General features: G+C 40.0%; 45 protein-coding genes and 1 tRNA gene (2 of these 46 running past the window's edge). 26 read left to right on the forward strand and 20 right to left on the reverse strand.

The window, feature by feature from the left end:
* Nucleotides 1–914, reverse strand: the 5' portion of a protein-coding gene (locus tag GGR21_RS10900; protein ID WP_246348054.1) for a peptidoglycan DD-metalloendopeptidase family protein. Its footprint begins 31 nt before the window's first position; 914 of the gene's 945 nt are visible here — the first part of the coding sequence; the start codon lies at nt 912–914; the stop codon falls past the left edge of the window.
* A 72-nt stretch (nt 915–986) separates the two neighbouring features.
* Nucleotides 987–1448, reverse strand: a complete 462-nt coding sequence (gene ndk / locus GGR21_RS10905) for a nucleoside-diphosphate kinase (protein WP_183307257.1) — start codon at nt 1446–1448, stop codon at nt 987–989.
* Nucleotides 1449–2154: 706 nt separating this feature from the next.
* Here ndk and GGR21_RS10910 point away from each other — a divergent pair.
* Both GGR21_RS10910 and GGR21_RS10915 read left to right on the forward strand, forming a co-directional pair.
* Nucleotides 2155–3393, forward strand: a complete 1239-nt coding sequence (locus GGR21_RS10910; protein ID WP_183307258.1) for an MFS transporter — start codon at nt 2155–2157, stop codon at nt 3391–3393.
* Nucleotides 3394–3458: 65 nt separating this feature from the next.
* The gene (locus GGR21_RS10915) at nt 3459–4442 is read left to right on the forward strand and encodes an alpha/beta hydrolase (protein ID WP_183307259.1); all 984 of its coding nucleotides are present in this window, start codon (nt 3459–3461) and stop codon (nt 4440–4442) included.
* 193 nt (nt 4443–4635) lie between these two features.
* Here GGR21_RS10915 and GGR21_RS10920 read toward each other — a convergent pair whose 3' ends face one another.
* Both GGR21_RS10920 and GGR21_RS10925 read right to left on the reverse strand, forming a co-directional pair.
* Nucleotides 4636–5214, reverse strand: a complete 579-nt coding sequence (locus GGR21_RS10920; protein ID WP_183307260.1) for a DUF1444 family protein — start codon at nt 5212–5214, stop codon at nt 4636–4638.
* Nucleotides 5215–5342: 128 nt separating this feature from the next.
* A complete protein-coding gene (locus GGR21_RS10925) occupies nt 5343–7331 on the reverse strand; it encodes an NAD(+) synthase (RefSeq protein WP_183307261.1) in 1989 nt (662 codons plus the stop codon).
* A gap of 112 nt (nt 7332–7443) precedes the next feature.
* Between GGR21_RS10925 and GGR21_RS10930 the strand changes: the two genes are divergently transcribed.
* The 3 genes from GGR21_RS10930 (at nt 7444) to GGR21_RS10940 (ending at nt 9958) form a co-directional block, all read left to right on the forward strand.
* Nucleotides 7444–8040 (forward strand): MarC family protein, encoded by a 597-nt coding sequence (locus GGR21_RS10930; RefSeq protein ID WP_183307262.1) that lies wholly within the window; start codon nt 7444–7446, stop codon nt 8038–8040.
* Nucleotides 8041–8109: 69 nt separating this feature from the next.
* Complete coding sequence (locus GGR21_RS10935; protein WP_183307263.1) at nt 8110–9477, forward strand: alpha-L-fucosidase; 1368 nt, start codon at nt 8110–8112, stop codon at nt 9475–9477.
* Between the two features lie 70 nt (nt 9478–9547).
* Nucleotides 9548–9958 carry an alpha-L-fucosidase gene (locus tag GGR21_RS10940; RefSeq protein WP_317169884.1) on the forward strand — a complete coding sequence of 137 codons (411 nt, stop codon included), beginning with the start codon at nt 9548–9550 and terminating at the stop codon, nt 9956–9958.
* A gap of 15 nt (nt 9959–9973) precedes the next feature.
* Here GGR21_RS10940 and GGR21_RS10945 read toward each other — a convergent pair whose 3' ends face one another.
* The 3 genes from GGR21_RS10945 to GGR21_RS10955 form a co-directional block, all read right to left on the reverse strand.
* Nucleotides 9974–10540, reverse strand: coding sequence for an FKBP-type peptidyl-prolyl cis-trans isomerase (locus GGR21_RS10945; RefSeq protein WP_183307264.1), 567 nt, complete (start codon nt 10538–10540; stop codon nt 9974–9976).
* A gap of 75 nt (nt 10541–10615) precedes the next feature.
* Nucleotides 10616–12154, reverse strand: coding sequence for a glycine--tRNA ligase (locus GGR21_RS10950; RefSeq protein ID WP_183307265.1), 1539 nt, complete (start codon nt 12152–12154; stop codon nt 10616–10618).
* Between the two features lie 246 nt (nt 12155–12400).
* The gene (locus GGR21_RS10955) at nt 12401–15025 is read right to left on the reverse strand and encodes an FISUMP domain-containing protein (protein WP_183307266.1); all 2625 of its coding nucleotides are present in this window, start codon (nt 15023–15025) and stop codon (nt 12401–12403) included.
* Between the two features lie 414 nt (nt 15026–15439).
* On the opposite strand from GGR21_RS10955, the gene GGR21_RS10960 reads away from it, so the two are divergent.
* On the forward strand, nt 15440–18151 hold the full coding sequence (locus GGR21_RS10960; RefSeq protein ID WP_183307267.1) for a TonB-dependent receptor domain-containing protein: 2712 nt from the start codon (nt 15440–15442) through the stop codon (nt 18149–18151).
* Nucleotides 18152–18197: 46 nt separating this feature from the next.
* Here the strand turns inward: GGR21_RS10960 and GGR21_RS10965 are convergent, their stop codons facing one another.
* The gene (locus tag GGR21_RS10965) at nt 18198–19019 is read right to left on the reverse strand and encodes an aldo/keto reductase (protein WP_183307268.1); all 822 of its coding nucleotides are present in this window, start codon (nt 19017–19019) and stop codon (nt 18198–18200) included.
* Between the two features lie 213 nt (nt 19020–19232).
* Here GGR21_RS10965 and GGR21_RS10970 point away from each other — a divergent pair, with 213 nt between their 5' ends.
* The 4 genes from GGR21_RS10970 (at nt 19233) to porX (ending at nt 26148) form a co-directional block, all read left to right on the forward strand.
* A complete protein-coding gene (locus GGR21_RS10970) occupies nt 19233–20693 on the forward strand; it encodes a tryptophanase (RefSeq protein WP_183307269.1) in 1461 nt (486 codons plus the stop codon).
* A 121-nt stretch (nt 20694–20814) separates the two neighbouring features.
* Nucleotides 20815–23337 carry a zinc-dependent metalloprotease gene (locus GGR21_RS10975; RefSeq protein ID WP_183307270.1) on the forward strand — a complete coding sequence of 841 codons (2523 nt, stop codon included), beginning with the start codon at nt 20815–20817 and terminating at the stop codon, nt 23335–23337.
* Between the two features lie 7 nt (nt 23338–23344).
* The gene (locus tag GGR21_RS10980; protein ID WP_183307271.1) at nt 23345–24472 is read left to right on the forward strand and encodes a glycoside hydrolase family 18 protein; all 1128 of its coding nucleotides are present in this window, start codon (nt 23345–23347) and stop codon (nt 24470–24472) included.
* Nucleotides 24473–24603: 131 nt separating this feature from the next.
* The gene (gene porX, locus GGR21_RS10985) at nt 24604–26148 is read left to right on the forward strand and encodes a T9SS response regulator signal transducer PorX (RefSeq protein WP_183307272.1); all 1545 of its coding nucleotides are present in this window, start codon (nt 24604–24606) and stop codon (nt 26146–26148) included.
* 4 nt (nt 26149–26152) lie between these two features.
* On the opposite strand, the gene GGR21_RS10990 is transcribed toward porX, so the two are convergent.
* The 5 genes from GGR21_RS10990 to GGR21_RS11010 form a co-directional block, all read right to left on the reverse strand.
* Entirely contained in the window at nt 26153–26731 is a 579-nt protein-coding gene (locus GGR21_RS10990; RefSeq protein WP_183307273.1) for a hypothetical protein, read from the reverse strand.
* A gap of 9 nt (nt 26732–26740) precedes the next feature.
* The gene (locus GGR21_RS10995) at nt 26741–28138 is read right to left on the reverse strand and encodes an MltF family protein (protein ID WP_183307274.1); all 1398 of its coding nucleotides are present in this window, start codon (nt 28136–28138) and stop codon (nt 26741–26743) included.
* Nucleotides 28139–28394: 256 nt separating this feature from the next.
* The gene (locus GGR21_RS11000; protein ID WP_183307275.1) at nt 28395–29348 is read right to left on the reverse strand and encodes an NAD(P)H-dependent flavin oxidoreductase; all 954 of its coding nucleotides are present in this window, start codon (nt 29346–29348) and stop codon (nt 28395–28397) included.
* A 30-nt stretch (nt 29349–29378) separates the two neighbouring features.
* A complete protein-coding gene (locus GGR21_RS11005; RefSeq protein WP_183307276.1) occupies nt 29379–29849 on the reverse strand; it encodes a hypothetical protein in 471 nt (156 codons plus the stop codon).
* 4 nt (nt 29850–29853) lie between these two features.
* Nucleotides 29854–30810, reverse strand: a complete 957-nt coding sequence (locus tag GGR21_RS11010; protein ID WP_183307277.1) for a hypothetical protein — start codon at nt 30808–30810, stop codon at nt 29854–29856.
* Nucleotides 30811–30956: 146 nt separating this feature from the next.
* Here GGR21_RS11010 and GGR21_RS11015 point away from each other — a divergent pair, with 146 nt between their 5' ends.
* Nucleotides 30957–31859 carry a 3-keto-disaccharide hydrolase gene (locus tag GGR21_RS11015; RefSeq protein WP_183307278.1) on the forward strand — a complete coding sequence of 301 codons (903 nt, stop codon included), beginning with the start codon at nt 30957–30959 and terminating at the stop codon, nt 31857–31859.
* Nucleotides 31860–31870: 11 nt separating this feature from the next.
* Here GGR21_RS11015 and GGR21_RS11020 read toward each other — a convergent pair whose 3' ends face one another.
* A complete protein-coding gene (locus tag GGR21_RS11020; RefSeq protein WP_183307279.1) occupies nt 31871–32995 on the reverse strand; it encodes a hypothetical protein in 1125 nt (374 codons plus the stop codon).
* Between the two features lie 264 nt (nt 32996–33259).
* On the opposite strand from GGR21_RS11020, the gene GGR21_RS11025 reads away from it, so the two are divergent.
* Nucleotides 33260–33796: an HD domain-containing protein gene (locus GGR21_RS11025; RefSeq protein ID WP_183307280.1), complete on the forward strand. Its 537-nt coding sequence runs from the start codon at nt 33260–33262 to the stop codon at nt 33794–33796.
* A gap of 98 nt (nt 33797–33894) precedes the next feature.
* Nucleotides 33895–34398, forward strand: a complete 504-nt coding sequence (locus GGR21_RS11030) for an outer membrane beta-barrel protein (protein ID WP_183307281.1) — start codon at nt 33895–33897, stop codon at nt 34396–34398.
* A gap of 57 nt (nt 34399–34455) precedes the next feature.
* Here GGR21_RS11030 and GGR21_RS11035 read toward each other — a convergent pair whose 3' ends face one another.
* Nucleotides 34456–35412 carry a hypothetical protein gene (locus tag GGR21_RS11035; protein ID WP_183307282.1) on the reverse strand — a complete coding sequence of 319 codons (957 nt, stop codon included), beginning with the start codon at nt 35410–35412 and terminating at the stop codon, nt 34456–34458.
* A gap of 219 nt (nt 35413–35631) precedes the next feature.
* On the reverse strand, nt 35632–36267 hold the full coding sequence (locus tag GGR21_RS11040; protein WP_183307283.1) for an ExbD/TolR family protein: 636 nt from the start codon (nt 36265–36267) through the stop codon (nt 35632–35634).
* Between the two features lie 137 nt (nt 36268–36404).
* Here GGR21_RS11040 and GGR21_RS11045 point away from each other — a divergent pair, with 137 nt between their 5' ends.
* From GGR21_RS11045 to GGR21_RS11060, 4 genes are all read left to right on the forward strand, one after another.
* Nucleotides 36405–38225 carry an LTA synthase family protein gene (locus GGR21_RS11045; RefSeq protein WP_183307284.1) on the forward strand — a complete coding sequence of 607 codons (1821 nt, stop codon included), beginning with the start codon at nt 36405–36407 and terminating at the stop codon, nt 38223–38225.
* Between the two features lie 74 nt (nt 38226–38299).
* On the forward strand, nt 38300–38716 hold the full coding sequence (tsaE, locus tag GGR21_RS11050) for a tRNA (adenosine(37)-N6)-threonylcarbamoyltransferase complex ATPase subunit type 1 TsaE (RefSeq protein ID WP_183307285.1): 417 nt from the start codon (nt 38300–38302) through the stop codon (nt 38714–38716).
* A 216-nt stretch (nt 38717–38932) separates the two neighbouring features.
* A complete protein-coding gene (locus GGR21_RS11055) occupies nt 38933–40363 on the forward strand; it encodes an OmpP1/FadL family transporter (protein WP_183307286.1) in 1431 nt (476 codons plus the stop codon).
* A 213-nt stretch (nt 40364–40576) separates the two neighbouring features.
* Nucleotides 40577–41623, forward strand: a complete 1047-nt coding sequence (locus tag GGR21_RS11060; protein WP_183307287.1) for an OmpA family protein — start codon at nt 40577–40579, stop codon at nt 41621–41623.
* 722 nt (nt 41624–42345) lie between these two features.
* On the opposite strand, the gene GGR21_RS11065 is transcribed toward GGR21_RS11060, so the two are convergent.
* Complete coding sequence (locus GGR21_RS11065) at nt 42346–44460, reverse strand: fibrobacter succinogenes major paralogous domain-containing protein (RefSeq protein WP_183307288.1); 2115 nt, start codon at nt 44458–44460, stop codon at nt 42346–42348.
* A gap of 77 nt (nt 44461–44537) precedes the next feature.
* Nucleotides 44538–44969 (reverse strand): hypothetical protein, encoded by a 432-nt coding sequence (locus tag GGR21_RS11070; RefSeq protein ID WP_183307289.1) that lies wholly within the window; start codon nt 44967–44969, stop codon nt 44538–44540.
* 947 nt (nt 44970–45916) lie between these two features.
* Between GGR21_RS11070 and ruvB the strand changes: the two genes are divergently transcribed.
* The 8 genes from ruvB (at nt 45917) to GGR21_RS11110 (ending at nt 55190) form a co-directional block, all read left to right on the forward strand.
* Nucleotides 45917–46939, forward strand: coding sequence for a Holliday junction branch migration DNA helicase RuvB (ruvB, locus tag GGR21_RS11075; protein WP_183307290.1), 1023 nt, complete (start codon nt 45917–45919; stop codon nt 46937–46939).
* Between the two features lie 19 nt (nt 46940–46958).
* Nucleotides 46959–48206, forward strand: a complete 1248-nt coding sequence (locus GGR21_RS11080) for an ABC transporter permease (protein ID WP_183307291.1) — start codon at nt 46959–46961, stop codon at nt 48204–48206.
* A 117-nt stretch (nt 48207–48323) separates the two neighbouring features.
* Nucleotides 48324–49040, forward strand: a complete 717-nt coding sequence (gene dapB, locus GGR21_RS11085) for a 4-hydroxy-tetrahydrodipicolinate reductase (RefSeq protein ID WP_183307292.1) — start codon at nt 48324–48326, stop codon at nt 49038–49040.
* A gap of 7 nt (nt 49041–49047) precedes the next feature.
* Nucleotides 49048–50571 carry a signal peptidase I gene (lepB, locus tag GGR21_RS11090; protein ID WP_183307293.1) on the forward strand — a complete coding sequence of 508 codons (1524 nt, stop codon included), beginning with the start codon at nt 49048–49050 and terminating at the stop codon, nt 50569–50571.
* 67 nt (nt 50572–50638) lie between these two features.
* Complete coding sequence (gene lepB, locus GGR21_RS11095) at nt 50639–51586, forward strand: signal peptidase I (RefSeq protein WP_317169879.1); 948 nt, start codon at nt 50639–50641, stop codon at nt 51584–51586.
* Between the two features lie 10 nt (nt 51587–51596).
* Entirely contained in the window at nt 51597–52244 is a 648-nt protein-coding gene (locus tag GGR21_RS11100; protein ID WP_183307295.1) for a WbqC family protein, read from the forward strand.
* A gap of 71 nt (nt 52245–52315) precedes the next feature.
* Nucleotides 52316–54337, forward strand: a complete 2022-nt coding sequence (locus GGR21_RS11105) for an Ig-like domain-containing domain (RefSeq protein WP_183307296.1) — start codon at nt 52316–52318, stop codon at nt 54335–54337.
* A 40-nt stretch (nt 54338–54377) separates the two neighbouring features.
* Nucleotides 54378–55190 carry a DUF3108 domain-containing protein gene (locus GGR21_RS11110; protein WP_183307297.1) on the forward strand — a complete coding sequence of 271 codons (813 nt, stop codon included), beginning with the start codon at nt 54378–54380 and terminating at the stop codon, nt 55188–55190.
* 70 nt (nt 55191–55260) lie between these two features.
* On the opposite strand, the gene GGR21_RS11115 is transcribed toward GGR21_RS11110, so the two are convergent.
* Together GGR21_RS11115 and GGR21_RS11120 are read right to left on the reverse strand one after the other, a co-directional pair.
* Nucleotides 55261–56079, reverse strand: coding sequence for an enoyl-ACP reductase FabI (locus GGR21_RS11115; protein ID WP_183307298.1), 819 nt, complete (start codon nt 56077–56079; stop codon nt 55261–55263).
* Nucleotides 56080–56209: 130 nt separating this feature from the next.
* Nucleotides 56210–57085, reverse strand: coding sequence for a DMT family transporter (locus GGR21_RS11120; RefSeq protein WP_183307299.1), 876 nt, complete (start codon nt 57083–57085; stop codon nt 56210–56212).
* Between the two features lie 539 nt (nt 57086–57624).
* Here GGR21_RS11120 and GGR21_RS11125 point away from each other — a divergent pair.
* A tRNA-Arg gene (locus GGR21_RS11125) sits at nt 57625–57671 on the forward strand (it continues 25 nt past the right edge of the window).

Here is a 57671-nt window from a genome sequence, read left to right on the forward strand (position 1 = left end):
AATATTGTTCTTGAAGTAATACCGTTTAAAGAACATAGCTTATTCACTGTTGTTCCGTATTTTCTGGCAATGGCTCCGAGTGTATCACCACTCTTTATGCGGTGGTAAGTGACTTTTCCCGATGCGTATTTGTTGGTTACAGTCGATTTTGAGCGTGTAGGTGTCGATGCCAGTGTATTAACGTTAACTCCCTTTCCGCTTCTGTCGTAACTGCTTGCTGTTACCAGATAAGTGTCTTTGTGACACACTTTGTTTTCGAAGTCGACAATAAAAGCAGGATTGATAGGATTTCCTAAAAAGCGTGTTTCAAAATGCAGGTGAGAACCGGTTGAACGTCCTGTGTTGCCTCCCAAAGCAATTGGATCTCCGGACTTAACGATCTGGTCTTCTTCTACCAGAAACTTCGATAAGTGTCCGTAAACTGTTTCCAGTCCGTTTGTATGGCGCAATGCCAGATAATATCCATATCCTCTTCGTTCATATTGTTTTACACGCACTTTACCATCGAATGCAGCATAAATTGTGTCGCCTACCTGTACTTTCAGGTCGATGCCATAATGCATGCGGCGTCTGCGTGGCCCATATTTGGAAGTTACATGTCCCATTGTCGGCATAGTGAAACTGGACAGGTCTACCTTAAATGAATCAGGTATGTTTTCTATTGAACGGTAAGCGTTGACGTATCTGTTGTTCCAGATGCCCCCATACAGCTCATCCGCAGGTATTTCATGTTCACTTAATACCCTTTCTTCCTGGATCTCCTTTAATATAGACAGGTCTCTTTTAATCTTGATGCCATCGGCATAAAGATCATTGGAGCTTGTTCTACTGTGACGCTGTTTATAATTAAGCTCAACCCTTTCAGTATTAGATTCCTCGGTTTTACCCTTGTTGTTTTGAGTGAAAGCACTCATCGGTATTAAAAACATTGCCGCTAATGGCAATAACTTTAATGTTTTAAGAGTTCTTTTTCCTTGCATAGTATATCAAATCTCATCTTTTGCGTATAAATTCGCAAGTGTAGATAGTTTATAATCGTAAATTTCGTCGTCTCTAAAAAATCGTTTCAATTCTATTTTAGCCGAATCGGCGGAATCTGATGCGTGAACAATATTCTCTTGCGCACTCACCGAAAAGTCTCCTCTTATAGTACCTGCCGCTGCCGCACGTCCGTTGGTAATACCTATGAAAGAGCGTACCACCTTAGCCGCATCTATACCTTCCCAGCACTGCACAATAACAGGGCATACCTGCATTGAATCTTTCACACGCTGGAAGAATGGCTTGTCTTTTAAGTGAGCATAATGTTCGTCTAGTATTGCGTCATTCAATTGTACCATCTTCATACCGGCTAACCGTAAACCTTTCTTTTCAAAGCGGGAAATAACCTCTCCTATAAGCGAACGTAAAACGCAGGACGGCTTTAGAATAACGAGGGTTTTCTCCATATTTTAGCTATTGACTTAAAAGGATTTAATGTATATAACTTTCAAATATAAGTTTTATTTCAATGTTTTACAATATTATAGCCGTAAAAAAAGGACTATTTAACAGCAAGTTAAAATTTTTACCCCTTTATTGTCTATCTGGACTGAATTCACATAATTTACCATAACAATCTGTTTATTAGTATTTTATATGATTTATTTTTGCCTATTCATTTTAATCAGGCTAACAATTATGTTCACAAAATTTAATAGTAAAAATAGCATTTAATTTTATCCTTCAATTTTCCGGCTAAAGCGAATGGTGAAAAATTAACAAAAAACTGACAAACCTTACAAAATCAATTATCAGTCAACAGTTATCAGTTAACAAAAAAGTTACAAATCTGACAGATTTTCATCTTTTTCAAAGATCGTTTCTACTAACTACTGGCTATTGTCTATTAAAGAAATATAGATAAAGATTTTTCATTTCAATTTTCTAATCTAAAAGAATATCTTTAGCTTTGCTGTCCTAAATAACAAGAGTTATGCTACCAAGAAGTTATACCATCCTCTTTCACTGAGGGAAAATACCCGCCTCAACCCAAAGAACCTTAAATGATCTTTGGCTCTTAATCAATTTCTATTCAAATTTGTTTAATAGGCAACCGGTTCAGATTATATTGTGACACGGTCGGCTATCACTATCTATACAAGAAGAAAATCCATGAATAATTGGAAACGTACATTCGCAATCATATGGTCCGGGCAGTTTTTTTCTATGCTTAGCAGTTCTATTGTCGGCTTTGCTGTCGTATTTTGGCTGAGTATGAAAACCGGATCGGCCGAAGTACTGGCTACCGCCATGCTGGCCACTTTACTGCCATTTATAGTTTTAGGTTTGTTTACAGGTGTCTTTGTTGACCGATGGGATCGCCGCCGTACGATGATACTGGCCGATAGCTTTGTCGCATTCTGTTCTGCTATCCTTGCCCTCCTGTTTTATATGGGCAGGATAGAAATGTGGGAAATATATATCCTGCTGGCTCTTCGCTCGGCAGGCAGTGCATTCCATACCCCTGCCATGCAGGCATCGGTTCCGTTGCTTGCACCCGAAAGCGAGTTGATGCGCATAGCCGGGGTAAACCAGATCATACAATCGGTAAGCAATATAGCAGGTCCTGCATTGGGTGCTATATTCATCGCATTTCTGGATATGACTTATGTTATGTTGATGGACGTAGTAGGTGCGGCAATCGCCTGTACTTCCCTGTTGTTTGTTACCATACCCAATCCTCAGAAAAAGGAAGATGCTGTACGCAATGTATGGCGTGAGATTAAAGAAGGGGTTGGGCATATGTTTGCCAATAAGGGAGTCGCTTATCTGCTGGGTTGTGTTATTGTCGTCACATTTTTCATGGTGCCTATTGCAGCGCTGTTTCCTCTGATGACGCTGAACCACTTCAACGGGACGGCATTCCAGATGGGGCTGGTCGAGGTTGCCTGGGGCGTTGGAATGCTTGTCGGCGGAGGTATTGTTAGTTTGAAGTTTATGAAATCGGCAAATAAAATTCTCGTTATCAACATTATGTCGCTTATCATAGGAGGGGCATACTGGCTATCGGGGCTTTTGCCAACCACAGGATTCACTCTGTTCGTTGTTCTAACGACCACAGGTGGAATTGCAGGTTCTATTTACTGGAGCTCATTTATTGTCATATTGCAAACGAAGATTGCTCCCGAAGCATTGGGGCGCGTATTTTCCATTTATGATAGTATCAGTTTATTGCCAACTATTCCCGGACTACTGGCTACGGGATTTATTGCCGGTAGGATTGGTTTGTTAAATGCGTTTGTCATTGCCGGGGCAGCAACTGTAATTGTCGGACTTATTGCCTTCTTTATTCCTGCGGTAAGGGAGCTGGGATACTCAACAAAAACGACGGCAGAAGACAAAGAAGAATAGTAGGAAAATAAACAATTTCGTTGCGGAACGTGTTCTAATTATTTTGAAATCAAAAGGATTAGATCATGAGCAACAAAACAAAACAACCCCTGAATTATCTGGAAGATTCCCATTTGGGAATAGGAACAAAGGAATTTTTAAAAGTACTAAATGCCGGCGATACACCTGTTGAGTCTCTGCCACCGTCTGAAGCGCGCAAGGTATTGGAAGGTGCACAGTCTTCGGTGAAAGTAGACGTATCCGGTATTGAAGAAGTACGCAAAACAATAAAATCGGGAGGCCAGGCTGTCGAAATAATCGTTGTCAGGCCTAAAGGAAAGAAAGAAAAGCTTCCGGTATTTATGTTCTTGCATGGAGGAGGATGGGTTCTGGGTGATTACCCGACACACAAGCGCCTGGTTCGTGATCTTGTTGTGGAATCGGGATTTGCTAGTGTCTTTGTAGAATATACCCGTTCCCCGGAAGCTAAGTTCCCTCGGGCGTTGGATGAGATATATGCTGCTACCAAATGGGTTGCCGAACATGGTGATGAGATCAATGTAGATGGTAAAAACCTAGCTATTGTGGGAAATAGCGTAGGTGGTAATATGACAATTGCAACATCTATCAGGGCGAAAAAAAACAAAGGCCCGAAGATTAAAGGTCAAATCCTTCTGTGGCCCTACTCGGAGGCAAGCACAGAAGCAAAGTCATACAGAAAATATGGAAAAGAAAGGTTCCTTACTACTCCCTTGATGGAATGGATGCGCGATAATTACGTCAATAGTAAGGCCGATTGGGATAGCATATACGTTTCACCTGCGCGTGCCACAAAGGATGATCTGAAAGGATTACCCCCAACTCTGATTGAAGTAGCCGAAAATGATATTCTGAGAAACGACGGTGAAACTTTGGGCCGCCATCTCGATGAAGCAGGAGTAGATGTAACAACTATCCGTTTCAATGGTGTCATCCATGACTGGGGCTTATTGAACGGATTTGCAAAGATTGCTCCGACAAAAAGCCTGATCTTGTTCACAGCTGCAATGTTAAAGAAATATCTGTCATAAAAACAGATCGTGATAATATGATAAGAAAAAAGAGGCTGTCTAAAAAGTAAGATTACACTATCAAAGTGTTACTTCCCTTTGTCATTCTGAGTGCAACGAAGAATCCCGACTCTCCGGAAACGAGATGTTTCACTCCGTTCAACATGACAAAGAGATAATAAAAATTACTTTTTAGACAGCCTCTTTTTTTGCTTTATGCGGTAGTTACTACTTCCCAACCGTTCTCTCCCCGTTGATATATGTGTTTCACCATAAGTCCTTGCGCTGTTTCATCCTTAAATAGTCTCTGTATTAGTTCTGTCAGGCGCGAAATGGCATCCGGATTGCTTTTGGGTGCAACATACAATACATCCCTTGCAGGTACGGCAATATAAAAATCTCCTTCGACCACCGATTCTATTTGTGGCCAGATATCATCCCATATCAACATGGCGGCTTCATAATTACCACCGTTGGTTATCATCAGCACATCGGTCTTGTCGCCATGTGCCTGAATATTATCGGCTATTTCATCTATCATGTTTTGCAAGGCTGCTTCGTGCAGTTTTTCAATTGTCACTTCGTCCGATAAATCCCTGTTAGGAATGAACTGATAGTGCGAGCCCATATCTATGGCATATGATATAGTCAGGTTCTGTGCAAATGGTTTCATCACAGGACTGTCCTCATGCGGTAGTTCCATAGTCTTCCCTTCACCTATATGGAGTTCTGCAGGAGCATCTTCTTTATAGGTTTCTTTCAAACGGGGAAATACTTTAGTAAAATCTATCATGGTAGTTTTTTATAAGGTTTATATTCTTTATTAGTAGTTATAGTAGTCAGGTAGTCAAAGTAGAGTAACGAAGTATATACAGTAAAAAGAAAAGATACTTAACTATTTTACTTCTCTGACTGTTTCTATCATAATTCATCCAATCGCTTCATCCACAGTGCCACTGAGGCATCGCTAGGCATACGCCAGTCGCCACGTGGAGATAGGTTTACAGAGCCTATCTTCGGCCCATCGGGCAAACAGGAACGTTTAAACTGCTGCGAAAAGAAACGGCGGAAAAATATTTTCAGCCACTTCAATATATCTTCATCGGAGAATTCTTCCTCAAAAGCATGTTGTGCCAGAAAATATATCTTCTCGGGCGAAAACCCGAAGCGAAGCACATAGTACAGGAAGAAATCATGCAGAATATAAGGGCCTACTACATCTTCCGTTTTTTGTGCAATATTACCATCCTTATCGGCAGGCAATAGTTCCGGACTAACTGGTGTATCTATCACATCTTCAAGGATGGAATGTGAAGCATTGTCCATCTGTGTACGGGCAACCCATGCCACCAGTGTGCGTACCAGCGTTTTAGGAACACCGGTATTTACCGCATACATCGACATGTGGTCTCCGTTATATGTGCACCAACCCAGGGCTAGTTCAGAAAGATCTCCGGTGCCGATCACCAGCCCGTTCACCTTATTGGCATAGTCCATCAGTATTTGCGTACGTTCACGGGCCTGTGAGTTTTCGTAAGTGACATCATGGGTATTCACATCATGTTCTATATCTTTGAAATGTTGTATTACAGCATCCTTTATCGCTATCTCTTTAATAGTTACACCCAGCGACTCCATCAGTTTAATAGCATTAGAATAAGTCCGGTCGGTAGTGCCGAATCCCGGCATGGTGATACCGTAAATATTTTTACGGGGAAGATTTATCTTGTCGAATGTCTTTACTAAGACCAATAAGGCCAATGTGGAATCGAGCCCGCCCGAAACTCCGATAACCGCTGTGCGACTATTTGTGTGTAATAAGCGTTTGGTCAGCCCTCCGACCTGCATAGAGAAAATCTCATCGCAACGCTCGTTCAGAGTCGAATCGTTGGACGGAACAAAAGGCGTGGGAGATATGTAGCGATTAATGTGGAATACATCTTTTGCTCTGATATTCTTCTTTTTACCGGCAAAGGTCGATAGAAATTCCTTTCGTGTCACTGTCTGATAGATCGTGATATTCTGATATTCGATATGCTCAGGTGACCTGTATTCCGAAAGGGCGAATGATTTATTTTTCAGACGGTCGTTTCTTAACCGTTCAATATCTATATCAGCAATAGTCAGCTTACTCTCGAAAGAAAACCGCTCACCTTCTGCCAGAATCGATCCGTTTTCTGCAATCATGCTGCTCCCTGCAAAAATAATGTCGGTGGTCGATTCTCCGTTTCCTGCTGCTGCGTATACATATCCGGCGATACAACGGGCTGACTGCTGGCTCACCAGGCTTTTCCTGTAATTTTGTTTGCCTGTCGTTTCATTGCTTGCCGACAGGTTGAATATCACTTCCGCATCGTTCAGGCATGAAAAGCTGGATGGAGGTATCGGCGTCCACAGGTCTTCGCATACTTCGATGGCAAAGTTGAAGTCCTGTGCTTTAAAAATAAGATTCCTTCCTACAGGTACATGGCTGTTATTGACACGGGCCGAAGACTCCTTCAATTCGGCGGCCGAAGAAAACCAGCGCATTTCATAAAACTCGCTGTAATTTGGTAAAAAGGTTTTCGGTACAATGCCTACTACCCGTCCGCTATAAAGCACTATAGCTACATTATAAAGCTTGTTGGATATTTCAAGCGGCATACCCACAACAATGATCGACACACACTCACGGGTGGCGTCGGCTATCCGTTTCAACGATTTTTCGGCCTCTTCCAATAAAGTGCGTTGCAGAAACAGGTCACCACATGTATAACCAGTGATACATAATTCAGGGAAAACAATAGCGGATACCTGTTGTTCCTCGGCATTCTCAATCATTTTCAGTATTTCAGTGGTATTATAATCGCAGTCCGCGACCTTTAGTGCGGGGCTTGCTGCTGCAAAACGTACAAATCCGTAGTTGTTCATTATAGGAAGTTTTTTATTTTTACAAACTTACGAAAGATTTTTATGTTATATATCATATATTACTTGAATCAAAAACTCTTATCTTTGTAAAATCTTAAAAAAAGCAAATATCATGGATTTAAGTATCAATTTCACACAAATTCTAAGTGCATTTGTTGTTTTGTTCGTATTGATCGATGTCTCCGGATCGATACCTATCTTTTTGGGATTTAAAGGTGCGGGAAAAGATGTGAATCCATTGCAGGCTGCCATCTATTCTTTTATCATAATGGTTGCGTTCATGTTTGTAGGAGACTGGATACTGAAGCTTTTTCATGTAAGTACTTCTTCTTTTGCTGTGGCAGGAGCATTAGTAATATTCATCATATCGGTAGAAATGATATTTGGTGTGGAAATATTTAAGAATGACGCACCTGGCGGATCCAAAACACTTGTTCCTATCGTTTTTCCTCTTATCGCCGGGCCGGGGACATTTACAGTCCTTCTTTCGATGCGTGCTGATTATGCTGTTTCGAATATAACTATTGCCCTGGCATTGAATATGGTGATTGTATTCCTTGTTCTTAAATATCTGAATATTGTAGAGAAGCTTTTGGGGCTGGGAGGGGTTTATGTTCTGCGAAAGTTTTTCGGAGTAATTGTTATGGCTATTTCTGTTAAATTGTTTACAGAGAATATCAATGCACTGATAGAAAGTATAAGCAAGTAGTTGTTTTTATATAATAAAATTGTAAATACTAACTATGATTGTAAAAGTCTAATAATTAAGAAAAAATCCATGAAAAGAATTTCGGTTGTGGCATTCCTATTATTGTTTATTATAGGCTTTAAAGCTCAAGAAAAAGGGACAAAATTATCCATTGATCAACAGCATGTTGAATGGTTTAAAGATGCCAAATTCGGAATCTTTGTACATTGGGGGCTCTATTCCATCCTTGGTGGTGAATACGATGGCACCATCTTAACCCCGAGCGTAGATAAGAAGAAATTTACACACGGACAGACTTGGTATGCGGAATGGATACAAATGCGCCTCGATATTCCGAATAGCGAATACCATTCCTTGGCTAAGAGCTTCAATCCGACAGGATTTGATGCCGATGCATGGATTCGAGAAGTGAAAAATGCCGGGGCACGCTATTTTGTTATTACATCAAAACACCATGATGGGTTTGCTCTATGGAACTCTAAAGTATCGAGTTTCAACATCATGAACACACCTTTCAAACGCGATGTGCTTGCTGAACTGGTTACGGCTTGTAAGAAATATGGTATAAAATATGGATTCTACTATTCTCATTGGCAAGATTGGGAACATCCACAAGGCGCATTACCCGAATGGAAAACGCAGCGTACAAGCGAAGAATTCGAAATATATTGGAAGCGAAAATGCCTGCCTCAGGTCAAAGAATTATTAGATAATTATGATCCGGATTTACTCTGGTTCGATACATGGGGAACAGAAGACGCTCATATTACTCCGCAAAGACGCGATGAGTTAATCGCTCTTGTCCGGGCAAACAGTAGTAAATGTCTTATTAACGGGCGCATAGCATTCTCCAATCCGGGAGACAATATAGACTTTATGGAAATGCTGGATAATGCTTATCCGTCCGATATTCAGTCAAAGCCTTGGCAAACCCCTGCCACAATGGTACATTCGTGGGGATGGCATGCGCATGACTATAATTGGAAAACTTCTTACAGGATGATAGAGTATCTTATAAATAATGCTTCGAAAGGAGGAAATTATTTATTGAATATAGGTCCTAAACCTGATGGAACATTTCCGGTTCCGGCTATTCGCAGACTTCGGGAGATCGGTGCATGGGTTTATGCTAACAATGAGGGTGTATATGGTACAAGTCCCGTCAACATGAAAGTAGATAAAGGGATTTACCTGACACAAAAAAATGTAACCGGGAAAAATTACCTGTATATCAGCATTGCAAATGATCAGGAGAAGATCAGTTTGCCAATAAAAATATCTGAGATTACCGAATGTCGTATTTTGGAATCAGGCATGCCGATTAGTTATGAAGTAAGTAATATAAGCGAAACCGCTACATCTTTTCTAATACCTAAGTCTCTGTTTGAAGACACTGCTCCTAAAGTTATCAGACTAACATTAAAGAAGAATCTTTAAAGAACCCGTATAAAAAAAGAGTTTTGTTGTTTTTATACTTACTTATTCTGGTATCTTAGCGCAAAAACCTATAGATACTTCATGGTTTCAAAATGCAAAACTGGGATTGTTTATTCATTGGGGACTTTATTCCCGGGCTGCCGGACAATGGAATGGCACACCTTCGCGGGGAGGAGAGCATTTTATGCTTTCCGAACGGATAAGTCTGAAAGATTATGTGAAAATAGCCAATGATTTTGATCCTGTTAGCATTAATGCTGAGAAGTGTGTGAAACCGGCCAAACAAGCCGGGCTTTCTTTGCTTTTAAAGCTAACTGTCGAAATCTTCTTTGTCAAGAGAGAAAAGCTATATCGTTTTATACAAAAAAAACGAATTACAGATATTACCGGTAGCTTAAGCAAAAAAGAAGGCATCCCTTTGGGGACACCCTCTTTGATAAATAAATTATTTTTATCTTATAAACCTGTAACGGTTATTTAGGACTAGTCAATTATTCTAAAAATCAATTCCTGCTTTTTTAACTTTTTTCAGTTTAATCTTAAACCAAAGTGTAGTATATCCGGGAATACTTCCTGATCCGTATGCTCCGTAACCTAATTTTTGAGGGATACAAACCAATCTCTGCTGTCCTTCTGTCATATTTTGTAATGCAGTAGCAAAACCATCGGTAAGCCCATTTACTTTAAAACGGGCATAATATCCATTGGCATTTGTACCTTCTGTTGTATCAAAAATAATGGAATCTCCGTCCAGCTTGTAATACCATCCTTCGTAATGAACATAAACGCTATCTGTAAATAAAGGACTGAGAGTCCTGTCAAATTGATCACCCGCCTTATCAGGCACAAAGTCAGTAATTTCTTTCAAGTAGATATTGCCATTATTTGAATTTGAAGAAATATTGTTATACCCGGAACTGTTTGCGGCTACTTTCGCCACCAGGTCATCCTGATAAGCTTTCCATTCTTCATCGATTACATAGTCGTCATCATCATCGACACAGGAGCTCCAGAAAGCTATTGTACAAATAGAAAGTAATAGTATAAGAAGTTTTTTATTCATATTTTAGTTACAAGTTGCGGGTTATAAGAGAACAAGTTTTATTTACAATTATAACCCATCATTTATAATTTTATTTTATCCTATTGTTTTCAACAGGTTTTTCATACTCACCTTATCGGCTATTATATCAGCCAGTTTGTCTATCGCTACACGTTCCTGCTCCATGGTGTCACGGTAGCGGATAGTCACCGTATTGTCCTCGAGCGACTGATGGTCAACAGTCACGCAATAAGGAGTACCAATGGCATCCTGACGGCGGTAACGTTTTCCAATACTGTCTTTTTCGTCGTATTGGCACTTGAAATCGAATTTTAAATTATCGATGATCTCACGTGCTTTTTCAGGCAGACCGTCTTTTTTTATCAAAGGTAGTACGGCTAACTTGATCGGAGCCAATGCAGGTGGTAATTTAAGTACCGCACGACTTTCTCCACCATCTAGTTCATCTTCGTAATAAGAAGCCGAAACCACAGACAAGAACATCCGGTCGACGCCTATCGACGTTTCAATAACGTAAGGAACATACGATTTATTGAGTTCAGGGTCGAAATATTGCATTTTTTTGCCTGAATATGTTTCATGACTACTCAGGTCAAAATCTTTACGAGAATGGATACCTTCCACTTCTTTAAATCCGAATGGCATTTCAAATTCCACATCGGTAGCGGCATTCGCATAATGTGCCAGTTTGTCATGATCGTGAAAACGATACTTATGATCGCCAAAGCCAAGAGCCTTATGCCATTTCATGCGGGTTTCTTTCCATTTGGCAAACCATTCCATTTCTTCACCGGGACGAACGAAAAACTGCATTTCCATCTGTTCGAACTCGCGCATGCGGAAAATGAACTGTCGTGCAACAATCTCGTTGCGAAAGGCCTTACCGATCTGTGCTATACCAAACGGAATTTTCATACGGCCGGTCTTTTGCACATTGAGGAAATTTACAAAAATACCCTGTGCTGTTTCGGGGCGTAGATAAACTTTCATTGCTCCATCGGCAGTCGATCCCATTTCGGTAGAGAACATCAGATTAAACTGACGTACCTCTGTCCAGTTGCGCGTTCCGCTGATAGGGTCAACTATCTCACAGTCTATAATAATCTGGCGAAGTTCTTCCAGGTCGTTGTCATTCTGTGCTTTGACAAAACGGGCATGTACCTCGTCACGTTTTTTTGCGTTTTCCAATATTCTCGGATTGGTTTGACGGAACATTGCTTCGTCGAAGCTTTCTCCGAAACGTTTTGCAGCTTTTTCTACTTCTTTGTTTATCTTTTCGTCTATCTTGGCCATGTATTCTTCTATCAGTACATCGGCGCGATAACGTTTTTTACTGTCTTTGTTATCGATCAAGGGATCATTAAAAGCATCCACATGTCCTGATGCTTTCCAGATAGTAGGGTGCATAAATATAGCAGAATCGATACCCACCACATTTTCATGAAGCAGTACCATACTGTCCCACCAGTATTTTTTGATATTGTTTTTAAGCTCCACACCCATTTGCCCGTAATCGTAAACGGCACTCAGTCCATCATAGATTTCACTGGACTGGAAAACAAAACCATACTCTTTGCAATGCGAAACTATCTTTTTAAATACATCTTCTGACATATGCCCTTTAATCTTTATTATTATCTGTTTTTATATGAATTTGAATTGGTTGCACAAAGTAAATATTTTTTTTTGATATATTGGGAGAGTGTTTGCCTTTATTCACATATACTGGCCGTTAAACTAATGTATATCCGGGCTTTTCCTGAGAGGGTATTTTCCTCTTAAAAAAATAGAAAAAGAGGATTGTCATTTTAATTTTGCACAGCCCTCTTTATTTTACAATATATAAATTTACGGGATCATTTACGGATTTTTCACACAACGGACTGATACCAGATATGTGGTGTAATATACTTCCCTGTTTACTTTCGCTTCTCCTCTTGGGAATTGCCGTACCCAGCTGGTGCGTCCACCTGTGGCACTCGATGACCAGAATGCAGCATCGTATGAATAATCCCTGATAACCAAATTCCAATCTGTTGCCTTATTATTGGGATTATCATTCACATAAGCATCTACATATTCTTCCAGAGATAGGGTTTCCTGCTCATGTTCAGATACATACTTAATCGGATCGCCACCCATATCAGAATCATCGCTCCTCTTTAGTACCATGCGTCCGATAGAGATAGCATTAAATCCACCCAATTCAGGTTCAGCACTGTATCCTTTTGTCGTATTTAAATATGAATGCAACATATTTACAGGAGGACACACTGACTTCATGGCTCCTCCATGACCTATATGACCGATCGATCCTTCCCCCTCATCTACATTGTACCCACGCAAAGCAGAATCAGTGCTTGTTTCCCACGAAGTATTCCATACCGGGAAATTGCTCAAATCGTTTTGTATCTTACTTAAATCATCCGCATCATATTGCGTCTGGCTCAAATCCCCACTACGGATTTTATTATAAATATATCTTTCCAGTCGGTTCCACTCCCGGTCGCTGGGCAAATGCCATCCATTAGGACAAATTCCCTGTATATAGCCATTCGTTTCTGTCGTTTCAATCTCATATTGACCAGGTGAATCATCTAAGGGAGTAGTTTGTCCTCTATTCATCGAATTTGAATCTCCGGATTGTTGCCGTACTGCCGCAGACCAATTATAGAGCACCCCGTGTTCAGGATACCATTTCTTAAAGTAGTTTGTATACCCTTGGGTACCCATAGCGGCAGATTCATCACCTACTGCAAAATTCACACTAAGATCCCCTGCCAAGGGATATGCGTAGCGGGGGCCTATGGTTAAATCGAAAAAATTCAGGGTGTTGTTTGTTATAAGTTGCAATGATCCTTTGGTGTCATCTCCGGGCTCTATCATAGGGGTATTGTCTGCATATTCCGTAGCAGCCAGATTGGTTATCATCCAGCGTCCGGCTTCCCCAAAATCGGCTGAATAAAACACGTTGCCTTGTTGATCAGTATGACTTAGAACGTCCTCACCCCACGATGAAGAGTCAGTATCATTACTGGCATCTCTTATGCCGGTTTTGTCAAATGTAGCTGAACATTGGAATGCATCCAGAGTCATATCTGGATAACGTATACAATCCGAATAATCTTTAAATGTAAATTGTGCTGCTTTTCTGTATTGACGATCAGGTATATCGGTCACTTTATATATCTTACTGTAATCGCCTCCCACATAATAAGGGTAATCAGGCATTGTAACACCAGCTTTTACCGGAGTAACATCGTGATAAACAGGATTCTGGCCTAATATCAATTCCCCTTTCCCCCAGTTAAGATTAGGAAATGGGGTGTCGGAAGGCACACCAAAATCGCTGATCATATCGCGGCCCTCCTGTTCGTTCTTATCTATATGCACTTGCCACATAGCATTGCTTTCTGTCCCTATTTTAAAGTAATTCCCATCCCATCCTGTATTATCGCCTTCCTTTTCCGGTACGGGTACCCCATAACCGCTATGCGCTTTCTCTACAGTAGGTGTTAACAACAACCTGTAATGTAATTTCCCATCTTTAAATCTCCTTGTTTCAATTAAAGGATCATATCCACCATATTCATTTATAACGCCTTCATTAATTTTTAGCCGGTAATTAGTCTGGTTAATGACTATCTTCATCGGTGTGGTTTCATTACACACATCTTCCGTTACAGAGAATTCAAGTGTTGTCTGGCGGCTACGCCACGGAGTCTGGCCAGTACCTGTTCCGATACCCAGGTCATCCATCGGCTTAACTTGGAATGTATAAGTACCTGTACCTCCTGATAAATCGCCCCACCCTACAGGGCTTGTTCCGTTTTCGAAAACAACTCCTCCTCTTGCATATAGATCCGAGCCTGTACCATCATCTAAATCAGCAGCTTCTGCTTCTGTTGTGGGTTTATTCTTGATCAGATTTACTGTAACAGGTGTCCAGTCTATCTTCATTTGGAATGGGTTCGCCAATGTCCGCAAGTCTTCTCCACTTGGGATATGCACAGTCAGCGTAGATGCAGATTCGTCCCACTCAGTTTTGATACAAGAGCTTCCGCCTGAAAAAGACACAGTAATTGTAGGCAACTTTGTAGACTTATCAGGTCCGATAAGTTTCCACTTGTCTCCTATCCAGGCATAAGTACCGGGAGAGAATCCTTTGCAGGAATTTAAATTATATACCCAAAGACCCGTATGCAACGCATCCTGGTCATTTTTTTTCTCTGCAGTATTATAATATTCATTTGGAGTTCCCGGTGCCGATTGGGATTCGAACATCGGATATAGATTCGACATATCTGTCAGGCTTACGCGAGGCAATAGTAATCCTCTTACCGAATTAGCAATGTTATTGCTATTTTCTTTCAAGTCAAGTAAAGCTCCTTTATTAGCTGGTATATTTGACCCTATTGTTACTTGTGCTTTTACTTCGTGTATAGAAAATAAAATCGCAGTAAAACATAATAGATAAAACCTCATATATCCCCCTTTATAGATACAAATCCTATTGTCTTTTTTCAAATCAAAAAGACTTATTTTATTATCATGCGAAAGAAAAAATAGCTTAGAATATAAATTGTAGAATACTTATATCCTCCCTTTCTGTATATCTTTCCATTTGCCTTAGATATTGCAAAAATAAGGTATTTATCAAAGACACCCAAATAATTCATCTTAATAACAACAATTCCTGATAGAGTGGACCAGTAGTTAAATTTAATAGAACGATTATATTATTACAATCATAATAATTTCTACAGCTAATTGGCATTAATAATTAAACAGGAATAAGCTTTTATACATTTTTTAAGAAATTGTTTTAACGAATAAATAATCTCATTTACTCTATAATAAAAAAGTTATCTTCGTAGTCTCTTAATATTTTACGCTTTGATGAAATATTTATGTCTGTTATCATGTATTTTTTTAAGCCTTTCCTCGATTGCCCAAACAGCAGGGAAGGTTGCTAAAGGATATGTACAGGGATTTGTTTATGATGAAAAAAACAAAGAAGCTATTCCTTCGGCTACAGTCCGTGTGATGACGCAAAAAGACAGTGTGAATGTAAATGCTGTGGGAACTGACGACAAAGGCCGGTTCAAACTATCGGTATTTCCGGGAGATTATATAATAGAAGTTTCTTTTATCGGGTATAAAACATTTTTGCAGAACTTTAATATCTCTACTAAAGAACTTGTTTGCTCATTTGACACAATAGCCCTTGAGGAAAAAACCGTTGAACTGGAGGCTGCTGTTGTAGAAGCCAAGATCCCTGATATTGTGGTCAAAGGGGATACGATAGAATATAATGCAAACTCGTATAGCTCGCAGGAAAGCGATATGCTACAGGATATAATTCGCAATATGCCGGGAGTGGAAGTCGATGATAACGGAAATATAACTGCAAATGGGAAGCCCATAAAGAAAATACTGGTAGATGGGAAGGAGTTTTTCGGTAATGATATTCCTATGGCTCTTGCCAATTTGCCTGCCAATATGATTAAAAAACTGCAACTGTATAAAGAAGAATCGGAGGAAGCGAAAGTAACAGGTTTTAAGGATAAAAATCCCGATCAGGTATTAAACCTGGTCGTAAAAGAAGAATTGAAGCAGAGTATATTCGGCGATGTAAAAGTTGGGTACGGCAGTAGTGACAAATATGCTAACAGAGCATTGGTTAATTATATGCGTAACGATAATCAGATATCTGTTGTAGGGAATATAAACAATGTTGAAGACAACGAGTATTCGATGGGAATGAACAATGGTATCAACAAGAACAAGAATATAGGAACAAATGCATACATACAGGCATCGAAAAAGCTCAAAATAGGAGGAAACATCCGGTATTCCAATAATGAAGACCTTTTAGAGAACTGGTCGGATACTCAAATGTTTTTAACTGGCGGAGACCGTTTCACCAAAGATGAGTCATCTTCACTGAACAGACAAAACGGAACAAATTTCGGCCTTAATCTGGAATGGAAACCCGATTCCCTTACCACTATCTATGCGCGTTCATCAGTAAGCCTCAACAGCACAAACAACAATAGCACATATAACAGTATATCTTATGTAAACGAAGATAGTATAACATCCGGAAATTCGCAGAGCCAGTCGAAAGGAGATAGTTATTCCATAAACAACTTTATAACAATAGGACGCAAACTGAATAAGAAAGGGCGCACCATCAGCCTTACACTGAGCCATTCGATGCGAAATGAAGATAGCAAGGGAACAAATTATTCATTAACGGAATACCCCGATGATACACCTGATAAGATTATTGATCAACGGTCGAATACCAACAACAGGACAAACAATTACAGGATCGGCCTGTCTTATGTAGAGCCTTTAGGTAAAGATTATCGTCTGCAACTGGCTTACTCTATAAACAATAACAATTCGAAACGGATACGCGATGTCCGCCGGAAAGATGAAAATAATGAATATACCATTGTCGATTCGGCATACACCCGCGATACTTACAATGATTATATAAACCAGAATATAAACCTTAATTTTCAGGCCACAAAAGAAAAATACCGTTACACAGTAGGATTCAGCATTGACCCGTCATATTCAAAAAGTAAGGTTATGCTGGGAGATTCCATTATCGAAAACCCGAAGCAAAACGTTGTAAATTTCTCACCGAGTGTAAATTTCACATACAATCCGAACGATAACACGAGCTTTGATCTTAGCTATTCGGGTTCTACAAGTCAGCCGGGTATTACTCAACTGTCGGCAGATACAGTCATAATGAGTGCCTTGTCTAAAAGTTATGGAAACCCAGATCTGAAACCCAGTTACAATAACAATTTTTATATGTATTATCAGAAATCTAACTACGAAACAAACAGATTCCTGATGTTATCGGGTGGCTTCAATTATACTTTTAATAATATAGTAAGTTATACTCTGGTCGATAATCAGGGAAATACAGAGAATACATACCGCAATGTAAGCGGAAATATGGGAGCAAACCTGAATTTTATTTTCGATACTCCACTAAAGAATAAGAAATTCACGGTCAACAACAGTACTTATATCAATTATTACAAGAATATAGGATTCACCAATAATGAAAAAGCTATTACTAATACTGCTACATTCGGCGAACAAGTTTCGGCAAAATTCAAAATAGAGAAATTTGAGACCAGACTGAGAGCTGGTATAACATACAATATGGTTCGCAACAATCTGACCAATGCGCAGGACAGAAATACAACTAATTACAACTTAATGCACACAGCTTTGTTAAAGCTGCCTTTCGATATATCGATCCAAAGCAGTTTGAGTTATTCTTATTATTCGGGTTATGGCGAAGATTTCAAAAATAGTGAAATCCTTTGGAATGCTTCCATATCGAAACAATTCCTGAAAAAGAAAAGGGGAACACTGAAGGTGCAATTCTATGATATACTTGACGACCGCAACACACTCACCCGTTTTTCTAACAGTAACTATATATCCGATTCACGCTCAAACACAGTGAATCAGTATTTTTTGGTAAGCTTCTCTTACAAATTCAACATTATCAAGGGAAAGGGTAAAAACGACAATAGCGAAGAAGAAACATATGGCAATAGCTATTATTATTAAAAGAAAACAGGGATGAGAATTGCCACCCCTGCTCTGTTTAATTATATTAAAAATCCACATGATCGGGATCTGGCCCGATACGCATATCCTTATTCAGTGAGTTAATGGCTTTAATCTCATCCTGAGCCAGGTCAAAGTCAAATATTTCAAGATTCTCTTTCATTCTTTTCTCATTTGCCGATTTAGGGATTGTAACCACCCCTCTCTGATAGTCCCAGCGAAGGATAATTTGTGCAGGCGATTTTGAGTATTTATTTGCCAGGTCAATCAGTATTTTTTCTTCAAATAACCCTGTCTGGTTTGCAGCAAACTGACTCCAGGCTCCGACCTGTATTCCCATTCCAGTACAGAAAACCAAATCGCTATCCTGGGTCAGATAAGGGTGAAGCTCTATCTGATTTACTGCAGGAATAATATCTGTCGCATTCAACAAAGTTTCCAGATGGCGTTGTTTGAAGTTACTTACCCCTATGGCTTTAACTTTCCCTGTCTGATATATTTCTTCAAATTTTTTCCAGGTATCCACAAATTTACCTTCTACCGGCCAGTGAATCAGGTAAAGATCGATATAACCGGTATCCAATCTTTTCAGACTGGCATCAAAAGCTTCTTTAACTTTCCCGCTGCGCTGATCAGCATTCCACATCTTGGTCGTAACGAATATTTCTTCACGCGGAATACCCGATTCGCGGATGGCTTTACCCACAGCTTCCTCGTTATGATAATACATGGCTGTGTCGATATGCCTGTACCCTGCCGATAATGCCGTCTTCACTACCCTTTCGGCTTCTTTGTTGTCTTCTATTCTAAAAACGCCTAGACCTACCCAGGGCATTTCTACTCCATTATTCAATTTGACTTTTTCCATCTTTAAGTATTTGCTTGTTTCTTATTTTAACAATTAATATCCCGCTTTGTTTTATTTATTTTTATATTCAAAATGGCTGGTCATGTCAAAATGGAAAGAAAAGAATGATAAACAACTATTATTTGCTATATTAGAGACTTATAATATTGCACATTGATTATTTATTTATAACTTGCAGCTCATTTTTAATACAATATATAACTAACTAATATCATGTCAGAGAATTCTCCTAAGATCAAATTCCATAGCGGAGAGGATATCCCATTGGAATTACACAAAGTACGTGTCGTACAAAAACTTCATCTTGTTCCGATAGAGCGTCGCCTGGAAGCACTATATGAAGCAGGATTCAATACATTCAGACTAAAAACTACAGATGTATTTCTGGATATGCTCACCGATAGCGGAACCAACGCCATGAGCGACCGCCAGCTTGGAGCTATGATGATAGCCGATGATGCCTATGCCGGATCGCAAAGTTTCGAACGATACCAGAAAGCAGTAGAGGATGTTCTGGGTAAAAAATACCTGCTTCCTGCACATCAGGGGCGTGCATGTGAAAATATTATCTCCAATGCCTATATCCGTAAAGGCAGTATTGTGCCGATGAATTATCACTTTACTACCTCGATGGCACATATCACTCAATATGGTGGAAAAATAGAAGAGTTACTTTATGACGAAGCCTACGTAATAAATAGCCGCCATCCGTTCAAAGGAAATATGAACCTCGAGAAATTGGAGAAATGCATCAATAAACATGGAGCAAGAAATATTCCGTATATCCGTATGGAAGCCTCTACCAACCTGATCGGAGGACAACCATTCTCTATGGAGAACTTCCGTGGAGTACGGGCTATTGCCGATAAATACAATATTCGCCTGGTGCTTGATGCCAGTTTGCTCGGAGAAAACGCATGGCTGATCAAACAACGTGAGGAAGAATTTAAAAACAGTTCGATGGCAGAAATCATACTGGCAATGACAGATCTGGCCGATCTTGTTTACTTCTCCGCACGTAAACTCAGTTCATCCAGAGGTGGCGGTATCTGTACAAATGATTACGCAATACTGAAAGAGCTGGAGCCGCTTGTACCTTTATTCGAAGGATTTTTGACATATGGCGGTATGTCGGTTCGTGAGATCGAATCTATCGCAGTAGGTCTTTATGAAACACTGGACGAAAGCATGATATGTCAAAGCCCCCAATTCATCGAATATCTGGTGAATTCTCTGGAGGCAAAAGGTGTACCTATGGTAACACCTGCGGGTGTGCTGGGAGCGCATGTAAATGCGATGGAGGTTTGCGCACATATTCCTCAGACAGAATATCCTGCTGGATCCTTAGCTGCAGCCTTCTTCCTGATTTCGGGAATCAGAGGTATGGAACGCGGATCTGTATCCAACCAGCGTGACGAATATGGTAACGAAACATATGCGGATATGGAACTGCTGCGGCTGGCCATCCCTCGTCGTGTCTTCACTCTTTCACAAGTCAAATATGTGGAAGACCGGATGACATGGTTATACGAAAACCGCCATCTGATAGGTGGACTCAAATTCGTTTACGAACCACCTGTATTACGTTTCTTTATGGGAGGACTCGAGCCTGTGAATGACTGGCCACAACAGTTGATGGCCAAATTCCGCGAAGATTTTGAAGATAGTCTGTAAGACTTCATACAGCTTTATTAAAAACTTTATGGCATAAGTATTTATTACTTATGCCATTATTGTTTTTATTTTCTTAGTTTTGTAGGTAAATGCACAGTATATTAACTAACAAAGGAAATCTATGTCCAAAAAAACTCTGATCTTATTATCATTCTTGGTTCTGGGAATTACGAGTAGCGAAGCCCAGATATGGCCTTTCAAGAAGAAAAAGAAAGTAGAAAAAAAAGAAGCAGTGGCAGCCGCACCTAAACCGGCAACCCCAGCTTCTGGCCCTAAAAAATACGGGGAAGTGATAACGAAAGAAGCCGAAACAAACACAGGCTTCTTTAAAGTACATAAAGTAAAAGATAAATTCTATTTCGAACTATCCGACTCCATTATGGGGCGTGATATTCTGGTAGTAAACCGTATATCCAAGGCTCCGGTCAACAGGTATAAATCACTGGTAGGCTATCCTGGTGACCAGATCGGGGAAAATGTAATCCAATTTGAAGAAGGGCCGAACAATAAGGTTTTCATTCGCAACATATCATATCTTGAACAATCGAAGGATACACTGGGGATGTATCTTTCAGTAAAAAATTCCAATATTCAGCCGATAGTGGCGACATTTAATGTAGAAGCAATAAAAAAAGATTCGACCGATAAATCCCAGAATCTTATTATCGACGTTACCAGTTTCCTGAATACCGATAACAATATTTTATTCTTTGATACACGGATGAAGAAATACAGGGGGATAGGAAATTTCTTTGCCGACAGAAGCTATATTGATACTATAAAAGCATTCCCAATCAACATAGAGATAAAAACAGTTAAGACTTATGCTCAGGCTGCACCTCAGGGATATCCTCCACAGGTAGCAGCTACTTTTCCGAACGACCCAATGACATATGAACTTAACAGTTCATTGGTATTATTGCCAAAAGAACCGATGAAACCGCGCTTTTACGATCCGCGTGTAGGTTATTTTGCTGTTCGTTATACCGATTTCGATACCAATCCGCAGGGAATAGAATATAAATCGATGATTACCCGCTGGCGGCTCGAACCAAAAGACGAGGACTTGCAAAAATACCTGAACGGGGAACTGGTGGAACCGAAGAAACCAATTGTCTTTTATATAGATCCAGCCACTCCTAAAAAATGGGTTCCTTATTTGGTCGCCGGAGTGAATGACTGGCAGAAAGCATTCGAGAAAGCAGGATTCAAAAATGCGATTATCGGACTTGAAGCACCTAAGGATTCTACATGGAGTCTCGAGGACGCACGTCATTCGGCGATCGTATATAAACCATCCGATATACCGAATGCGAGTGGCCCGCATGTGCATGACCCACGCAGTGGCGAGATTATCGAAACACATATCAACTGGTACCATAATGTGATGTTCTTGCTCCGCAACTGGTATATGATACAGGCCGGAAACGTTGATAAGCGTGCTCAAAAGCTGCTTTTCGAAGACGAATTGATGGGTGAACTGATCAGGTTTGTTTCTTCGCATGAAGTTGGACATACATTAGGACTTCGTCACAACTTCGGTTCATCGGCAACCGTACCTGTAGAAAACCTGAGAAATAAAGAATGGGTAGAAGCAAACGGACATACACCGTCTATTATGGATTATGCCCGTTTCAATTATATAGCCCAGCCGGAAGATAATATTACAGAAAAAGGTCTGTTCCCACGTATTGGCATTTATGATGACTGGTCTATAGAATGGGGATATCGTTATCTTCCTGAATATAAAACCGCAGAAGAAGAAATTCCATTCTCAAACAAAACGATCATTGAAAAACTCAATCAGGATAAGCGCTATACATTCGGTACGGAAACAGATCCTGACGATCCGCGTAATCAGAATGAAGACCTGGGCGATAACGCAATGCTGGCAAGCGATTACGGTATAAAAAACCTGCAACGCATTGTTCCCCAGATTTTCGCATGGACATACGAGCCAAATAAAGGATATGACATGGCCCGGAACATATACAATGAAGTGGTGAGTCAGTATGGCCGCTATATGGGGCATGTTGCCAAGAATGTTGCCGGTATATACAGAACTCCTGTAACCGTGGAAGAGAACAAGAATGCACAGGAATTTGTGCCAAAGGATATTCAGAAAGAAGCTATGCTGTTTCTGGATAAACAATTGTTTGTCACACCAACATGGCTGATAGATAATCAGTTGATAGACAAAGCTGCTGTTGAACCTGTTTCTTCGATAGGTAATACACAGAAAAGAATTGTCGACCGTCTGGTCAGTAAATATACAATAGATAAAATGCTGCGGGATGAAACATATAACGGGGCAAAGGCTTATACTGCCACCAATATGTTCGACGACCTGAAAAAAAGTGTGTGGAGTGAACTTATAAATGGAAAGCAAATAGATATTTACAGGCGTAATTTACAGAAGAACTATGTGAATGCCCTTATAAGTATTGTCAATCCTCCTGCAGGAAGTTCTGCCGCAACGATGTCGAGAGGGGCGGCCTCCGATGCCACAGCCATAGCGCGTGCGCAATTAACAGACCTGAGACAGAGCCTGAAAAACGCAGCTGCATCTTCATCGGGGATCAAACGCAGCCATTGTCTTGATCTGGTCGGACAGATAGAAAAAGCATTAGATATAACTAAATAAAAGGAACATGAAAAAAAGTATTATTATTTCATTAGCGCTGATTTTGGCTATTTTGTCATCTTGCGGAGGCAAGAAAGAGGCGGAAGGTATAAAGAAACCGGTAGTAATTGCCTATGTAGGCGGTTTTAAGGGGTCAGTAGATGTATCAAAAATTGCCGCTAATAAAATTACGCATATCAATTATGCATTTGTTGATGTGCAGGAAGGAAAAGCCTTTTTGACAAACGAGGCTACTGATGTAGAAAATTTCAAAAATCTAAATACGCTGAAAGAACAGAATCCTGAATTGAAAATACTTATTTCTATTGGGGGCTGGTCATGGAGCAAAAACTTCTCCGATGCAGTTCTGACTCAGGAAGGTCAGAAAACATTCGCCAAATCGGCCGTTGATATTATGAAGAAATATGATCTTGACGGGATTGATATCGACTGGGAATATCCTGCTATGGAAGGTGCAGAGGGTAATGTATTCCGCCCTGAGGACAAGCAGAATTACACCCTGATGTTTGCTGCTATCAAGACAGAACTGGATGCCCTAACTCAGGAAACAGGAAAGAAATATTTACTGACTACGGCTGTAGGTGGCTCACAGGAATTTATCGATAATACAGAAATGGCAAAGGTGCAGGAATATCTCGATTATGTAAATGTGATGACATACGACTATCAGTCGAAAGAGATTGCAGTACACCATACGAATCTCGACGCATCGGATAAATATGAAAACAGCAGCAGTGCGGGTAAATCCATACAGGCATATATTGCTGCCGGGGTTCCTGCCGATAAACTGGTTATGGGAATTGCATTCTACGGACGTATATATGAACTGAAGAAGGGATGGAAAAACGGGATAGGCGAAACGATAACAAAACAAATTGAAGGAAAAGGCTATACAGTAATAAAAGATAGTCTTGTAAATCAGGACGAATTTTTCAGATATTGGGACACTGCGGCGAAAGCCCCATACCTGTTCAATTTCTACAAAGGTATTTTTGTGACTTACGATGATGAAGAATCTGTTAAAGCAAAATGCCAGTATGTGATGGAGAACGGAATGGGAGGAGTTATGTTCTGGGAATATTTCTCCGATCCTAAAGGTTTCTTATTGAATACCATCGACCAGAACTTAAAATAATATAATTTAATAGTTCCGTTTATCGGATTGCACAGGTTGTTTGTATTTTTGATGAACAACTAAAGTGCAGAAATATAATAAGCCACTTTATTGATCGGATAAAGTGGCTTATCATCTATTATAGACTTTACATGAGAAAGAAACGGATACTCTGGGCTGATGATGAAATAGATATCTTACGGGCACATATACTGTTCCTTACGGAAAAAGGATATGAGGTAACACCTGTGAATAGCGGACAGGATGCTCTGGAATGTTTCAAAAATGAGATATTCGACATTGTCTTTCTTGACGAGCATATGCCGGGATTGAGTGGGCTGGATACATTGAGTATGATCAAGGAGATTGATCCGAATATTCCCGTTATCATGATCACTAAGAGTGAGGATGAAGGCATCATGACTCACGCTATTGGCAAAAAGATCACCGACTATCTCATCAAACCTGTAAACCCGAACCAGATATTGCTTTCGCTGAAAAAGAACCTTCACAAGGATGACATCCTGTCCGAGGTTACCCTTGAAGGCTACCGTGAGGAATATACAAAATTTAGTCAGCATATAAATGAAGCCTCATGTTATAAGGATTGGATAGATATATACAAGAAGATTATTTATTGGGATATAGAATTAACCTCTTCACAAAGCCCGCTCTTGGATTTATTGCGGGTGCAGAAACAGGAAGCGAACAATGGTTTCTGTAAATATATTAAACAGAACTACGAAAGCTGGTTTCACGAGGCGAAAGACAAACCTCTGATAAGTCCGGAAATACTCTCAAAAAAGATATTCCCCCTGATAGACAATAAGGAGAAGGTATTCTTCATTCTGATAGACAATTTCCGTCTCGACCAATGGTGGGAAGTAAAAGACCTGTTGGCAAATGAGTTCTCAATTACCGAAGACGAATTCTTCAGTATACTCCCTACTGCCACGCAGTATGCCCGTAACTCCATTTTCTCAGGGCTGATGCCGGCACAAATAGTTAAGATGTATCCTGAACTGTGGATCGGGGAGAACGAGGATGAAAGTAAAAATATCAATGAAGAAATACTTCTTGGCAAACAAATAGAAAGGACCAGAAAAGATTATACTTTCTCTTACAACAAACTGCTTACTTCATCGGCAGGTGAAAAGCTTTTGCAGAATATAAACAACATAAGCAATAAGCAACTGAATGTGGTTGTTATCAATTTTGTGGATATGCTTTCGCATGCCCGCACCGAGTCGAAGATGATAAAGGAACTGGCCTCAGACGAGGCTGCTTACCGCTCTCTTACCCGCTCATGGTTCAGGCATTCGAGTACGATGGATATTATGCGGAAGGCAAAGGAGATGGGATATAAGATTATCCTGACTACCGATCATGGAACTATCCGTGTAAAGAATCCTCAGAAGGTGCTCGGCGACAGGGAAGTGAATACAAATATCCGCTATAAGGCCGGACGCAACCTCGAATACGACCGCAAGAAAGTATATGATATCCATTCGCCGGAAAAGATCGGATTACCTGCGCCGAATATCAGTACAAAATATATTTTTGCCTCAAGTGAGGATTTTTTTGCTTATCCTAACAATTATAATCATTATGTATCATACTACACCGATACATTCCAGCATGGGGGTATTTCGATGGAAGAAATGATCGTCCCGTTTATTACATTGACGGGAAAGTAAGATATCAATTAGTATTACTCGAAGACAGAGTTAATGCTTTTTCATAAGCCTCCATGATTAGGCCTGTATCAAAATCTTCGAGATACATAAGAGGAACAGATATTTCGAGTTCAATTTTATTAGGGATCAGTTCTTCTTTTTCATAATCGAAGTAATAGCTCACTCCTGAACATTTACCTGTCAACAGGTCAAAATTCAGATCATTCTTCCCATCGTTTGCCGCATTACCAAAAGCATAAGAATAGTATGAAACTGCTCTTATCCGCTTTGTCTCCGGTTCATATCTAAAACAGATACTTTCTCCTGCCCGCATCCAGTTAAAACTATAGTAAAATCCATCTTTTGTATCCCCCAGACTGGAACCCATTCCATTCATATTGTCCAAATAAATCTCCGGACTATAAACAGGAGTAAAGTTTTCACCTGACAATTGACAAACAATACACGACTTCGCACTATCTAACCGGATAGTATCTGCAATGTTATCCCCATCTATATCCTTTTCCAGTGTATAGCTGTCCTGACAAAAGGCATTCTCCAAAAGGAGTAGAAAGGCAATTAATGATATTATAAACTTCATCATATAAAATGATCATTCTCCCGTAATCCGTTTAAACCGTTCCATCGTTGATATCACATTCTTCACATAACCGATAGCTTGCCCACTACGGAAATACCCGCTTTTGCAAACAGGATCGTTGTAGTATTCGGGATTGCTTTTCAATTCGAGATACTTTTCAACATTTCCTTCCCATACATACGGATTCGCCCCGTATTTTTCGGCCAGAGCCTGTGCGTCGTTTATATGTCCGTTCCCCGCATTATAGGCCGCAAGGATAAATTTCTCCCGTTCATTAATATCCGATATGCGACGGAAAATCTTATTCAGACGGTCGAGAAGTTCTACAGCCGCACCAATACTAAGGTCAGGGTTCATGCGGTCTTCACTCGACAAGCCCAGCGATGCCGCTGTACGTGGCATGAGTCCCATAATACCCGCAGCTCCTGCCCATGAAGTCAGGTTATTCTGAAAACGTGATTCGTGATAACAGATAGCAGCCAGAAACCGCCAGTCATACTGAGAACCTTTGGCATGTTTTTTAAACAACTCATCATAAACAGAAACAGCTCCTTTAGGTAAATCCTTAGGTGCTTCGTAGTCTCCTTCGACGGCCTGTTTACTCAGTTCAAAATATTTTTTAATTATGCTTTTATACACAGGAGTATTATCATTCTGTGTAAACCATTCATCCAGGGCTTTCGCCAGTTCAGGTGTATTTTTCCGCACAGCCCACGATGCGCGCTGTTCGAAACTTACCTGCAATGAGATATCTATATTACGGTAATAAGTGCGGTTCAGGCGGGCAATATACTCATCGGCTATGGTATATCTTATTTCATCACCGATGGCGACCTTGGCTATCAAATCCTCACTGGAGACTGTGTCCTCACTTACGGTATGTATCTTTATCCCACCTCCTAACTCAGAATCAAGGTTCAGCAGGCGCTGATGATATTTGGTGTCTTTCTCCACATATACTTCTTTACCTATCAGGCCTGTAACGTCTTTTATAATAGTATCTCCCCTGTTCGCACGCTGCACAAGCACCTGATGCGTTATTTGCTGCAACCCGCAATAAGCGATAGAATCTTTCAAATCATTTTGTATGGGAACGGCATATGCAACAAGATCTCCTTCTCCGTTATTCAGCATTTCTATCAGACGGTTTGTATTCTCCGCAACCTTTACATTCAGTTTCAGTCCGTAATGATCACAAAAATCCTGCGCCAGATCATAATCATATCCCATCGGCTCTTCTTTGTAGATAAAGTAAGAGGTAGATGTATTCAGGGTAATGATAGTGAGTTCTCCCTTCTCTTTTATCTGGGCGAAATCATATACAGGCTGCTCCGGTTTCTTTTTGCAAGAGAGGAAAAAGCAGAACAGCAGGATTGTGAAGAATGTTAAAAGTTGACAAAGTTGACGCATATTTCAGTTTTTGATTAATCCGGTTTCTTTATAATTTTTCTCTTTAACTAAAACCTGACAAACAACGTCCGGCAGAGCAAAGCGGAGCCAATTGAAAATCGCCGAAGCGTAGGCAAGGCAAATCTGACACATCTGACACTTTTGGCTCTTTCCATTTTTCATTCTTCATTTAAATATTGGCACACCGGCATATTATATAATCAGCACATTGATATATCTCATAGATAAAGTTTCTGAAAAAAAATGCAACAAGTTATCAGAATAACGGCCTTTCAGAAATAAAACTTTCCAGTCTTATATTATATTCCGCGATCACACTATGAATCACTTCTTCCGCTGTTGGCAGATCATCAATCAACGAGCTGATCTGTCCGATTTCCAGTTCTCCGTCTTTCATATCCCCTTCGAAGATCCCTTTCTTAGAGCGTCCACGGCCGAGCAGTTCACGCATTTCTTCTACTGATGCGCCTCTATCTTCCGCTGTCTGCACTTCTTGATAAAATTCATTCTTCACAAGACGTGTAGGACTTAGTTTTTTCAAAGACAATATTGTGTCGCCTTCTTTCAGTCCGATACACATTTCTTTGAATTCCTGTGAAGCGGAACTCTCCTGTGTCAGGGCAAAGCGTGTACCCATCTGTATACCTTCGGCTCCCAGTGCGAAGGCGGCAAGCATTCCTGCACCGGTACCGATACCCCCGGCGGCGATCAATGGGATAGACAGGCTTTTCCTCACCTGCGGTATAAGTACCATTGTCGAGGTTTCTTCGCGCCCGTTATGTCCTCCGGCTTCGAAGCCCTCGGCTACAACAGCGTCTACACCAGCTTCTTCACATTTCAGTGCGAATTTCGAACTGGAAACCACATGGGCGACTTTTACCCCGTTATCCTGTAGTTTTTTTGTCCATAATTTCGGATTTCCGGCAGAGGTGAAAACAATTTTCACTCCTTCGGATATAATGATATCCATTATTTCTTCTATCTGGGGGTACATCAACGGAACGTTCACTCCGAAAGGCTTGTCGGTAGCTGCTTTGCATTTTTGAATATGTTCACACAGTGTTTCAGGGTGCATAGACCCTGCGCCAATCAGCCCAAGACCTCCGGCATTGCTTACAGCCGAGGCCAGACGCCAGCCACTACACCAAACCATACCACCTGAAATAACCGGGTATTTAATTCCAAATAAAGATGTTATTCTGTTACTCATGTTTATTGTTTATATTTATTGTTTTAATTTTTAAAACGCGTATCCATCCTTTATATTTCCTTTCACATCTACTGTAATGAAGCAAGAATTGAAATCGTTTATAATGCTGGGAAGCTCTTTTGACTTCTTTATAAAAATATAATCAGTTTCTCTCAATAAAGGAAAATAGAAAGTATCAAGCTTTAAATAGGTATTTGTTTTAGATAGCAATATTGTATCCTGAAAACTGTAAAGAGTTTTGTCATCATAAGGAAAACCAAAGCTATAACTATCTTCTAACGCATCTGCTGAGAGTCTACAAAATGAAACTTTCTTGTCTGATATCATCTTTAATAACATATTCGTCGCTTTGGGGGGCAGTTCGTAAATCATACTGTCGCTCTTAATAAATAAAGTGTCAGTATTTGATAAAAACGGAGTCACTTTATTGCCGCTTTTATTATTACCACATGCTATTATGAAAAAGACAACACAAAGAAGTAAGAATATTTTATAGATCATTAGCTTATTGTTTTAATTTTTCCAATTGCTCTTTCGTGATAAAGATTTCCTTTTTCCCTCTCATTTTGGCATCTCCTACAGCGGATTGTACATCCGAATCGAGAAACTTGCCATAAGAGTAATATTCCACATCGCTAAGGGATATCTTTACTAAACCGTCATCCGGTTTTTCTCCAACTTCTGATTGCTCTTCCAGAGGCTTATATATTTCGGTTTCCGGCTCAATGATTACTTCTTCAGTGACCGGATATTCTTCATCATGTTCTGGAATTACATCTTCGGTTACTGTTTCCTTGTCAGCCTTTACCGATGCCATTATATCCAGTAGATTCGGGGTATTACCAATGGTGACTTCCTTTTCTTTTTCCTCAATTTTTTCTTCCGTTACAATGACAGGAACAGGAGGAGGGGTTTCTTCTATTAGTGCCTCTTCCACGTAATCTTTATTATCTTCAAGGATATCTTCCAGTATTTCACCAATCTCTTCCGCTGTACTTAATTCTTCTTCATACAGGCGATGCAGGGGAAGTGGACGCCTCTCGTCCTCCGGTAGCAATTCTACAGCTTTCTGTTTACTGAAACATTCTATTTCGAGAAAAGCCAGACCGGGACGGTTTGTTCTTAGTTCTATGGTAATTACTGCATCATTCCGGGTTTTTATTTCATATCCGAGCAGGTTGCGAAATGTAAAAGAGTATTTTTTATCTTGCACTGTGAAATAAAATTCTTCTTTATCGTCATCCACTTCGAAAGTATAAAAGCCTAAAGAACTCTCAAATACTTCATCACCGGAATATCCGGAACTGTAGGAGGTCGCTTTTGTTTGCAGCTGTGGAAATATCTGTCTGGGAATATCACTATTCTGATTTTGACTTTCATTCCGTTCTTTCCCTTTCTTTATAACGTACTGGATCAGCTTTATAAATAGAAAAATTAGAAACAAATAAAAAAGAGTTCCCATCTGAAATACTTTTTAAATTTTAAATTCGCCAGAGCGTTAACAAACGTACAAAAAAAAACATGATTTATAGATATTGTTAATTGAATTTTCGGGCAGGGACATACCGTATAAATATGTATATTTGGGTTTTTGATTTTAAAAGTAATATGAATAGAAAATTGATTACGAATATTTTTATTTTCGGATTAGCGGTTATTGCACTTTATTTTATTTCCTGTGTCTCGAAAAAACAGGATAGCGATAATTGGGAACAGCTTCTGGATAAAGATCTGTCAAAATGGGATATGTATCTGAGCTATGAAATAAAGAACGGATATGACGGTAAGGTTCCGGTTGATGCAAATGGAGACACAATACAGCCTGTCGGTTACAACAATAACTACAAGAATGTGTTTTCGGTAACAGAAGAAGATAATGAACCGGTATTAAAGGTCAGTGGAGAAGTATACGGGTGTGTTTTCACTAAAGCGAGTTACAGGAATTATCACCTGAAAGCAAAAATGAAGTGGGGCGATAAGAAGTGGGAGCCACGACTGGAGAAAGATATGGATTCGGGTATTCTTTATCATTCGCAAGGTGAATGCGGAATGGATTACTGGCGTACCTGGATGCTCAGCCATGAATTTCAACTGATCCAGAATGGCAATGAAGGTAGTTCTGGCGATTACTGGTGTATTGGCAATACTTATGTTAAAGTACGGGCAGAAAAAGACCCGGTCAAGGCTACTTTCAATCCGGATGCCCCGCCTATTCCATTAGGTGCAGGTACGGTTAACGGGCATTACTGCGCAGCCATAAAACCTGATGAAAAGGCTCATGGAGAATGGAACGACATCGAACTTATATGCTATGAAGGAAAGAGCCTGCACATCGTAAACGGGAAGGTGGTAATGGCTTTATCGGATCTCAGCTATGTGGAAAAAGATGTACTAATCCCTTTGGACGAGGGAAAAATACAACTCCAGAGCGAGGCGGCCGAGGTATTCTATAAAGATATCCGGATAAAGAACATCGATAAAATGCCGGATGCTTATTTGCAGTATTTTTGAAAATAGCGAAATTACTGTATCTTAGATATAGACCTGATAAGTTTTTTATCTGTCAGCTCTATTTTTACCTTATATTTTATAGCGTCTTTTTTCTTTTTGCGGTCTCTATAGGTAAACTCCTCTACGACTGGAACTGAAATAAAATAAATACCTTTATTGTCTTGTATCACATCCAGTGAATCGCTGGTGTAAGTATAGGCTACAGATTTTATTTTACGGTTCTTCAGGTCTGTTTTCAGAGAATCGATAACCGCTTTCGGAGTTTTACCGTTCGAGGAATAAAATTTATCAATAGTATCGGGTATAGTTTTTGCAAATGATTTATCGTTGAGAGAGGATAAGGATTTAAAGAAGTTATCCAAAACTGCTTTCACTTCTTTCAGGTCTTCGCCTTCGACTGGCTTCAACTGACTCAGGTAATCATATCTTTCCTTAGCCTTTATTTCATATTCACCCGAATAACGTCCCAGTTTTACATTTTCGAGGTAAGCCAGGTAAGATGCCGCCGTATTTTCATTCGATGTGGTTATCCAGCTAAGAGAATCTATGACAAGAGTAATTTCACGGGCATAAGGTGTTTCGGGATGATCTCTGAGGAAAGTAAACAATGCATCCACATTGTTTGTGTTACGCAGGGTTTCCCATTCTTTCCGCTCGCCTTCGCGCAATTCCCTTATTCTGCTCTGGGCTTCGTCACTGTATTTTCCATCGGGGTATTGCACCAGATATTTAGAATAAGCCAGAGGTGTATTTTCCTCTATACACTGATTCCAGTAATTGCTTTCTGTTCCTTCGCGGTTCTTTTTTTCTACAAAACTCAAAGAACTATAGATTCCTACGGCAATCAGTAATCCCAAACAAACCCCGAAGAATATATAAAGGCCTTTGCCGTTTTTAGTTTTTGAAGATTCGATGTCAGCGGCAGCCACAGGATTATCTTCAACAACAGTTTCCTGCTCTTCTTCCAGTAATTCTTCCCCTTCTTCTTCCAGTATTTCCTCCAGTTCCTGATGTGTCAGCAATTCGTCGGGATAAGCATTCTGGGCTATTTCCTGACAATCGCGGCAAAAAGTTTCTCCCTCATGTACAGGCTTGCCGCAAAGCGGGCATCTGTTTTCATTATCGTTGTCGGCCATAATTTCAGTTATTTTCCAAATACAACAAATATATTTTCTTATTGTTTTGCAGGTGTCCAGGTCTACCTTTATGATAATCTACTCTTTCCCTTCAAATTACTATGAATAAATAAAACTGGTTCCGGATTAATATTTTGTAAAAAAATTATATAATTTTGGACTCGGAACAGGAAGAATATGTAAACCTTTTTTTCTGTCAAATGTTTTAACTATAAAAGCCTACTACAAACTTACGTATTTTTGTACAATAATTGCTCAAGCCCAATGGATACATTAGCAATAATAGAAAAATATTATAAAAAAGACTCTGAACTTTACTCAATACTGGTTAATCACAGTGTCAATGTAATGGATAAAGCTTTATCGATTGCTGAGAAGCATACAGAGTTGAATATCGATACCGAATTTGTAAAAGAAGCAGCCATGCTTCATGATATCGGTATATTTCTTACCAATGCGCCATCTATAAAGTGCTTCGGTATAGCTCCTTATATTTGTCACGGCTACTTAGGCCGCGAAATCCTCGACAGAGAAGGTCTTCCTAAACATGGTCTTGTATGTGAACGCCATACAGGTACAGGGATATCTCTCGATGAAATAGTTGAAACAAATATGCCATTGCCTCATCGCGATATGCGTCCGGTGAGTATAGAAGAGAAAGTTATCTGCTTTGCCGATTGCTTCTTTTCGAAAACCCGCCCCGGAGAAGAAAGACCAATCGAAAAGATAAAACATAGCCTGTCTAAATTCGGGAAAGAACCTGTAAGACAGTTTGAAAAGTGGATGGCAATATTCCTTTAAAGCTATAAAAGCGAATAATGGGACATAAGGGGATGAACAATTTTCACTATCTTCGTCTGATCTAACACTTATAAAATTATTCACTAAGCTAAGTACTTATGAAAAAAATATTATTGGGAATATTTATCTTATTTTTAGGACTGTCCTCAGTTTCAGCACAAGATCAGTATGGAAGATTCTCTCTGGCCGGAAACATTAATTACGGAACAAATATAGAATCGCTCGGGATAGGATTACGTGGACAATATGGTTTTACTGACTATATAAGAGGATCAATGGAATATAAATATTATATAGACAGGCACAACGTTAGCGCCTGGGGAATTACTGTCGATGCGCATTATGTATTTGGTGTCTCCAACACTGTTTCCCTTTATCCGATAGCGGGGGTAACAGTGTCGAGATGGACTACCGATTTTGGACGAAGTAATATTGAGGGAATTGAAGGTAAATTCAGTCAGAATCGTCTCGGATGCAATCTGGGGTTTGCCGGACAAATCGCTCTAAGCGAAAACACTTTTGTGCAACTGGAAGCAAAAGAATCCCTGATAAAAGATCATACCCAATTTGTTGTATCAGTAGGGTTTATGTATCAGTTCTAAACAACCGGAGCAAAGATGTTTATATAACGCGAGGCTTAATTTTTTGAGCCTCGTTTTTTATAAGATCGATTTCACTATATCACGTTGCTGTGAGAAATATTCATTGCGCTGCAATTCTCCCGATACCGATATAAGTGTGGAGAAACGAACCAGCGATTTTATCCAGCTTTTATGTTTTTTACATATTTTGTCGTTGTCGCACGAAAGATGATCTATACAGTATACCCCGACGGAACATGACTGAAATTCGGGCCCTTCTATATATGTATAGGTACAATCAAATGAAATATGGGATATATACATATCCAGTTTTTTCTTGTGCAGGGTCATACCTGACGAGGCACACCGTTCCATATCATCTAACAATAGGGACATATCCCTCTTTATGATAGCTATGTCTTCGTCATTCACCATGCCCAGTCCCTGAAAATACTTTACAATTTCGATATAATCCTGAAAGATGCCTTTATCAAGGATCAAAACAGAATTTATATCCTGCATGACTGACGACATTTTTTTTTGCTCAACAAATATATTATGTGGAATTTCTATATCCAGCAAACTTTTTGGGTTAAGTTGAAGATGTAGCTGATAAAACAATATTCTTATATATATCTGTGCCAAAGATTCGTAGCGGAATAAAAATTCCTGAGGGAGAGTTCGTTGTGCTCTGTAGGATTTGCTGCCAGGAGAATCTTTGATAGACTCTACTGCCCTGATTATCTGAGACATCATCCTTGAATATTCTTCTATTGGCCTATCTGAAAACACAGCATTGGAATGAAACGCATATATATCGTCCCGTTTTGTTCCGGCCATGACGTCTAGTGATATGTTCAGTTTTCTGCAAATAGCAATAGCTTCTTCAAGGCTAAATGGTATTTCGCCGCGAAGCCTGCGATAGGCAGCCTCTTTTCCGATAGGAATAATATCCATCAAGAGATCCACTGTGTTTTCTTTCTCGGAGGTCTTCTTTTTCAGAGTATTGATTAGCTCCGTATTTATTTCACTCATATTAGTATATGTTTTTAACAGAAAAAGACCCTTACCCAAATTATTATTTTTCGGTAATGAGCATTATAGCAAAAAAAAAGAACAGTTTAAACCTACCGTATTTTATGTAAAAAACAAACCGGATAGTTCTAAACTGTTCTATTCGAGAGTAAATATAGTGAAAGATTTTTATTAGTTAATCTTCCATATAAATATTTTGACAGGTAAGGTCATTTTATATCATTTGGGAGTATCAGCCATTGCTGTAAGGGCCCCTTTGGTTTTCAGGTTTTCCATTAAGAAGTTATCCCCGTCTTCCGGGTCAACAATAGCATATTTGTCTACTCCGCATATCTGCATTTCGTCCAGCACATCCACCAGGTTCCTGAAATTGGAATCTTTGGTCGGTTTGATGATCACCATCACGTCTTTGCCGTTTTTCTTCACTTCCGAAATTTGCTCTTTAAACTGAGCATCTGAAATTTGTTTCTGATGGCGTTTTTGCCTGAGGTCGTTCATTTTATTAACAGTTGCCACATTTCTTTTAAGCAATACCTGACGCAATCCATAACTATTAGTTTCTTTCAAGGAAGTATAGTCTTCATAATCAGCAAGTCCTTCGTAATAGTAAACTTTACTGTCAGCACCCAATAGCACGGTTATTGCTTTCGACTCTTTTGTCGGCTCTGTTTCTGTTGTATCTGCCGGCAAAACTACATTCATCACCTGTGGGATACTAAGTGTGGTACAGAACATAAAGAATGTGATCAACAACATATTCATATCTACCATCGGGGTGAAATCTACCCTAAGTGTTTTCCGTTGCGGTTTGCCTTTTTTAGCATCGTTGCCGCTATTTGTATCAATATTAGCCATGATATTATTTTTTTAAGGATTAAACTTCTGTTTTTTTATTTAATAGAGAATTGTAACTCAGAAATTCCATAATTTATCTGGGTTTTTTTCTTATATATTTTATCTTTGTGTGTTAATAAGCTAAAAGCCAGACTCAAATGAAGCAAAGAATATTCTTGTTCGTTACTGTGTTTCTATACTTTATACTCATTTTCCTTATTGGAAAAACCATTTTCTTTCTTATTCATTCTTCCCTTGGAGGAGATATTCCTGCATCCGCCCTGTTCGATGTATTATATCACGGATTACCTCTTGACCTGTCGATGAGCGGTTATCTGACAATAATACCCGCCCTTGTGCTTATATCTTCTATCTGGATAAGGCCGGAATATATTGCTAAGATTCTGAATGTTTATTTCATTATATTCCTGGCTGTCATTGCCATTATCACAATTGCCGACATCACTGTTTATCCACATTGGGGTTTCCATTTCGATTCCACAGTGTTCTTGTATCTCCAGAAACCTCAGGGAGTTTTCGCAAGCGCTACTTTCCTGGAATTCGTTTTGGGAATTGTAGGTACAGTTGCATTTGCAATTCTCCTTTTCATCGGATATATTTACATTATCCGCAAACAGGTGATGAATTTGCAGGTTCCTAAATCGATAGGAAGAACGAGCATTGTACTTGCGATTCTTACAGGTGCCTTGTTCCTGCCGATAAGAGGAGGGGTTACCGTATCTACAATGAATATAGGCCATGTATATTTCAGCGATAACACGTTCCTTAATCATGCCGCCATAAATCCTGAGTTCAATTTGATGGCATCCTTGTTCAAATCCGATAATTTCGGATCGGAATATCAGTTCTTCGACAAGGAAGAAGCCGAAAAAATATTTGCCGGGTTGAATGACAGCATTAAGACCGACAGTCTACGTAAAGTATTGCGTACCGACCGGCCGAATGTCATTCTTTTTATCCTTGAGAGTTTCTCTTATAACGTCGCTTCAGATTCGGTGATAGCTCCTAATATGAGCCGGTTTGCCAAGGAAGGAATATTATTTGATAATTTTTATGCAAACAGTTACCGTACCGACAGAGGGTTGGTATCTGTGTTAAGTGGTTACCCGGCACATCCTACTGTAGCCATCATGAAATATCCGAAGAAGACAGAGACATTGCCTACAATACCTAGAGCCCTTAAAGACGTAGGGTATAAAAACCTGTCGTTTTATTATGGAGGAGATGCTGACTTTGCCAACATGCGATCTTACTTTGTAGGGGCATGTGGTATCAGCGATGTAGTTTCGGATAAGAGATTCCCCCTAAGTGAGCGTATGACCAAGTGGGGTGTGCCTGACAAGCAGTTGATAGAACGTTTTTACCGTGATCTTACAACAGAAAAACAGGAGCTACCCTTCTTCAAAACAGTGTTGACGCTAAGCAGCCACGAGCCGTTTGATGTTCCTGTAACCAAATTTGATCATCCGTTCCTCAATGCGGTGAATTATACCGATAGTTGTCTCGGTGATTTTGTAAATAAGTTAAAAACTACCGATCTGTGGGATAATACGCTTATAATTTTTGTGGCCGACCATACTATGCGCTCTTATCCCGAAGGACGGAGTAACGATGACCCCGACTGTTTCCATATACCTATGATCTGGCTGGGAGGAGCTTTGCAACAGCATGAAGTGGTGAGTGACTTTACATCGCAGAACGATCTGGCAGCGACATTGCTGTCGCAATTGGGAATAAAGCACGATGAGTTTAAATTCAGTAAAGATGTTTTCAATCCCGATACTCATAAATTTGCTTTCTATTCTTATATGAACGGCTTTTCGATGATAGATTCCACAGGAGTAGTAACCTATGACAACGACAGGAATGAAGTGATCCGCCAGGAGGGGAATACAGAGATGGAAAAACAGGCGAAAGCATTTTTCCAGAATATGTATATCGATCTGGGAAGCAGATAGATTTTAACTCTGCGATGAGCTGTTCAATTGAAGAATAATATATCTTTGCAGCACATTTTAATCATCAGATAATTATGAACCTAAGAATAGAATCGCTTGACAAGATAAATGAAGCTGCCATTGAATTTATCAAAGCGATGGGAGACAATACCGTATTTGCTTTCCGCGGAGAAATGGGAGCCGGCAAAACAACGCTTATCAAAGCGATCTGTGAAAATCTCGGTGTTTCCGATACTATCAACAGCCCTACTTTTGCTATTATAAATGAATACCGATCAGATAGTGGAGAGTTGATTTATCACTTCGATTTTTATCGTATCAATAAGATAGAAGAAGCTTTTGACTTCGGTTATGAAGATTATTTCTATAGCGGAAGCCTGTGCTTTATAGAATGGCCCGAAAAAATTGAAAGTTTGTTACCTAAAGATACAGTTAATGTGTATATAAAAGCCTCAGAAGGTGGAAGCCGTGATATAAAAATTGACTTATAATATACCTGAATATTCCGGAATAAAAAAGCGCAGATTTTTTCTGCGCTTTTTTCATTTGGTTTTATTAGGAGAGCGAATATTTTAGGTGTTTATTAGTTGCATAAACAACAAATATTTGATAATCAGATAGATAAATCTTTATTTTTAACAAAGTTTCTTTTGAAACTAATTTTTAACTTATAACTTTGCAGCCTCATTTAACTAACTTAAAACAGAATGAATAAAACGAAATTGGTATTTATAGTGATCCTGTCATTGTGCAGTGCTTCTATTGCCTATGCAGGAGGTATATTAACAAATACAAATCAGAGTGCTCACTTTATAAGAATGGTTGCCCGCGATGCATCTACACAAATTGATGCTGTGTATACTAATCCGGCCGGATTGGTGAAACTGAAGGAAGGCTTTCATTTTTCTTTTACCAACCAGAGTGCGTTCCAGACACGCACAATAACATCTACCTCTCCTATCTATATGATGAATGGAGGAAGCGATGTGAAATCATTTAAAGGAACAGCATCTGCCCCGATTATTCCTAGTTTACAGGGTGCATATAAAAAAGGGAAATGGGTGTTATCGGGTAGTTTCGCTATCTCCGGAGGGGGAGGGAAGGCTACATTTGATGACGGACTGCCATCTTTCGAAGCTGCTGCGGGAGCCAGTGTTGCTTTGGTCAATCAGGTGCAGGCATTAACCGGATTTAAAGCCAACCAATATCAGGTTCAGCAAAGTATGAAAGGTTCAAATTTTATATTCGGAGGACAGCTGGGAGGTAGTTATCAGATCAATGATATGTTTTCAGTATATGGAGGTTTCAGGCTGAATGTGGTTAATAATAAATATGAAGGGCATTTAAGGGGATTGAAAATGAACCTTACTCCGGCAAGTTCAGAAAACTATGGAAGCCAAATGTCCTATGCTAATCAGATTTTGGAACAAATAGCAGCAAATCCGGCTGTAACGGAGGAGCAGAGACAAATGATCGGTATTCTGGTTAAAGCATCCAGCGACGAAGGCGCACAGCTCGAATCGAAACAATCGGGATGGGGAGTTGCTCCTATAGTGGGATTCAACTTCAATTACAAAGACAGGCTGAATATTGGTATGAAATATGAGTTTAAAACAGCCTTAGATGTAGAGAATAACACTAAAAGAGACGATACAGGCCTGTATGGAGACGGAGTAAATACAGCACACGATATACCGGCTTTATTTACTGTCGGAGTTTCATATAAGATTCTGCCACAATTGGAAGCCAGTATCGGTTACCATCACTTTTTCGATTCTGATGCAAAAATGGCTGACGACAAACAAAAGGATGCAGGAGGTACCAATGAATTCCTTGCCGGAGTAGAATACCAGATAAGTAGGTTATTCCTGGTAAGTGCAGGTGGACAGATAACCAGATACGGGGTAGGAGATACTTTCCAGAAGGACCTGAGTTTTTCTTGCGATTCTTATTCCATAGGCTTCGGTGGTGCGGTTAACGTTGCACCCAATGTGAGGATCAACGTAGGTTACTTTTGGACTACTTATTCCGATTACACCAAAGAACCGGGTGGAGGTATAGGAACTGTTACTACGAGCAAAGACGTTTTTGCACGCACAAATAAAGTATTTGCGGCAGGAGTAGACTTCTCGTTTTAATAAGATATAATAAACTTATAGTCAAAGCAGTAGGGGATTCCCCTGCTGCTTTGTTTTTAGATAGTTATGGTTCTTAACTATAATGTAACAGGTGGCGAACTATTATAAATAAAATAATTATGTTAAAATTTTTGATATATAATTTCTATGATATATTTTTACCAAAACTTTAGCTCATAGAGTGGGGACTTTTATATAGGGACAAAATTCATTATGAAGAAGACAATTTCATGGTTAGCTTTCCTGCTGATAGCATACGGCGTACACGCTCAGCAAACAGGAAGTATCAAGTTGGAAAATATACGGTTTGATCACCGTGGTGATAATGTATACATCGAAATAGATATGCCGTTAAGGGATTACTATGTACATGATGGCAGCTTTTTGTTGTTAATACCTTCCATAAAATCCGGAACAAAAGAAGTATCGCTTCCCAAGATTATCCTGGGAGAAGCTAATGGTGCAAAGGAGACAATGACAGATGTGTATGCAATACAAACTGACAATAACAGATCCAATCTGCACTATAATGTAAATGTACCGTACGAAACCTGGATGGATAAAGCGGAGCTAATCCTGAAAAAAGAACTTGGAGGATCGGGATATGTCCAGACGGAGACATTAAATAAAATATTGGATAAAGGAAAGTCCGATAAACAGGAAAAGCCGGCATTCGCTCATTTGTTAACAGACTCTTCATCTCCTTCAGCCTCATCTCCCTCTTCATTACCTTCTTCGGATAAGTCGTCAGGGCATCTCTATACAAAGAGTATAGATCTGCATTATACAGGCATGCGGTCGTCGAATGTACTTCATGTATCAGCCAATACTTCCCGGATAGAAGAAATATGCAATGCAATAAACGAGATAGTGAATGGCAATGAATATTCTTTGGTTGGAGTTTATATAAGAGGTTATACGTCAATCCATGGGATTTACTACGATAATGAACAAATAGCTAAAAAGCGTGCTCAATCGTTTCAGTCCTACTTACAAAACCGTTGTGGTTATCCTGCATCATATTTCAATACTTCGTGGATCGGCGAAGACTGGCAAGGCCTTGTAGACCTGATAAACAAAGACGAAAATGTTCCGGCTAAAGATCGAATTCTTGGTATAATAGACAATGTGGGGATATTTAAAGGCCGTGAGAAACAATTGATGATGCTGCAAAGGGGGGATCCTTACCGTTATATGAAGCAGCATTTCTTTAACGAACTGCAAAGAGTGGAATGTGAGATAATATATAAGGCTAAATAACCCTTAGGCTGTCTTAACTTACTATGCCTGCAGATACCAAATTGTAAGCTCCAAATATGAAAACTTGACAAACTTTACACGTTTTTCAAGTTTTTTTATTTCTGTTTCTTTCTTATTAATGCAATTTCTCTTGTTTACCTGTCAATATATTATTTTGACTACGTCGATTTCACAATTCAAAGATCGCTTTTTATTAGCCATTAGCTAATAACTATTGGCTTTTTAGTTAAAACCTGACACATCTGACAAGTTTTCTCGCAAAGGAGCAAAGTGTAATTTTAATCTATACTCTCTCTGTTTCTCCCCCTTTGGGGCAGGGCTGTTAAGTTCTGAAACTTATACCCTCTTTGTCATGTTGAACGGAGTGAATTGCAAATCGCCGAAGCGAAGGCGAGGCAAACATCTCTTGTAAGATAAGAGATCCTTCGTTTCACTCAGGATGACAGCAGAAAATAACAGAACAAAGCAGAGAACTTAACAGCCCTGCCCTTTGGGGAGCCGGAGGGGGCTTCTATTACATAGATAAACATCCCCAAAAAAATGCAGGGCTGCCCACCGGACAACCCTGCATTCTCATCGACAGCCATCAGCTGTCATTTTTATTCATAATTAACTGCACTTCGTTCCGTTGAACGTTGTTTGCCTCGCCTGCGCTCCGGCGACTCTTCGAAACAACGTTCGGCGTTAGCCAATTCATAATTCGTTTACCCCGTTCGCTTTTATTAAGGCGTAATAGGCACACAGCGTATCGACTGCCCGTCTGCCCGGTTGCTTTGATTGGCTGTGTAGACTCTGGTGCGGGTAAAGTACAGGGCGTACGAGTGTTCGGGAACAACACTGGCGGTACTACTCCAATAGTAGGCACGGGCACCACCAGCGTTCAACGACGCATCAACGACGGCGCGGTAGCCGGTGGATGGCAAAAACAGGGCGTCGGCAATTTTAAAACCGCTGACACTATTCGAAGAGAAAGATCCCAGTGTATTCCATATATTAGCCGCCTCGCTGTTACTATCTACTAAAAGAGAGGCCGCAGCAACTATATCACCACCGCTTACCAGAGCGCTCCATTGCTTCTGGCTGGGAACTATCCAGCCTGAAGGGCAAGGATTGTTAGTTGATACTGCCCAGGTAGGATTATAAGGCTGTGAGCTGTAATCGAGTTCGCCGTCACCCCAAAGGTCATGTTTACGTGTACTACGCCAGTCATAGAATGATGTGGCGAGGCTTTTGATAAACTTGCCATATTGCGCTTTCCCTGCAATCACCTGTCCGGTGGCAGCATCCAGGTCACCGGATTCGGCAACCTTTGCATTACCAGATGTAGCAGCACTACCAATCGTGACAGGTATCACATCTGAATCGGCCAGAACACGTCTGAAATGCCCGGTAGTAATACCATTGCCATCTTTTTCGCGTCCCCACTGGTACAAGTCACCCAGACAATTACAAGGGTCGTTTTCGTTCTCGGCACCGAGGTTCACGTGGGCAAAAGTAACTATATCTGACTTCGCACCAGCACCTGGGTCACCGTCTTTAAACGCCCATAAATAGATAGGTTGCAGGTCGCGAATTTCGTCTTTCGGATTCAAGTCTTCGTCCGGTACGTGCACCACCAGTATTTTAAAGTTATTTACAGGCTGTACCATTTGGCTGTTTACCTCCATCAGGCAGGTGATATTTACCGTCGTTTTATAGTTGCCCAGTTCGTCCTGGGTGGTAATAACTGAAGAAGGGTCATATGTAAATGTAGCGTCTGTTTCGTCGGTAACGGCCGTGCCGTCCACCATCCATTGATAAGAGGTAGGAGTTCCGCCACTGAAGTTGGCAAACAGGTTCATTTTTTGGTAGGTAAACATATAAAATTCTGTACTTACCGAAGTGATAAGGCCTGATGTCGCGCAAGCTGTTACGGTAGCGTTGGTGCTGGTATTTATTGTGGCTACACTGGTTGTCACAGTAGCTGCTGTCCCCGGACAGCCATTATCGGTATAATTCACCATAACGGTTTTATCACCCCCTGTCAGCCATTCTATACTTACCGAATAGCTGGCTGTACTACCGCTACTTATGGTATAGTCCGTTCCTGAAGTACCCGGAATCGTCCATGTATAATCACTCATTCCCGATTGCGTGGTATAAGTTACGATATCACCCACAGAGGCACTTGTCGCAGATGCGGTAAATGTTGTCGTAGGTGTAGGGTTCACGGTGATTGTAAATGTACGGGCTGTTCCTGTACAAACGCCCAGTTTAGGGGTTACCGTAATGGATGCCGTCACAGGGTTTGCCGTGGTATTTGTAGCCGTGAATGCAGCTATATTACCCGTACCGCTTGCCGCCAGGCCGATAGACGGCGTATCGTTCACCCAGTCGAATGTCGCACCGGCGGTTGAAGAACCGAATGCTACGGCCGTTGTCGAACTGTTGTTACATACCGTTTGATCGCTGATGTCATTGACGGTCATTCCCGCACAAGGATCCGGGCACGGGTCATGCAACCGCATCCATTTACTGCCGTTCCATGCGTATACGCCCGGGCATAGCGCGTCACCACTAGCCGGGTTCAGGTCTGTGGTCATATTATAGAAGGTCGTGCCCGCCGTATGCGCTGTTGTACTGCCCGATACGGTGGGGTCGCCTGTCGTTTTCAGGTTTGTGCGCGGCAATAACAGCCCGCGTTTGGCGTTAACCCCCGTGGCAGGATCATCATCTTTTTCCTTTAGCTGCAGGTAAGCCCCTTTTTCAGGGGCACTGCCCGTTCCCATGGTCACCTGTGCCATACTGCCTGTCGAAACAAGCAGTATAAGGTAAAGTATAAGTAGTTTTAATTTCATAGTGTTTGTATAATGTTAGCCCCCTGATCCCCATATACAATATACAGGGAATCAGGGGCAGTTGGAAAGGTTATTTCTTAATTTGCTTTTACCAGTAACCATCCGTCGTCCTTTGTCCAGACGAAAATATTAGGCTTATCCAGGTCACCCGACCCGCTTGCGTCCCCCACATGGAAAACCAGCAGCCCGATGTGCCTGTCCGCGTCCCATGTTTCGCCCGTAACCCCCAGGGAAGCAGCAAGGGCTGTCGGGTTACTCAAATCCGGATTCAGATTCTCTATCATTACCCGTGGCAATAGCAATCCCCTCAGGGCATTTACTCCCGCATCGTTTGTTTCCTTCAGTTGCAGGATGGCCCCTGACTCGGGCTTGTCATCCATGCCGATAACCACCTGTGCGCTGATACCGGCCGGTAAAGCCAGTAGCATGGCCATGGCAAGTGTCCTTACCAATGAATTTACTGATGTCCTTACGAATGTTGTCACTTTTTTTTGTTTGTCTGTTTTCATATTTGTAAAGTTTTAAAAAGAGTAATGCAAGTTTCACAGCCCCCTCTGGCTCCCTCGCAAAAAACACGGTTGTTAAACCCTGGTTTTTTACACACTTTGTTATGCTGAACGATAGTGAAGCATCTGTTTGATATATACGAGATCCTTCGTTCCTCAGGATGACAATTGGCGGCAGAAAGAAGTACACAGGCTTTAACAATCTTGCATCCGGAAAGTAGGGTAGCTGTGGCTATATGGTTGTTTAATTCGCAATTCTTCATTTTTAATTCATCATTCATCATAATAAGTTTGTTTCCGGCGATACTTTCGAAATGCCGTTTATCCCCTGTTTTCACAAACGGTAGGATAAAAGTTGAAGACAATTTTGTTAAAAGGCAAGACAAGACAAAAAAATTACCGGCGGTAAGTAAATATCCCGGAAACAAAGAACTTATTAAGAGAATGAATAGTGTAGCCTCCGCACCGGATATACCTGTGGCGGAAAATATAAGGCTGCGGAAATTTTGAGAAAAACTTCCGGAGTTTTTTATAATTTGTAAAATATTTTTTAGGTTATTGCGCATTGGTGCGCGCAGTAGTGCGCAGGCGTTCAGATAACCACGCGTGAAATATATGCACAGGAGATAAGTGCACAGGAAATGCGCATAAAAAAGTGCCGGGAATAATAAAAGGGGCTGGTCAGTTAATGATGTGTTCTCTCTCTAATAAAACAATGCTAACTACCAAATTTCCAGGCGGAAAAATGGCACATAGTTTTGCATCTTTGTGAGTTAATGTCATCCTTATTTGTATCTGTTTGCAAATATAAAAATTAAATTTGAAAAATGTTAAATAAATATACGATTTAACATCTGACGAAGAAGGTTAGTGTCAGAGTAATTATAACAATTAACTTTTATGATTAGTCGTAAATTGAATATATTGATGTAAATTTGCAGCCATAGCATATGGAAGAAATATTTGATACACATAGAGGTGGAATGAATGAAATGGAAAAAGAGTTTGAAAACGCTCTTCGTCCTCTTACATTCAACAGCTTTAGCGGACAGAATAAGGTTGTCGAGAATCTTCAGGTATTTGTCATGGCAGCTAAAATGCGTGGCGAATCGCTTGATCATACCTTATTACATGGTCCTCCCGGACTTGGGAAAACCACTCTCTCCAACATCATAGCCAATGAACTCGGTGTAGGTTTTAAGATCACATCAGGGCCAGTATTGGATAAACCGGGCGACTTGGCCGGACTATTGACCTCGCTCGAGCCGAATGATGTTCTTTTCATTGACGAAATACACCGTCTCTCACCTGTTGTGGAAGAATATCTTTACAGTGCGATGGAAGATTATCGTATCGATATTATGATAGATAAGGGGCCTAGCGCGCGTTCTATTCAGATCGAACTGAATCCGTTCACCCTGGTTGGGGCTACTACCCGTAGCGGTTTGCTCACAAGTCCGTTGCGAGCCCGTTTCGGGATCAATATGCATCTTGAATATTATGATATAGAGACCCTGACGAATATTATACTGCGTTCGGCGAATATACTGGATGTTCCTACATCCAAAGAAGCTGCTTTGGAAATAGCATCCCGTAGTCGTGGTACGCCGCGTATAGCAAATGCTTTGCTGCGTAGGGTAAGGGATTTTGCACAGGTAAAAGGTTCGGGGAAAATAGATAAGAATATAGCGAATTATTCGTTGGAAGCGCTGAATATTGACAAATACGGGCTTGACGAAATAGATAATAAAATACTCTCGATACTTATCGATAAATTCAAGGGTGGCCCTGTTGGTATTTCAACGATTGCCACGGCACTGGGTGAAGATGGAGGCACGATAGAGGAGGTATATGAGCCCTTCCTTATCAAAGAGGGATTTATGAAGCGTACTCCCCGCGGACGTGAGGCTACCGATCTGGCATATAGTCATCTGGGTAGAAAAAGACATAATGAACAAGGATTTTTATTCTGAACAATAAACTGCTACAATTTTGAATCTGGAATTATTCATAGCAAAGCGTATTCATTTCAGTAAGAATAAAGGAGAAAAACGAGCTTCTTCTCCCGCTGTTAAAATCGCTGTGGCCGGTGTGGCTATTGGTTTGGCGGCTATGATTCTGGCACTTTCCATAGTCGTGGGATTCAAAAAAGAGGTAAGAGGGAAAGTTGTTGGTTTCGGATCTCATTTGCAGATCACTAATTTACAGAATAATAGTTCCTATGAAACATTACCAATATGTGTAAGCCCTGAAATCCGGGAGGCTCTACAGCAAACCGAAGGTATAAAGCATGTACAGACATTCTCCACAAAACCGGGTATAATAAAAACCGACAGTGCTTTTCAGGGAATCATCCTGAAAGGAGTAGGTAAAGATTATGATTGGGATTTCTTCAGGCAGAATATGGTGGATGGCTCTATCATCAATCCCGATGATACTGTACATAAAAATCAGGCCATACTCTCCAAAAATATAGCAGATAAACTGAAACTGAAAACGGGAGACCGTTTTGTTAGTTATTTTGTCGGTGAAAATGTCAGATATCGCAGATTTTATATCTCTGGTATATACAGTACAAATTTTGAAGACTATGACAAGCTTTTTGTTGTAACCGATATAGAACTGATACGGGAGTTGAATGATTGGGACGAAGACGAAGTGAGTGGAATAGAGCTTCTGGTGAAGGACTATGATAAGCTGGATCAGATGCAACAGCATGTTTTTATGGAAATGATGGTCTATCGAGACCGTAAAGACAATACTTTGCTGACACGTTCCGTAAAAGAACTTAACCCGATGATATTCAGTTGGCTCGATTTGCTGGATATGAATGTGGTTGTGATTATTATTCTGATGTTTGCCATTTCTATATTTACAATGATTTCGGGCTTGCTTATCATCATTCTCGAACGTACCAATATGATCGGTATGCTGAAAACCCTTGGGGCGCGGAACTATAGCATACGCAAAGTTTTTCTCTATGTTTCCTCTTTCCTGATATTGAAGGGAATGTTTTGGGGAAATGTGATAGCATTGGCTATTTTGTTCATTCAGAAATATTTCGGAATAATTAAGCTTGACCCGGAAAAGTATTATATGGCAGAAGCTCCTGTGGATATCAATTTTTGGTATATACTGCTTATTAATGCCGGAACCCTGGTTCTGTCTATGCTGGTAATGATCATACCATCCTATCTTATTGCGAGAATATCTCCGGTCAAATCGTTACGCTTCGATTAAAAGAGCGGCTTCTCATTAAAAAATCTTATAAAAGAGGATAAACCGGGATGGAAATCCCGTAAAAATAAGTTTTTGTGTATATTTGTAAGCTTTAACAAATTATCATTTGACCCTTACATGAAAATAGCCCTTATCGGATATGGTAAAATGGGACACGAGATCGAAAAAATAGCAATCTCACGTGGTCATACCATTGTATCTATTATAGACGTAAATAATGTTGCGGACTTCGATTCCGCTGAGTTTAAAAGTGCAGATGTTGCCATTGAGTTCTCCACACCTGACAGTGCGATAAATAATTACAGGAAGTGCTTTATGGCAGGTGTTCCTGTTGTGGCAGGTACTACAGGCTGGCTCGAGCATATGGATGAGGTGAAAAAAGCTTGTGAGAATGGGAATAGTACTTTTTTCTATGCCTCAAATTATAGTCTGGGAGTTAATATATTCTTTACCTTAAATAAATATCTGGCAAAGATCATGAATAACTATCCCGACTACGATATAAAGATAGAAGAAACACATCATATCCATAAACTGGATGCTCCCAGCGGAACAGCCATAACCTTAGCCGAAGGTATTCTTGAAAATATAGAAAGAAAAGGGCAGTGGACGCTGGAAACAAAAGACAATGATTCAGACCTGCCTATACATGCTATACGCGAAGGAGAAATTCCCGGTATACATGAAATAACATACGAATCGGAGGTCGATATAATCAGCATAAAACATGATTCGAAGAGCCGTAAAGGCCTTGCATTGGGAGCGGTAATTGCTGCCGAATTCACTAAAGGGAAAAAAGGTTTTCTGGGTATGAAAGATATGCTAAACTTTTAAAAGGGCTATGGAAAAAAATATATCAAATAATAAAGAACAACAAAGGGAACGGAAGAAACCCGGCATAAGGCAGTATATTTATGCCGCAATAGCCTGTATTCTTACTATATTGTTTGTCCTCTGGACAGGGTATTGGGCTGTACTGATACTGATTCCAGTTTTCATCGATATTTATATTACCAAGTTTATTGCGTGGGGGGCATGGCGTAATGCTAAAAATCCTCAGATGCGTAAAGTACTCGATTGGGTAGATGCCATATTGTTCGCTCTGGTGGGTGTGTGGATAATCAATACATTCTTTTTCCAGAATTATCAGATACCATCTTCTTCACTCGAAAAATCTCTTTTGGTAGGTGATTTCCTTTGTGTGAGCAAAGTAAGTTATGGAGCCCGTTCTCCGATGACGCCTTTTTCTTTACCGCTTATGCAACATACATTCCCCGGATTTGGATTCAAGTCGTATCTCGAAAAGCCTCAACTGGAATACAAACGTTTTACGGGAACAGGACATATTGAACGCAACGATATAGTTGTATTCAATTATCCGTCGGGTGATACGGTCGCTCTGAATGCGCAGAATTCCGATTATTATATCATGTGTATGGCTGAAGGCCGAAATGTGGTGCAGGGAGATAAAAATAAATACGGAGATATTGTATATCGTCCGGTCGATAGGCGTGAGAATTATGTGAAGCGCTGCATAGGACTCCCTGGAGAAACAATCGGAATGAGAAACGATACTGTTTTTATTGATGATAAAGCTATTGTCAATCCCGAAAATATGCAGCTTATGTATATTGTGCAAACAGATGGAACTCAACTACAACCGGAATTGCTTCAGGATTTGGGAGTTAGTGAAGACGATTATTTATATGTGAACGATCTTGGACAGAAGATGGTACCATGGTTTAATCCTGCCGATATAGGCAGAGGAGATAGTCTCGCTCTTGTTAGTTTAGGATTTAAATCGAAAAATGGCAATTTTGGTCTAGGTTATCAGATACCCTTAACGAAAGCAATGGTTAAGGAATTAGAGGCAAAACCTTTTGTCCTGAATGTTTTCAGACGTAATCAATATATGAAAACTGCTAATGTCAAGAGGTTGGAATCCAGTAAATATGATTACGTTTACCCGATTACTTATACTCAGGACTCTTATTCCGGCGATTTTCCTAAACTATGGATACCGAAGAAAGGGGCGACCATAACATTCGATACAGATGTGGATTATAAAGTAGCGGCTTATGTGCGCTGTATTAAGAATTACGAGCACAACGACTTCGAATATAAAGGAGGTAAGGTTTATATCAACGGACAACAGGCCGACTCTTACACCTTTAAGTTCGATTACTATTTTATGATGGGAGATAACAGGGACAACTCGGCCGATTCGCGTGCATGGGGATTTGTGCCCGAAGATCATGTTGTAGGGAAACCATTGTTTATCTGGTTGTCACTCGATAAAGATAAAGGTTGGTTTAGCGGAAAGATACGTTGGAGCAGGTTGTTTACCACCGGCAACAAAAAATAAATATTTCTCCCTGTAATAAACGGAGGATGAGGCGATGTCTTCGAAAAAGAAAAACATATACATATTTGTGGGCAAAGTAACACTTGTTACTTTGCTCATTGTTTTATCTATACGTTGTTTTCTTATCGAGTCATTTACAGTTTCTTCTTTACAGATGGAATCAACTTTGTCAGAAAATGACAAAGTGCTGATTGATAAAACAGCTTATGGTATTCGCCTGCCGGTAACAGTGTTGGATATTCCTTTTACATTCGATAATATTTTCGGGTTTAAATCATACTCTTCTGCTTTACAATTCCCTTATAAAAGGCTTTTTGGGGATGAGGCCGGCAGGAATGATGTCATATTATTGAATCACCCTCTTGAGACACAGAAGCCGTTAGATAAAAGGAGCCTGATCCTTAGCCGGATTGTAGGCCTGCCGGGCGACAGCATCGAGATCAGAGGAGAAGATATAAATATTAACGGGCAAGGATATCTTGCCTCCCCCTCAGTTGTGGAAAGGTATAAAGTGAAGTTACCCGCAGGATATAATCTTGAGCATATTATAGAAGAGCAGGATATCAGAGTTTACGAACAAAGGATAGAAAAAGACACATTGGTTTTATCTCTCAATAGGTACGATGCTTTTGTTTTAAAAGAAATGCTGCCTGATACTATACGCTTGATCCCCTTTTCCTTAGATTCGGTCCAGGTATATAAGTTCAGAATACCTGAAAGAGGAAAATCAGTTGATTTAACAGACGATAATTTTGTGTATTACAGGCAAATAATATCTCTGGAACATAATAAGGAGAACGTTGTATTTGAAGAAGGAGTACTTGTGATTGATGGTATTAAGCACGGAGGAGCCTATACATTCGGAGATGATTATTACTGGGTGCTGTCCGATAATACAGAGAATGCGTTAGACTCGCGTTATCTGGGTTTTATCCCTTTCAAAAATATAATCGGTAAGGTTCGTTTTATTTGGTATAGTAAAGAAAAAGATCATTGTTTTTCTAAAGTTGAATAACCCGTTTTATATGGATATAATTCTTTCTTCGGCTTATCTGGCTCCTGTTCAGTATTACACTAAATTTCTTGTGGCTCAGACCATCTGCATCGAACAATGGGATCATTATATTAAGCAGACATATAGGAATCGGTGTACAATAATTTCTGCCAATGGGCCTATATCGTTATCTATACCGGTAGTGCATTCGTCAAAAGATAAGACTTTGATGAAAGATATTCGCATAGCCGATCATGGCAATTGGCAGCATATGCATTGGAATGCTATTGTGTCAGCATATAATTCCACTCCGTTCTTTGAATATTATCAGGACGATTTTTATCCTTTTTATCGGAAGAAATACTCTTTTTTACTCGATTTTAATAACGAATTGCAAGAGCGGGTTTTGAATCTGTTGAATATCGATCTGCCCGTAGTAAAACCTTCATCTGAGTACAGGACTGAATTTGCGGATAACGAACTTGACCTGCGGGACGATATACATCCCAAGAAAGACTGGCAATCCTTCGATGAAGAGTTTTCTCCCTATGGTTACTATCAGGTTTTTGACCGTAAATTCGGATTTATCCCCAATATGAGTATTATAGATTTGCTGTTCAATATGGGTAATGAGAGCCAGATCGTATTAGCAAAATCTGTTGGAAATGTCTCTATTTAAGCTATTTTATATACTTATCGGCATATTTATATTCAAAACATTGTATTTTTGCGTTAAAATAAAGTAATAGCATGCTTCAGTTTTTCAGGAAAAATGTTCTTTTCACTTTAGTGTTTGCTACTATTGCCATGGTAATCACGGCTTGTGCAAATATGGCATCTCCTACAGGTGGCTCTTATGACCTGGACCCGCCTAAGGTTGTAAAAGTAACACCCGCATTTAATGCAACCAATGTGACGAAAGGGAAGATCGTATTTGAGTTTGATGAGAACGTTACTGTCGAGAAACCAAACGAGAACGTTATAATCACACCTCCGCAAAGGGCTTTTCCTGTTATTCAGGCTGTCAATAAGAAAGTAACTGTTGAACTGCGGGATACATTGATCCCTAATACAACATATACAATTGACTTCACGAATTCCATTGTAGACAATAATGAGAAAAATCCGCTGGAGAATTTTTCATTCTCATTTTCAACAGGTGATGTGGTGGATTCACTTATAATTTCGGGTAAAGTATTAACTGCTGACAATCTCGAACCTGTCAAAGGAATATATGTAGGATTACATTCCAATCTGGATGATACGGCGTTCACTAAAGTTCAGTTCGACCGTATTGCGCGTACAAGCGAAAGCGGAGACTTTGCCATCAAAGGAGTTGCTGTTGGTAAATACAGGCTATTTGCCCTTGATGATGCCAACAGGGATTATAAATATGATAATCCGTCGGAAGCGATTGCTTTTTTTGAGGAAATACTGGAACCTACCTCGATGAGGGCTACACGTTACGATACCTTGTATACTGATACAACGAAAAAAATAATAGATACCATAAAGCAAATAGAATATACCCGGTTCTTACCTGATAATATAGTAATGCGCTCATTCAAATCCGATTTCCAGAGGCAATATCTTCAGAAATATGAACGTACGGAAAATAAGCTTTCCATATTCTTTGGTGCACCAACCAAAATGCCGGAGTTGGAGCCATTGAATTTCGACCCGGGCAATGATTGGGCTGTATTGGAAAAAAGTGCAAAGAACGATACCCTGATCTATTGGCTGAAAGATAAAATGCTTGAACAGACCGATACACTGGCTTTTCGGATGACATATCTGAAAACCGATACGCTGAATCAGTCCGTTCCGGTTACCGATACGCTGAGGTTTGTAGATCGTGGCAAAAAACAGAGGGAAAAACTAAGAGAGAAAGAGGAAGAGAAAGAGAAAAAAAGAAGAGAGAAAGAGGGTGATGAAGAACCTCAGGTTACATTCCTGGGAGTGAATCATAATCTGACTTCAGCATGGGATACCTATAAGAATATAATGTTTGAATTTGCAGAGCCTATCCTGGACGATTCCCTTTCTTTGAAGATCATTTTCCAACAACTGAAAGATTCTGTTTATCGCGATGTCCCGTTACAATTACAAAAAGATTCCTTAAACCCGAGGCGGTATACGATAAGGCATCGCTGGCAGTATAATGAAGAATACCTGGTCAAAATAGACTCGGCGGCTGTCTACGGGATATATGGATTATGGAATAATAAGATAGAGCAGAAATTTAAAGTGAAGGCTGAAGACCAGTATGCACAACTGGCTATCCGTGTAACGGGAGTAGATTCGATTCCTTCGTTTATAGAACTTTTAGATAAGTCGGATAAACCAATCAGGAAATCACGAGTCAGAGATAATGCTGCTGTGTTTCGAGACCTTAATCCCGGAACATATTATGCCCGTATAATATTGGATACAAATAATAATGGTATTTGGGATACCGGTGATTACGAAAAAAATATTCAACCGGAAATGGTGTGTTATTCACCGAAAGTTTATGAATTAAAAGCTTATTTTATGGTTGATGACCTGGAGCCTTGGGCGATAGATACGACTACTCTGGCAAAACAAAAGCCATTGGAAATAACCAAGCAGAAGCCTCAGGAAAAAGAAGCCAGACGTAAACAGTTGGAAGAACTGGAACGTAAGCAAGGCGAACAGAACAGGGGCAGAAATAGTAATGCCTCCACTACTACAGGTAGTAACCAGGACAATAATACTTATAGTAACAGTCAAACAAATATGCAGCAGTATTAATTGAATCGCTATACTAGTTGAAACTAAAAGAACAAGAACTATGATTAGAAAAATAACGTTGATAGCATCTATATTTCTGGCCACTTTGAGTCTGAATGCACAGAGTCAATGTCAGGTTAATAATAAATATTTTCAGGCCGGAGAGCAACTGACTTACGACCTGTATTTCAAATGGGGGCTGGTTAATACGAAAGCAGGGATTTCTACATTAAGAACCGTCTCTCAGCGATATAACGGCCAAGATGCTTATAAAACGACATTGACTGCAAAATCCTCGGGGATGGTAGATAAGATGTTCAGTATTGATGATACGCTCTCTGCTTACTATACTAAACAGATTGTCCCTCTTGCGTTTTATAAAAATGCCGAAGAAGGAAAGAACCATACAATAGAGAATATGACATACACCTATAGCGGTAGTAAAGTGAATGTGCATACTAAAAGGGTAAGGGATGGCGAGCAAAAGTTCGACGAAACCATCACAGTAAACTCCTGTGTATATGATATGGTAAGTGTTGTACTTTATGCCCGCACTCTTGATTATTCCAGCATGAAAAAAGGTGATGAAAAGCGTGTGGATTTTATTTCAGGTAAAAAGAAGTCCTACATGGTAATAGAACATGGAGGAATAGAAGATGTGAAAGCAAATGATGATAAAAAATATAGTTGCATAAAACTTATTTTGAGTATACAATCCGAAGCTTTTGAAGATAAGGAAGAATCGATGAAGGTATATATAACAAACGATGACAACCGCCTGCCTGTAAGACTCGATACAAAGCTAAATGTTGGTTCGACAAGAGCGATGCTGAAGAGTTATAGAGGAAATAAATACCCTGTCGCTGCAAAATAAAATACCTGTTTGGTAAATAATAAAAAGGGCAACTCATATGAGTTGCCCTTTTCTATCCTAATATAGGAGATTATTTCTTTTCGATATAATCATCTACCACAGCCTGAGTCAGTCCCATATTAGAGAATCCTCCATCGTGGAAAAGATTTTGCATAGTCACCTTGCGGGTAAGGTCTGAGAACATTACTATACAGTAGTCTGCACATTCTTCTGCATCGGCATTGCCCAGCGGAGACATTTTTTCGGCGAAATCAACGAATGCATTCATGCCGTCAATTCCTTGTCCTGCGGTAGTCAGGGTTGGCGATTGTGAAATAGTATTCACACGCACCCCCTTGTCGCGACCGTATACATAACCGAAGCTGCGTGCGATAGATTCGAGCAGCGCTTTAGCATCGGCCATATCGTTGTAGCCTGTAAATGTGCGTTGGGCTGCGATATGAGTAAGCGCGAGTACAGAACCTCCTTCCGATATAGCATCCATTTCTTTTGCAATCTGTATCATTTTGTGGAATGAAATGGCCGAGATATTCAGCGTCCTGTCAAAGAACTCATAATTAAGATCATCATAAGATCTATTGTGACGCATATTCATAGACATGCCTATTGAGTGCAGGACAAAGTCTATTTTTCCGCCAAGAGCCTCCATTGATTCTTCAAAAACTTTTTTCAGATCTTCTACATTAGTAGCATCGGCAGGTATAATTATAGTGTTCAGTTTTTCGGCTAAAGCCTTTGTGTCTCCCATTCTTATGGCCACGGGAGTGTTTGATAACGTGATCGTAGCTCCTTGCTCTACAGCTTTTTCCGCTACCTTCCAGGCAATAGATTTATCGTTGAGTGCACCAAATACAATTCCTCTTTTACCTTTTAATAAATTGTTACTCATTTTTACATTTATTAGGTGATTACCAGCTGTTTAAGTAAACAAACAGCAATTCAATACATAATTAATCGCACAAAAGTAGTAAAAATGTGCAATAATTGAGGTGAAATGGATTTAAATTTACGGAAACTCCCTATTTTTCTTGTTTTTTACTTGTCATGATAACTAAAATCACGGCCATGATGATCATACATAATCCAAACAGGCTATTCCATCCGAATGGTTCATAGAAATGAAATACTCCGATAGTAGTGGCGGTAAGTGGTTCGAGTGAACCTAGAATGGATGTGATGGTGGAGCCTGCATATTTTACTGCTGCAACCAGTGCAACATTAGACAGCACTGTGGCAAAAATGGCTAGTCCGATAAGGTTGTATAATGAAGTCGTATTTGGTATTATCTCGATGCCTGTCGTTGAGTAAGAGAATACCGAAAATATAAATGTGCCGAACAACATTACATAGAAGGTTATAACCTCGGGTTCCAGTTTGCAAAGGCTGGGTTTGTTTAGTTCTACAATATAGATAGAATAGGTAAATACAGTCAGCAATACGGCCAGTAATCCCTTCGTGCTGATAAATCCCGAATCGTTCCAGCAGAGAAGAGCCACACCGGTAAGAGATAATACGGCTGCTATCAAAAGATTCCGTGATAGTTTTTCCTTGTAAAATATGATCATCATGCCGGCTACTACTACGGGGTAGAGAAAGTGAATAGTAGTTGATACACCGCTCGAAATATAGCTATAAGAATATATCAACCCCATTGAGGTTATAGTATATAGCATGCCTAAAACGAAGAGGAGCATAGCTGTCTTGTGGGAAATACGGAATTCTTTTTTTCGGATAAAACAAATAATTCCCAGCAGTATGGTAGCGAACAGGCAGCGATAGAATAGAATGGAAGGGATATGCATCCCCTCTTTCATCAGGGGGATAGAAAAAAAGGCTATCAACCCGAATGTAGCCGAAGAAATAAGTGCCAGTATAATTCCTTTTGCCTTGTCCATATCCGGTTTATATGAATGTGTAATCAAAAAGTTGACAAAGTTGACGCATATTTTAATTTTTTAGATTCCCTAATCTCCGAAGGAGGAGTCACCCTCCTCGCAAGATAGGTTGGAGGGACTTCTTTTTCATTAGCACATCGGCATATTATCATATTTGCTCATTGTTTATCCTATTGATAAAGCTCTCAAAGAAAAATGCAGATACATTAGAGTTTATATTCAATAAAAGAGTAAGATACATGTTTTTAGGCGTTTTAGTTGCCACGACTTTTAAGTCGTGGATAATAATACAGATAGACCATTATCCTCCAGCTAAAGCAGGAGGCTATTAAATCACAGGGAATAAACCATATATAACCTTATTGAATATAAACTCTATTATACATTTTTCTTCTGTTATTGTTAATCCATCTGCTGATTAACTTCATTTATAAACAGGCGCAAAGATATTGAATATTTGCTGTTTTGATCTTTAAAACTTGTTTTGTTGAGTAAAAAGAGAATTGTTGCAAATTATTTTATATTTTTGTGCCGTCTACGGACCCGTAGTTTAATGGATAAAATAAAGGATTCCGGTTCCTTCGAT

This window comes from Dysgonomonas hofstadii (genome assembly GCF_014196915.1).
Lineage (GTDB): Bacteria > Bacteroidota > Bacteroidia > Bacteroidales > Dysgonomonadaceae > Dysgonomonas > Dysgonomonas hofstadii.

Coding starts and splice junctions, on each gene's coding strand:
- ndk (WP_183307257.1), bottom strand. CDS start 1,448: ATGGAGAAAACCCTCGTTATTCTAAAGCCGTCCTGCGTTTTACGTTCG.
- GGR21_RS10910 (WP_183307258.1), top strand. CDS start 2,155: ATGAATAATTGGAAACGTACATTCGCAATCATATGGTCCGGGCAGTTT.
- GGR21_RS10915 (WP_183307259.1), top strand. CDS start 3,459: ATGAGCAACAAAACAAAACAACCCCTGAATTATCTGGAAGATTCCCAT.
- GGR21_RS10920 (WP_183307260.1), bottom strand. CDS start 5,214: ATGATAGATTTTACTAAAGTATTTCCCCGTTTGAAAGAAACCTATAAA.
- GGR21_RS10925 (WP_183307261.1), bottom strand. CDS start 7,331: ATGAACAACTACGGATTTGTACGTTTTGCAGCAGCAAGCCCCGCACTA.
- GGR21_RS10930 (WP_183307262.1), top strand. CDS start 7,444: ATGGATTTAAGTATCAATTTCACACAAATTCTAAGTGCATTTGTTGTT.
- GGR21_RS10935 (WP_183307263.1), top strand. CDS start 8,110: ATGAAAAGAATTTCGGTTGTGGCATTCCTATTATTGTTTATTATAGGC.
- GGR21_RS10945 (WP_183307264.1), bottom strand. CDS start 10,540: ATGAATAAAAAACTTCTTATACTATTACTTTCTATTTGTACAATAGCT.
- GGR21_RS10950 (WP_183307265.1), bottom strand. CDS start 12,154: ATGTCAGAAGATGTATTTAAAAAGATAGTTTCGCATTGCAAAGAGTAT.
- GGR21_RS10955 (WP_183307266.1), bottom strand. CDS start 15,025: ATGAGGTTTTATCTATTATGTTTTACTGCGATTTTATTTTCTATACAC.
- GGR21_RS10960 (WP_183307267.1), top strand. CDS start 15,440: ATGAAATATTTATGTCTGTTATCATGTATTTTTTTAAGCCTTTCCTCG.
- GGR21_RS10965 (WP_183307268.1), bottom strand. CDS start 19,019: ATGGAAAAAGTCAAATTGAATAATGGAGTAGAAATGCCCTGGGTAGGT.
- GGR21_RS10970 (WP_183307269.1), top strand. CDS start 19,233: ATGTCAGAGAATTCTCCTAAGATCAAATTCCATAGCGGAGAGGATATC.
- GGR21_RS10975 (WP_183307270.1), top strand. CDS start 20,815: ATGTCCAAAAAAACTCTGATCTTATTATCATTCTTGGTTCTGGGAATT.
- GGR21_RS10980 (WP_183307271.1), top strand. CDS start 23,345: ATGAAAAAAAGTATTATTATTTCATTAGCGCTGATTTTGGCTATTTTG.
- porX (WP_183307272.1), top strand. CDS start 24,604: ATGAGAAAGAAACGGATACTCTGGGCTGATGATGAAATAGATATCTTA.
- GGR21_RS10990 (WP_183307273.1), bottom strand. CDS start 26,731: ATGATGAAGTTTATAATATCATTAATTGCCTTTCTACTCCTTTTGGAG.
- GGR21_RS10995 (WP_183307274.1), bottom strand. CDS start 28,138: ATGCGTCAACTTTGTCAACTTTTAACATTCTTCACAATCCTGCTGTTC.
- GGR21_RS11000 (WP_183307275.1), bottom strand. CDS start 29,348: ATGAGTAACAGAATAACATCTTTATTTGGAATTAAATACCCGGTTATT.
- GGR21_RS11005 (WP_183307276.1), bottom strand. CDS start 29,849: ATGATCTATAAAATATTCTTACTTCTTTGTGTTGTCTTTTTCATAATA.
- GGR21_RS11010 (WP_183307277.1), bottom strand. CDS start 30,810: ATGGGAACTCTTTTTTATTTGTTTCTAATTTTTCTATTTATAAAGCTG.
- GGR21_RS11015 (WP_183307278.1), top strand. CDS start 30,957: ATGAATAGAAAATTGATTACGAATATTTTTATTTTCGGATTAGCGGTT.
- GGR21_RS11020 (WP_183307279.1), bottom strand. CDS start 32,995: ATGGCCGACAACGATAATGAAAACAGATGCCCGCTTTGCGGCAAGCCT.
- GGR21_RS11025 (WP_183307280.1), top strand. CDS start 33,260: ATGGATACATTAGCAATAATAGAAAAATATTATAAAAAAGACTCTGAA.
- GGR21_RS11030 (WP_183307281.1), top strand. CDS start 33,895: ATGAAAAAAATATTATTGGGAATATTTATCTTATTTTTAGGACTGTCC.
- GGR21_RS11035 (WP_183307282.1), bottom strand. CDS start 35,412: ATGAGTGAAATAAATACGGAGCTAATCAATACTCTGAAAAAGAAGACC.
- GGR21_RS11040 (WP_183307283.1), bottom strand. CDS start 36,267: ATGGCTAATATTGATACAAATAGCGGCAACGATGCTAAAAAAGGCAAA.
- GGR21_RS11045 (WP_183307284.1), top strand. CDS start 36,405: ATGAAGCAAAGAATATTCTTGTTCGTTACTGTGTTTCTATACTTTATA.
- tsaE (WP_183307285.1), top strand. CDS start 38,300: ATGAACCTAAGAATAGAATCGCTTGACAAGATAAATGAAGCTGCCATT.
- GGR21_RS11055 (WP_183307286.1), top strand. CDS start 38,933: ATGAATAAAACGAAATTGGTATTTATAGTGATCCTGTCATTGTGCAGT.
- GGR21_RS11060 (WP_183307287.1), top strand. CDS start 40,577: ATGAAGAAGACAATTTCATGGTTAGCTTTCCTGCTGATAGCATACGGC.
- GGR21_RS11065 (WP_183307288.1), bottom strand. CDS start 44,460: ATGAAATTAAAACTACTTATACTTTACCTTATACTGCTTGTTTCGACA.
- GGR21_RS11070 (WP_183307289.1), bottom strand. CDS start 44,969: ATGAAAACAGACAAACAAAAAAAAGTGACAACATTCGTAAGGACATCA.
- ruvB (WP_183307290.1), top strand. CDS start 45,917: ATGGAAGAAATATTTGATACACATAGAGGTGGAATGAATGAAATGGAA.
- dapB (WP_183307292.1), top strand. CDS start 48,324: ATGAAAATAGCCCTTATCGGATATGGTAAAATGGGACACGAGATCGAA.
- lepB (WP_183307293.1), top strand. CDS start 49,048: ATGGAAAAAAATATATCAAATAATAAAGAACAACAAAGGGAACGGAAG.
- GGR21_RS11100 (WP_183307295.1), top strand. CDS start 51,597: ATGGATATAATTCTTTCTTCGGCTTATCTGGCTCCTGTTCAGTATTAC.
- GGR21_RS11105 (WP_183307296.1), top strand. CDS start 52,316: ATGCTTCAGTTTTTCAGGAAAAATGTTCTTTTCACTTTAGTGTTTGCT.
- GGR21_RS11110 (WP_183307297.1), top strand. CDS start 54,378: ATGATTAGAAAAATAACGTTGATAGCATCTATATTTCTGGCCACTTTG.
- GGR21_RS11115 (WP_183307298.1), bottom strand. CDS start 56,079: ATGAGTAACAATTTATTAAAAGGTAAAAGAGGAATTGTATTTGGTGCA.
- GGR21_RS11120 (WP_183307299.1), bottom strand. CDS start 57,085: ATGGACAAGGCAAAAGGAATTATACTGGCACTTATTTCTTCGGCTACA.